This window comes from Lactobacillus rodentium, from assembly GCF_003423665.1.
GTDB lineage: Bacteria > Bacillota > Bacilli > Lactobacillales > Lactobacillaceae > Lactobacillus > Lactobacillus rodentium.
Genome location: NZ_BFBY01000008.1, coordinates 24,910 through 75,597, shown reverse-complemented (window position 1 = coordinate 75,597; position 50,688 = coordinate 24,910). Strand labels below are relative to the sequence as shown.

The following is a 50,688-nucleotide window of genomic DNA, read 5'->3' as shown; positions in this document are numbered from 1 at the left end:
CTTTCCCGGATATCTTAGAATATTCATTATACTTACTATTGTCAATATAAAGAAAATCCGTAGGTTCTTCATTTTTTGATAACGCAACAATATCACGTGCCCTTAAAAATCTAACACCTTCATTCCTCCAATCAGCTTGATGTATTCTTTTTACAGAACCTACATCCATTATTTCTCCTAATTTACTTTGCTGCCATTCATCATTAAATTCTTTAAATCTCAAAATTGGAATAATCTGATCATTTCCAGGAAATATATTTTGCAATAATGCTTTCTTAAGATCATTATATTTTTTCTCTTTTCGTTGCAAAAGGGTTATAGTTTCATCAAGTTTTGTAAACAAGTTTCCAATGCTTTTTTCTTCTTCTTGAGACGAGAAAGGAAATACCATTTTTTTAAAATTGCCAGTAATAATTTGATTAATAGTAGCCCCTAAGTTTTTTTGTATCTCTTTTTTAAAAATATCGGAATCTAAAAGTGCCTTAATATAGAAATTATCTTTTGACCGAATACCAGTCATAAAGGCTCCTATAACTGTGTTGTCCATTTTTTCTTTAATTGAAGCATGTTTACCTATCAAATTTTTAGATCCATTCCGAACCACAACTACTAAGTCGCCTTTTTTAACGAATGTAGTATTAACAACTTCTGGAGAGACATAAATATTATCATTTAGATTGATGTGATGATTTTGAATATTTGAAGAACGTAAAACAAGAACACCATTGGTTTGAATATTCTCTGGTTTATATGTTAATCCTGAATAAAAATTGACCTTATCACCTAACTTACCTTGCTGCCAATCATAAATATGTAGTAATAAATATGAATAAAAGTTACACTATTAATGCATAAAATAATTTTAAAAGGTATTAAAATGAAAGATTTTTATAATTTATCTCGACGTGAACAAGAATCATCTTTGCTTTTTCCTTTAGTAAAAGAACTAAAACGCTTAGGTGGAGAAGCGACCACAAAGGAATTAAAACGCTCTTTAGTTGAAAATGTAGATTTCATCCCTGAAGATGCCTTAACATATATTAAAATTTCAAAAAAAGGTAATTCTTATCATCCTTTTGATTATCCCTTTAATTTTGCAGTTGCAAATTTAAATATGGCAAAATTATTTGATCGACCTAGAGCAGGTACAGTAGTTTTAACTGAAAAGGGAAGAGAAGCAATCGATAAGTTTGAAAATAAAGAAAGTGATTTCGTAGCTTCTATTTATCAAATAGTTGAACCTCTCTGGAAAGAAAGATCAAAGAAAAAATCCGAAGTAACTTCTTTAAAGGATAAAGAGCAAGAAGTTAAAAAAGTGATCAATGATAATGATGATTGGCGCGAAAATCTTCAAACAGCACTTAATAATCTTTCACCAGTAAAATTTGAAGAGTTTTGTCGACAATTAATCAAAAAAATGGGTGTCAATATTGATGAAAGAATTGGTGTAAAAGTTTCAGGTGATGGTGGAATAGATGGTTATGGGTATTTAGTTAACGATGATTTCCGTACAACACGCGTAGCCATTCAAGCAAAAAGATGGAATTTAAATAATTCAGTGTCTTCTCCTGAGATTGATAAATTTAGAGGTGCAATGGATAAATTTAGGGCAGAATATGGAATTTTTATTACTACTTCTTCTTTTACCAGAGATGCAATTAGGGCTGCTCGTTCAGGCACAAGAGTAATTACTTTAATTGATGGCGAAAAGTTATTAGATTTAACTGCGAAGTATCAAGTATTTGTAACTCCTAAAAAAATATATGAATTAGATAAAAATTTCTTTGATTAACTGGGATTGAGTATAAAAATGATTATTAAAAGAGATTAAGTTATGATAGATTATAAAACTTTAAAACATAGTGATAATGGTATGCCCACTTGGGATGGTTTTTTAGGTCCAATTCTAAAAGTGGCAGAGACTGATAAAATTTGGAAACGACAAGATTTAATTAATAATGTTCTTGAAGAAGTAAATTTACCTGATAATTTAGCTAAAATGACTTATTCATCAAAATGGCATGATTTGGTTGCTAATAATAGAATAAATTGGGCATTAAGTGATTTGAAAATATCGGGTTTATTAAATACACCTAAACGTGGAGTATATCAAATTTCAGACTTAGGAAGGGCGATTTTAAAAGAATATGGATTAAATATTACTCGCGAATTAGTTCATTCACAGCCTGCATATCTTGATCATCAGAAAAAACTAAAAGAACAAAATAATGATTCAGATACTAATGAAATAAGTGAAGAGCAAACATTTGAGCTTACTGAAAAACAAGTTTCAAATTGGTTTGACAAGCAAAAAAGTGATTTAACTGAAAAACTTTTATTAAAGTTAAGAAGTATTGATCCTTATGAATTTGAACATATGATGATCAAACTTTTGAGTGAAATGGGTTATAAAGGGACAGATGGACAATCACTAGTTACTCAAAAGTCTAATGATGGTGGGATTGATGGAATAATTAATAAAGATCCTCTTGGCATGGAAACAATTTATGTTCAAGTTAAACGCTATGCAGAAGGAAATGTGGTTGGGAGTCCTGAAATTGATGGCTTTTCCGGTGCATTAAGACGTCAACGCGCAGATCGTGGCGTATTCATTACAACTTCATCTTTCACCAGCGGAGCAAAAGCAGCTGCAAAGCAACTTAATATTGCTTTGGTGGATGGTGATATGTTGACTAATTTAATGGTCCAATATAAAGTTGGTGTTCAGGTTCGTCAAACTTATGAACTTTATGATATTGACGATGAATTTTTTGAAGAATAATGTTTTTTAAATAGCAAAACAAGCATCCCTAAGTTCAAAGGGATGTTTGTTTTAATAACTTGAAGTTTTATACGACTACTTTTTGCTAAAATATTACTTAGGCTTTTGGGTAGCTCCCAAAAGTTTAGTAACTAGGATGGCTAAACACCCCTCAACATTTATGCAGTTACGGAGGTGAGAGCCATGCCACATGGAATAGACTGGAGAAGTAGGTGCCCTTGTCGGTAGCTCTAGCTATTGCAGTAAGTATTATCCTTAATGCATTAGGTAAGTTTGTTATTAGATGTGCGACGGCATATGTAATAACAAAAAAAGCTAATCACAAGGATTAGCTAATCTCTTCAGTCATTCGAGTTACGATCGGAGTTAACGACTCGCACTCGTTAGCTCCTTTTCTTACACAATTTTACTAGGAAATTGTATTTATTTCAATGAGTTGCAATAAGTAATTTACATAATTATAATATAAATATAAATGAAAAGAGAGTAATGAGCTGCCACTCATTACTCTCAATCGTAGATTTGAATAACTGTTGGGAAAAGCTAATCTTTATGATTAGCTTTTTTGATTATCCGATATGCTTTTGCAAAGTTAATTGCAGCAATCGAAAGAATCAAAATTCCAGTTGCAAAATCAACCGTGAAACTCCCTCCAGTTTATCCAAAATTTAGCCATAACTCCTCACCTCCGTAGACATTAATTAAATGAGGGGTAAGAGTTATTCTTATCTACTAAGTTAAAGTTAATGGTAGCTAAGCATTTACTTTAACCTGATATTTATTATAACAAAGAGCTAATGATATTAGATTATAAAAATTAATGAATAAGATAGAGAAGATACACCGATTATGGTTAAATTAGAGGGGACAAAAATTAATCAAAGAGGAGTATTTTTATGAAAAAATTTGTTGGAATTGCAGCAATAGTTTTAGCAATGACTAGTTTAGCAGCATGTAGTAATAAAACCGCTCAGCCTAAGAGTTCAACGGCAAAGTCAAGTCAAACTGTTAAGAAAACTGCTAACATAGTTGGTACTTATCAAGATGGTAAAAAAGCCGCCATTTTATTTGAGAAAGATGGAACTGGTCGCTACGTTTCTAATGAAGATAAAGTAGATGCGGAGTTTAATTGGAAGAAAAAGAATAAATCCACATTTACTGTAACCATCAATGATCGCAAAGAAAATCATACTTTCACGGCTAAACTTACAAATAATAAATTAAAGTTAAAAGATGATGATAAGAGTGAAACTTTTAAACGTGTAAAGGGACGTAAGCTCAACTTAGATGATTTTTTAGTAAAAGAAAAAACTACTAATAATCAGGTAAGTGCCAACACTACTCAAAAATCTAATGTTGCAGGAGATGAAGGTTTATTCGATATCCCAGCAGACATGCAAGGTACTTGGTATACTGCTGATGGTGCTAGTGATAGTTCAATCAGTACTATTACACTTGATAAACATCGAATTTCTTATCAATCACAAGGGGAGAGTGGTACTGTAATCTTGCATAAAATGAAACAGGATTTTAACTTTTCAAACTATATACAAGATCAATCATATCAAGATGCAACAAAAAATTGGTGTCGTACTAATATGATAAATTATCGTGGTCGACGCGTGCTTCATACTTATGGTTGGTTACAAGGTGCTGGAGCAGGAAATTACTACTATCTTGCTCAAGAAGATGGACAAACTGTTTTGGTTAGTGCTTCAGGTGCTGGAATGTGGGCTGATGCGATTTATTGGAAAGATCAAGCTAGTGCTAAAAAGAATGCTAATAAATCATTTAGTGATATTCCATCCCAGAATAACGATGCAAATCTGAATAGTGATAATTCAGATGATGAATAATTAATACAAAAAAGGGAGTTAATTTTTAAAAGATTAACTTCCTTTTTTGCTTGATTCAGAACTTAAATTTTATTTTATAACTTCAAAAATACCGTGAAAAAGCAAAAATATAAAAAATTTTTAAATTTTATAACGTACCATCTTCCTTGATATATCAACATTTTGAACTGTCTATAATAAATATTTTATAAAAATATAAATAACAGGTGTTGTTTTATTCGAACAAAAGGGTTACTATATTTATAGATTAAGTCACCAAGAAAAAGTTATTAGAAAGAAAGATGTTAATTATGAAATTACAAAAGAATTTAACCAGTTTTGTTACTATTGCTACTTTAAGTTTAATGATGGGTGCAACTACCACTAATGTTCACGCAGCAACTAATAATGAAGATGCAATTACTGCTCCTTTAGCAGGTGGTGGTGAAGAATCACCTGACAATAGTGTTGAAGATACTAATGTTGAATATCCAAAATTAGCACCAGCACAAGATGCACCAACTGAAGAATCAAACGTAACTTCAACTCAAACCAATTCAATCTCTAATTCAAATAAAAATGTTACAACTTCTAATGTAGAAAAAGTTTCAGCAGTTAAAGCTACTGAATCAACCACTACTAACCAAAATTCAACTAGTTCTCAAGCAGCTTCAGTAAAGGCTCCAGCTGTTCATGAACAAAAAGTTAATAAAAATTCTTCTAAGAAAGAAGTAAAAACTCCAGTTAAAAAGCATGTTGCTAAAAAGGCTACAGTAAAGAAGAGTAGTAAAAAGTCTACAACTTTTTTAAAGAGTACTGCTTTTGGCTCATTAGCACTTGTTTTGGCTAGTGTAGTTACTTATTTCTTTAAGAAGAGAGCTTAATAGAAAGATAGATTTAATGCTAATAGTGGGATAAAGCTAAAATACTTTCTTTTTATAACTATTTAAAATACGCTTAACGTAATTTTGTTAAGCGTATTTTTTATTTGCAATTAAAAGATCTCTTTGAAAAATTAGTTCTGTGATTAATATTTAAGGAGGTTTTTAATTTGTCACGAAAAAAATATAGTACGAAATTATTTTATAAATATTATCTAGAATGGATTCACCTGTATAAGGATCAAGCTATTAGACCAGTAACCTTGAAAAAATATTATTTGATCCAGAGACAATTAAAGGAATTAGCTCCTAGACTTCATCTTAATGAACTTACACGACAAAATTATCAAAAAATTCTTAACCAGTATGCTCAAACTCACCAAAAGACAACTACTTTAGATTTTCATCATCATTTGCGAGCTAGTTTACTAGATGCTTATGATGATGGTCTGATTTCAATCGATCCAAGTAGGCGAGCAATAATTAAGGGGATGCGTCCAGATCAGAACATAACCAAATTTTTGAATTTTCAGCAAGTACAATCTTTATTAAAAGTTCTTTATCTTGCTAATGAAATTAATTGGGATTGGTTCATTTATTTAATTATAAAAACAGGTCTACGATTTGCTGAAGCCTTGGCCTTAACTCCAGCTGATTTTAATTTTGAAAAAAATTTAATTAGAATTAATAAATCTTGGAACTATAAAGAAAAGATCGGTTATTTTCAACCAACTAAAAACCCCACCTCAAATCGCACTATTATTATTGATGAGCAATTAATGAATCAGTTTTCAAAGTTAATTAGCACTAAACCTATTGATCAGCCAATCTTTTTTAAAAAAGATTGTCGTGTTTTTAATAATAGCTTAAATCGACATTTAGCAAATTATTGTCAGAAGGCAAATATTCCTAAAATTACTATTCATGGATTGCGTCATACTCATGCTTCTTTATTACTTTATGCAGGTGTTTCTGTTGCTAGTGTAGCTAAGAGGTTAGGTCATGCCAATACGACAACCACTCAAACTATTTATCTTCATATTATTCAAGAATTAGAAGAAGTGGATAATGCCAAAATTTTAAATCATTTAAGACAACTACACTCATAAGAAAAACACCACAAGTCTAACTTGTGGTGTTTCTTAATAAGATATTTATAGAAAAATTTTAGCTAGTATGAATATAATTATTTTTTATTTTGTTGAACCATTAATTGTTTAACTTCTTGAGTCCAAGAATCTTTGTGAAGATGAATGAACCAGAATGGAAGTAAAGTAAGAATAATACTAATTACTGCTACAATCACAAAGTTCATTAAAGTACCAACAGCAAATGTTGCTACTAAAGCTACAATTATTGTAGCAATCAAAAGTAAACCGATGAACCAAGTCATTCCTAAGTTACCAACTTTGAAAGGACGTTTTAAGTTTGGTTCTTTAATTCTTAATCTGATAAAACCGATTGCCATGAAGACATAAACTACACAGTAAAGAACGGTAGTTGCATTTACTAAGTCTAAGAAGGCAGTATTAATAGCGGGGATTAATAAGTAAACCAAGGCAAACAAAGAAATAATTGTTGCTTGGGTAAATAGAATTGCATGAGAATCTCCGAATTTATCGGTCTTCCAGAATTTAAACTTTGGAGGATAAAGTCCTTGTTGAGCACTTGAAACAATAGTTTTTCCTGGTCCAGAAGCCCAAGCTGATAACTGAACACTAACACCAATGAATACCATGATACTAAAGATGTTAGCAATCCATGAAGGTAAGCCTAAAAGCTTATCATAAATAATAAGAGGTTGGACAATATTATTTAAATCAATCGTACTTGGTGAAACAACAGATGCTTCTAAGAAACCATTAATCGTATTTAAGAGGAACATGAAAACTAAAGTTATTAAGACACCAACGGGATAAAATGAAACTTTTTTCAATCTAGTAATGTAGACAGAAGACATTTCAATACCTGTAAAGATAAAAATTATTGGAGAGAAGAATTGAAGTGACTTCATGTCTGTAGCATCAGGCCATAACTTATTAATAGAAAAATGACCAAGAATAGCAGAAGGGTGAATACCTGTTTTGATAACTGCAATAATTCCAAGTACCGTCATAATTACTAACGGAATGTAAATTCCCAACCAAGCACCAACTTGCCCTGTAATTTTTGCCATATCGAATTTCATATTCAAAAATGTAATAACCCAATATACAACCAAAATTACAATTAGAGTAAAAATATTATTTCGATCTAAATCTTCACGATTAATAGCAGTGGCTAATAATGGTGGTAAAGCTGAAGCAACCATTACCATTCCGGGGAACATTTGTACCCAGAGTAACCAAGAAGTAGCAAATCCGAATTTTTGACCTAAAGATTTATTAACCCACAATTCAGGTCCACCTTTTTCAGGGAAGGCACTTCCGAATTCACCAGCAATTAAACAAATTGGTAAGGCAAAAAGAAGAGTAGCGACAGCCATGTAGAAGAACATTGTCCAACCACTACCAGCTACATCAGGAATATTACGAATACTTGCTGCTAAAGCAACTGTCATTCCGATAAAAGTGAGTAACCCAACTTTTGATGTTTTACTTTTCATTAGTTACGCCACTTTCTAGAGAATCTCGTTTAATTTTTCTTCCATTGATTTAGCAATACCTTTGGAGTAGAAATCAAAGAGTTTATCATCATTTAAGTATGGGGTCATGATAGCCGCTCTTAAAAGTGTAACTTCACCAACTTTGTCCCAATCTTCTTTACTGAAGCCCATCTTTTCAATGAATGGAAGTGGTGAATCACCATAAGTATCTTTTCTAAAGATAGTATGAGAAGTTAAGAAACGATTTTCGTATACATGACTGTCATAGAATGATGAAAAGTCAAAGACTTTTTCATTCAATTCATTAGTTTTGGCTAAATCTGTTTCGCCATCAACTTTTAAGACCCAGTCAACCATGTTAAAGTCAGGATTATCAAGTGCATAAACATTGACAGTTTTACCTTTAATATTAAATTTTAAGGTATTAAGGAAATCTCTAAATCTTTGTGCTGCTTCCATTGATGAACCAACTAAGCGACCATAACCAGTAACATTAAGTGGTAAAGTTTGGTGAGCAGCCCAAACAGCGGCAGCATTAGCACCAGCTTTTGAACCACCAATAATGTAAGAACCTAACATATCTGGAAGGGAAGCTGTCTTCTTTTCAAAGACATAAGGAGCAAAGTAGGAAATAGCGTTACGCATAGCCATATGTTTAATCGCAATTCCACCTGCAGCATAAGGAACATAACCCATCTTGTGTGGATCAACTGTAACTGATTCTGCTTCTTTAATTGCTTTGAAGGCATTATAGACATGTTTTGAAATTTTAACTGGATAGTTAAAGACGTGGTGTTCTTTTAAGAGGTCAGCTAATTGATCATATTCAACATAGTTGCCATTTTCATCTTTGAAGAGAGCACGTCCATAACCACCATAAGCGGCATCAACGTGAAGGTAGAAGTAAACTCCTTGTTTCTCCATTTCTTTACGGAATTTTACAATTCGATCAACTTCGTCGATTTGACCTTCTTCAGTGGTACCGACAACAGCTACAACACCCAAAATAGGAATTTTCTTTGCGGCTAAATCCTTGATAGTTTGTTCTAGAATATCAACATTCATTCTAAAGTCACTTTTAACTGGAATTTGTACCATTTGATCAAGTCCAACTCCTGAAATATCAAGTGCCTTTAACCATGAATAATGCTTAGTATAAGGAACGATGAATTTACCAAGTTTTTGGATATTTTTACCACTTCTTGAAGAATGTGCTTTGACATCGTTAATTTGATCAGGTGTTAAGGTTGCCATAATCTTCAAGACATCTTCAACTGACATATTAAGTAATTCCCATTCGCTCATTCCCTCAACTTTTTCAGGAACTACTTCTTTAAAGGCAAGAGGTAAGGACTTAAATTGACGTGCATACCACATACCTTCTAAGTTGGCCATTGAACCATCATGAGTTATATGACCCCAGCCATCAGTGTAATCAAATAATTTAGCAAAATCATCACCAACTTCTGATTCCATTTTTGAAGTGGCCATTGATGATTCTAATGCCACATTGTTTGAGTTAGAAAGCATAGCGTAACTATAAGCAATCATAGCTGGGGTGAGAGTATCAGAGTTCATTTGGCCCCAATATCTACCAGCAGACATCCAAGGAATAGCACCGGGACGTAAGCGACGATCTAATTCTTGCAAAACTTGATGTTGTCGTTCTTGCGAAACGAAAATATTTAATTTTGATTATTTTCCTTCTATAAATATCCCCAATAAACGCAACTTAAAAAAATTGTCTCTAAGGCTTATTATTTGCTTTTTCTCATAAGCACCCTTTACTCTTAGGGTGTCGATGAAAATGAAAGGAGTCAAAAATGACTGATAAAAAAGATGTAAATTATAAGTCACTTTTCATCGGAGATAAATCCGAAAATGGTGATACATATTTAAACGAATTAACTCACTTAATCCATGAACACTTTGGCTGGCGTAAGAACTACCTACCAGGTGACTTACCTGCGATTACTGATGATGACAAACTTAAAGAAGATTATGTCGCTTCGCAAGAAAATAAATGATAAATAAAGTATCTCTATTGATATAATTGATTTTTACTTATATAAATAGATGAATGTAGAAAAATATATACAAATATATATTTATATGAATAAAAACACATAACAATAAAAAACGCATCATAGTTGATGCGTTTTTTCGTTGGTTTATTTGCTTTTAAAATCTTATAAAATCAACGCTTTATTTTATAACACTTGATATTCCATTCCAAAATTATATATTTTCAACTTTTTAAAAAATTTTTTCAAATTATTTTAAACTCTCTTTTTAAAATAACAACTATTACTAAATGAGTACTTCTCACCATTGCAAAAATAACGGTTGTAATTGTTATTTATAACAAACCGTTATTTAAACCTATACACACCTAGACATGCTCTCAAAGTCTGCTATTATAACGTTGTTGAGAGAAATTGAGAAAAACATGTTACTAATTATTTAGAAAGTTGAGAAGAATATCTATGAAGAACGTTAAATTGTTATCTAAAATTTCTATTGCTGCTTTATTAACTGTTGGTGGAGTTGCTACTGTTAACCAAGTAAATAATTCTGTTAAAACTGAAACTGTTCACGCTGCAACTACTGAACAAACCAGAATTACTCTTCCAGCTGGTTACACTGCAAGAAGAATTTTAAACGTAAACAACAACCGTATTTCTAACGCTGACAAGAGAGCTTTAGTTCAAGCTTCACAACAAGGTATGAAACAAAATACCTTCTACGACAACAATGCTAAAGATAAAACTACTATGGTTAACACAACTAACATGACTTGGAGTCAAAAAGTTGAAATTAACCGTTACGCTTTAAGTTTAATTAACTCAGCTCGTAGCCAAATGGGTAAAAAGGCTTGGGTTCTTAATACTTCAGCTATGGCATTTGCTGATCGTGTTGCTAAAGAATACACCAACAATAACAAGAGTGACTGGGACGCAGATCACTATGTTCCTGGTATTACTCGTGCAGCTGTTGCATCTGGTTTAAAGAATGCTGGTCAAGTTTACGAAGATGAATCAGGTCTTCCAATTACTTCACAATTTAACGGTTCTGTACGTAGTATGTATGCCTTAAAAGAACAAATTTACTTTAATGTTAAGCAAATGTTATTCGGTGGCTTCTATGGCTCAATGACTAACTTTAATGACGCTTCACATTATACTGAATGGCAACATGCCGGTGACTTATTAGGTCTTAGAAGTTTAAGAGGTGCTGATGCTCCAACTAAGTACTTTGGTCTTAGTTTCTCAGGTTTAAAGACTAACAAGTCAAGAATTTCAGTTCACTTTATGGGTGTTGCAGACAGATACATTGCTAACCGTCGTGTCTTCAACACTAAGGCAAACATCTAATTGTCTTCCCAAACCATTTACATGTCTTTATCGATTAAATAATAAGCATTAAAAAAACGAGATAGTTAATATCTCGTTTTTTTGTGCTATTAATTATTAAAATCATTATCTTTGATAAGTTTCTTTCTCATTTCTGTTGGCGTCATTCCAAAATAGCTATTGAATTTCTTATAAAAGAAGGACTTACTTGAGTATCCAAGTTGCTTAATGATTTCTTTGAGCGAGATATCTGGATCTCTCAAAAGCGTTATTGCTTCTTGCATTCGTCGCTCATCTACCTGTTCCATAAAACTTTGTCCAGTCTTTTCCTTTACAAGACTAGAAAAGTAATTCTTATTAAATCCAAAGTAGCTAGCAGCTTTTTCTAGGCTTATATCAGCAAAATTAGTATCAATATACTGAGTAAGCGTTTCTGGGCTAAAACCACCTGTTTTTGCGGTCGGTAAGGTAACAAATAATTGTTCACGAAAGGAAAAGAAAACTGCAAGACGTAGATAAGCTAAATCTATTGGAGTAACATACATTCTTCCTTGAATATATTCTTCAATAGCACGATTAAGGATTTGATTGCTCAACATAATATTATTATTTTCTAATTTGATAAAACCTTTATTTTTGTACTTCTCTACAAAGGAGTTTTTTACTACCTGTTCTTTAATACTAGGTTTACCCATTTCTGCAAAGATATTCTTCCATGAAAAACAGGTAGAAGTTTTAAGTTTTACCAAAATAGTTTCTTTAGTTAATACCCTTACTCGATATGTCATTTGTGGTTTAAATAAGATTAAATTTCCACTATAAAGTTTAAATTGTTGTTTTGTCGTTTGAATTTCAACTTCTCCAGTTAAACAAATTAGCAAGGTTGGATTAGTAGTTGAATATTCTTTCCAATTTAAATGACGTTTTTCTACATAAAGTTTATACCAGGGAAAATTAGTATTCTTTGAAATAATTTCTATTTCTGCCTTTTTACTATTATCCTTCTTTAAAATGTTATCTAGATAATGACCAATAGAGAATGTGGTCATTAGATTACCGGCCTCCCTTCCCTTTTAATTTACTCTGACTATTAATTAAGGTATTATAATAACAGTGCATGCGTACCTATTGTACTTTAAAAAATTACAAACTCAGGATAAGTCAGACTTTTCCTGAAATTAAACTACTAACATCTGAATAAAAAACATTTTGGGGTGCTATACAGCTGAGATTATACCCATTGAACCTGTTTGATTAATATCAACGTAGGAAAAATGCCTAATTTTTGACTATAAAAGTCCACCTCTTTTGGGGTGGACTTTTTTTACCCTTAGATCGGAGAATAATGAAAACTATTCATCTACAAGAAATTATTTTAATTACTTTAATTGGAATTATTTTTGGATTCATTTATATTGCCAGTGATACGATTTACAATATTTTAACGCTAGTTTTAACCCCAATTGGCTATGGTCCCTTAGCTAACGACCTCACGATGGGGATCTGGTGTATGGCTGGACCACTGGCTGGATTTTTAATAAAAAAACCTGGTGCTGCCTTTTTGGGAGAATTTCTAAGTTCATGTATTGAAACCTTTATTATGGCAGAATGGGGAATTGCTAATTTGATTTCTGGATTTATGCAAGGAATTGGTAACGAATTAGGTTTTGCTCTTACTGGCTATCGTTATTACAATACTTTCACACTTTTTTTATCAGCCACTACCACAGCAATTGTCACTTATTTATATGACTTTTTTAAAAATGGCTATAATTACTTTTCAACTTTTAATATATGGTTTTACTTTTTAACTCGTTGGAGTTCAATGGTCCTGTTTTCTTGCCTCTTTGTTAAATTAATTATTAACCTTTTGGAGAAAGCTCATGTCATCAATCAAGATTAATCACTTAAGTTTTGGATTTACTCCAAACAATTTACTATTTAAAGATCTTTCCCTTTCGATCCCTACTTCTTCATTTTCTTTACTTACAGGACCTAGTGGAAGCGGAAAATCAACTTTTTTAAAATTATTGGCTCAACTTTATCCTACCTATGGCGGCAAAATTGACCAGGGAAGTATTCAGAATCTTCCTACCAAGTGGAGTATGATCTTTCAAAATCCGGATGAGCAGTTTACGATGGCTACCCCTGCACAAGAATTTATCTTTACGCTTGAAAACTTAAATCTTAATTCTCAGCAAGCAGAAAAAAGGATGTTAGCAGCTGTCCAGCAAACCAACATTAAGCAGTTACTGCACCGTAATTTTTCTACTCTCTCAGGTGGTGAGAAACAACGGGTAGCTTTTGCCATAATTTTAGCTATGCGACCAAAATTATTACTTTTAGACGAGCCTTTTGCTAGTTGTGACCCATCCAATCGTGCCTTTTTGATTAAACAACTGGCACTTTTAAAGCAAAAAGATATCACCATTATTATTAGTGACCATGATTTTTCATATTATCAGCACTTAATTGATCAAGTTTTTTGGTGTAGTAACCATACAATTAAGCTCTCATCTTTAAATCAATTATCTACTCCCAAAGATACAAGGCTTAACTTTATTCCTTTGCCACACCCTACTCCAATCTTAAAACTAGAAAACTTTTCTTTGCATACTCAAGAGCAAACTTTAATTCAGGAGCAAAACTTAAGCTTGTTTACTGGCGCTACTCTCTTGACTGGTCCAAATGGTAGTGGAAAAAGCTCATTTTTTAGAGTTCTAACAAAAATGCAGCCTTATAATGGACAAATTCTATTACATAATAAAAATATTCAAAAAATTAAAAATAAAAAGTACTTTAAGCAAATCGGACAAGTATTTCAAGACCCTAATAACCAATTTTTAATGGTAACTGTTGCTGAAGAATTAAAATTTGGATTATCGCACTGTAATAATCCCTTACTAAAAAAAGCCACTGTTAATGAATTATTAACTTTAATTAATTTAAACCATCACCAAGATCAGGTTGTCTACTCTCTATCTGGTGGTCAAAAAAAGAAGTTGCAGGTCTTGCTCATGCTTTTAGCTAATCCTACCTTTTTATTATTAGACGAACCTTTTGCTGGCCTTGATCAACACGGCCAGCAACAGCTAATTACTTTACTGCAAAAATATTTTTTGAAATTAGATTCGCAAAAAGGGTTAATTTTAATTAGTCATCAATTTAATAACTTGGATAACTTTTTTAATTACCATTTAGTCCTTCAGGATAAAGAACTTCAATATGTAAAGGAGAAAAGATAATGAATCCTAGTTTAAAATTAATTCTCATTCTCATTATTTCTCTTGAGATATCCTTTAAGCCAAATCTCTGGGCCAATTTAATTTTGATTGGTGGAGCTTTAATCTACCTAATTTTTCACCATCTATCTTGGCGGGAATTTTTACTTATTTTATTCTTTCCTCTCTTAGGGGCAATTGCAATCTTTTCAGCACTTTACTTCTTTGCTCCCGATCACAATCTTATTTATGCCTGGACTCTCTTTACGCGACTCTATGTCTTTGTCTTTTTGGGAGCATGTTTAACTTTAACGACAACTGCAGGAAAATTGGCTCGTTCCCTAGAACAGAACCTTCATCTTCCTAGTAAGTTTACATATGGTTGTTTAGCAGCTCTTAACCTACTTCCTAAAATGAAAGCAGAAGTAATTAGAATTCACTATGCTGCTCAGATGAGAGGTACCAGTTTATCTTTTTGGTCTCCACGCCTATATTTTAAAGCTACTTTAGTCGCATTAGCCTGGGCTGAAAATATTAATCAAGGAATGTTAGCACATGGTTATCGTGAAAATGCTAGCCGTAGTATTATTAAACCAATTTTACTGACAAAAAAAGATTGGCTGCTCTTTTTGGGAGTATTAATTCTAGTGCAACCAATCCTCTTTATTCTTTAATCAAAGTTATTTTCTATTTATGGTAAGGACTACCATTGTTAATCATAAAGGCCCGATAAATCTGTTCAGTTAATACTAAGCGCATTAATTGGTGTGGCATCGTAAATTTACCAAAACTAATTAGTTTATCAGCACGTTTATTCACGGCCTCGCTCGTTCCCAAGCTTCCTCCAATTACAAAAGTAATGTCAGAATGGCCATATGTGCCTAAGTCTTGAATTTCCTTAGCAAATTCTTCACTAGTTCGTTCTTTTCCTTTAATTGCTGTCACAAATACATACTCTTTATCTTTTATTTTATTTAAAATCCGTTCACCCTCGACTTGCTTAACTTGCTCCATTTCAGCTGGACTAAGCTTTTCGGGGGCTTTTTCATCTGGTACTTCAACAATTTTCATTTTTGCATAGCGATCCATTCGTTTAAGATATTCTGCAATCCCATCTTTAAAATACTTTTCTTTTAATTTTCCGACACAAACAATCTTAATATTCATAATTGCTCCTTTTCTTTGGCCTATCTATTTTATCCTCAAATTGACATCCCGTCCACACCTTTTATCCCCAGGTTGTGGATTAATTAAATCTACATTTTGTACTTCTTTTACTATTCCTACTATAAATTGTAGGTCTATAAGTTTAAAAATAATTTTTGTAAAAATTTATAACTTTTAGTCCACATTATTTATTTTCTTCAATACTTTTACAAACAATATCTCACAAAGCCTATTAGAATAGGGTGAACACTTGTTTATTAATTATTTTTTAGTTAAGTAATTTACACACAATTCACAGGTTATCCACAGCTACAAAGAGTCATTTTCCCTTTTTATGCACAATCCACAGAGTTTTCCACATTTACCCACAGGTTGACATTTTTATTTTTCTCTTTCTTTGGTGCAAATGTCGAACATTTATCAAAAATTCTATCTTAATATAAAGAAAAAGCCATAATTTTGCATTTGTATTAGACAAAACTATGGCTTTTACATTCAATTTAAAAACATTTATTATTTATTCACTTTAACTAAGTTTTACACTTATTTCTTTAGTACTTCCATTACGTACGACTTCTAATTTCACTGTATCACCAACTTTATGGCTATATAGAATAGTATGCAATCCAGCTACATCAGTTACACTCTTGCCATCAACCTTAGTAATAACATCTCTTGCCTTTAGACCTGCTCTTGCTGCATTACTATTTTTAGTTACAGAATCAACATAGATACCTGATTTAATACTATCTGGTAATTTTAATTGACGCCGGCCATAATCAGTTAATTCGCTAACGGCTGCTACTTTAATTCCTAAAGTTGGACGTTCAACTTTACCATTTTTAACTAATTCATTAATGATCGAAACTACTTCATCACTTGGAATTGCAAAGCCCATTCCTTCAACTGCAGTTCCATCTGTTGATTGGGCTAACTTCATCGAATTAATACCAATAACTTGCCCTGCCATATTTACTAAAGGACCACCAGAGTTACCAGGATTAATAGCCGCATCAGTTTGAATTACAGTCGCTTGACTTGTAGCATTGCCATTAGAATCTGTCATATCAACAGTACGATTATTAGCTGAAATAATTCCTTGAGTTACACTTGTCGCATATTCGCTACCTAATGGAGAACCTACGGCAATAACTTCTTCTCCTGGTTGTAGATTCTTAGAAGAACCAAATTGAGCTGTTTGAGTTACATATTTTCCATCAATTGTTAAAACCGCTAAGTCAGTGGCTGCATCTGCCCCAACTTTTTTAGCAGAAACTCTTTTTCCATTACTCAAAATAACTTGAAGAGCATCACTGCCTTCTACAACGTGATTATTAGTTACAATGTAGCCCTTACCATCAGACTTCATGTAAATAACTCCTGAACCTTCACTGTAAGTTTCTAAACTAGTTGATTTTGAAGATTTAGAATTATTACCACGATCAAAAAGTCCAAATACATCATCACTATCACTTGAAGAACCTTGTTTTTGTAAGTTTTCAACTGATACCACTGCATTTTTCACATTATCAAAAGCAGCTGTCGCTTGACTAGTATTCTTACTACTTTTTGTTGTTTTTGCTGGCTGAACTACTGCGGTTTGTGGACTACTTGAGTTATTAGAATTAACTTGTGATAAGCCAGCATACGCTACTCCACCACCCAGTAAACCAGCAACTACACCAATAATTCCAATTTTAAGAAATGTATTTTTGTTTGAATTTGTTGGTTTATCTGAATTTCTTTGCATGTCTTCGTTCATAATTTTTCCTCTCTTCTTCCCCTATAGTTTAGAGTAATTTTATTTATTGAACAAAATATGAACACTTTTTAGGGAATATTTTAAATTTCGAGTAGTTGACTTGGTTCATCAGGTTCAGTATCAATTATTTTCACATCTTGGGGAAGATTAGCATCTCCTGCTTCTAAATACTGCTGAGCCGTTTTATGAGCCAAATTTTCAGTATTATTGTGTTGACTGCGATGAGCTAAAAATATTTTCTTCGTGTTACGATCTACTACATCTAACAAGGTATCAGCAGCTTGTTCATTCGATAAGTGTCCTACATCAGACATAATTCTTTGTTTTAAAGCCCATGAATAAGGACCATTTCGCAGCATCATATCATCATAGTTAAACTCCATTAAATAGGCATCAGCTGCTGCAATTTCACCTTTAACATCACTAGACACATATCCGGTATCGGTTAAACAAGCAAATCTTTTTCCCTCACTTTTAAAGACATAATACTGAGGTTCAGCGGCATCGTGACTAGTCGCAAAACTAGTCACTTCTAAATCACCAAAGGTTTTCGTAATTCCAGGTTCAAAAGTATTAATTTGTTCGACCGGTAATTTACCAATCTTATTACTATCAATCAAATATTGCCAAGTTCCAGAATTAGCAAAAGCATTGATTTGAGGATAGCGTCGCATTAAAACCCCAAGACCACCGGAATGATCCGTATGATCATGACTTAAAAAAGCCATATCAATTTCATTAATATCTACGCCGACTCTAGCTAAGGCCTCTTTAGTTTTTTTACCTGAAATACCAGCATCCATCAAAATCTTATGTTGGTTAGTTTCTATTAAAGTAGTATTTCCAGTCGAACCACTTGCAAGCACACTTACTCGCATCTTATTTCCTTCCTAAGCTACATCTTTATTTTCAGTTTCATTCGTATTATCTTGAATTATCTTACCAGTAAAGGCATTAACTTGCTTAATTGAAATATTCTTAGTGTTATTATTTTCTATTGCAATCGTCCAAGAAGGAATATAAATTATACTACCACGCACTTTGATCAATTTACTATAGCCAAATTTAGTCCATAATACTTTAGAATTATTTGGAAGTTCACTATAGGTGTAAAGGGCGTCAATCGCTCCTTTGGCACTAAGGGTTGTTTGTCTTTCTCTTACTGGAGCTAAATTCTGAATATAAGTTTGGGTATAAGAAACTATTTGATCATTTTTCACCTGAATATGTAATCGCGCATTTTCGGAATAAGTTAAGCCATAATCACTTTCTTGGTCAAAAACATAATCTGCTGTATTACTTAACTGTGTTACATAGTGATATTTTTTGCCTTGGAAGACATTCTTAGGATTTGCAACAAAGCTTTTTATTTCAGCTAAACGTTTCTTTGAATCATGACTTACCTTAACCGGATTAGTCAATGAGACATTCAAAGTATTATCTTCAAAAGAAGTCGCAAAATTTGAAGCTAGTTGTGTTCTTGCAGTTTTATTCCAATCATCATCAATCTTTGAAGCAAGATAATAACCATCTCTTTGTTCACTACTCAACTTGGGTAATGTAATATTATCTGCTTTCATTTCAGTATTTAAATCGGCTGCCGTTCCACTTGAGGCTGGAGGGGAAAGTAAGGTCGGAGTTTGAAAAATTTCAATCCCCAGAAAAATATTAATCCCGATAAAAACAATTAGGAAGATCCATTCAATTCGTTTAAAGTCCATTTGTATCCTCCTTCATGTATTTACTCTTTTTATTTGCACTTAAATTTAACCATTCTTTCAAAGAACGCCATTTGCCATTAATTTTGGCATAATAGGCTGGTCTTAATTCCACCAGATCACGTGATTCTGTTTGCTCAGTCTCTTTTGCAATTTCATAACCGATAATTATGCGGTTAATTGTTTTCTTATGATAACCAGCTGCATATAATTCATTCAATGCCTCAGTAGTGGACTCAACCGTAACTTTTGAATCATCTGTTGGGACAGGAATTTGAAAATCAAGACTATTAAAGTTAATTGACATGCCATTTTTTGCAAAATCAACTTGTGCTCGTGCAGTATTATTACCTGGTAAAAAGATAGGATATTCTTCAACAAAGTTCTGATAAATAAAAGTTCTATCATCAGCATCAAAGAAGCGTAAGTCTGGTTCAGAAAGTCCCGTTTTTCTCACATAATAAAGACTATCGGTTAACCGTGTCGTCATTAACTTAGGAATTTTATTTTCTTGATAATCTACAAATTCATAGTGATGCGTTTTATTAGTTACAATTAAGCGCTGATAAGCCCCATTTGAATATACTGTACTATCACCCGTTGTTTTTTGTGAAGCAGCTCCCGAACCTAACAAATTATTAACGTAATATGAACTTGATTCTTCATTAGTTAAATAGTTATAAACTTGCATCTTTGTTGGCTTTTCATAAACTACTGAGTACCCATCAGCCAAATGAATTAAAGATACAGGAATTTTACTGGATGCATGTTTTACTTGATGGACGAATTTATTTAAATTAATATCATCTATTTTTATCCGATAAAGTTTTTGATTTGCATCATTTCCTAAATACAAATTTGTCTTGTTTTTAGTTGATACAAAGATACGATTGAATTCACGACTATCGCTCTTTTTTAACCCTGTAATAAATAGAGGCATTGTTATTTGATCAGGGTAAGTTAATTGTAAGTAGTTTTGATTATGTAACATTTTCTTATAATTTTTACTATCCTGACTTACAGTTTTGATATTTCGTTTATCGAGTTTTTCAGTTAAACGATTAAACTCTAAGGGTAAATTTTTATTACCATCATAGACCTGATAAAGTTGATCATTACGATAGTAAAATAATTGTGTCGGTACAAAAATATCTCGTAAAGACTTCTCACCAATCTGCTTATCAGTTGTTTTACTTGCAGTTTGTTCTACGCCAGAAAAATGGGCATCAGTTCCAAAAATAATTCCTGTAAGGACGACTGAGAGAAGTACCATAAAGATTAAACTAACCCTTAAGATAATGCGTTTAGTATGTTCATTAAACTTCATCCCAGTTGTCTCCTTCCTCACTCATTGGTTCATACGGCAAAGAAATATAGAAAGTTGAACCCTTTCCTTCTGCACTATCGGCCCAAATTTTACCCTTATGTGCTTCAACAATTTCTTTAGAAATAGCTAAACCTAAACCTGTTCCACCTTGTTTACGTGAACGAGCCTTGTCAACACGGTAAAAACGATCAAAAATTTTGTTTAAGTCTTTACGTGGAATTCCCAAACCTTGATCAGAAATACTTAAAATAATGTGATTATTTGATTGTAATAAGCGCACCGTAATTACACCACCATCAGGAGAATATTTGATCGCATTATTCATAATATTATCGATCACTTGCATCATCTTATCAGTATCAATTTCTACCCAAAGTGCTTGATTAGTAAATTCACGCTTAATGGTGTACTTCTTAGTTTTGCTATCTGCTTTTTCAGCATCAGTTTTAACGATCATATCAAATCGATTTAGAATATGATTTACAAAATCATTAAAGTTAACCCACTCTAAATCCATTTTTGCTACACCACGGTCCATTCGCGATAAGCTCAAAAGATCATTAATCATTCTAATCATACGTTCAGTTTCATCCTGAATTACATTTAAGAATTGGGGAGCAATATTTTCGTCTTTCCAAGCTCCATCATTCAGTGCTTCAACATAAGCACGTAAAGATGTTAAAGGAGTTCGTAATTCATGAGAAACATTAGAAACAAATTGTTGTTGTTCACGTTCATTTTTTTGTTGTTCAGTAATATCATGAAGCACACAAACTAAACCAGATACAAATCCTGTAACTCGTTGAATTAATGAAAAATTAGCATGTAAAATCATTTCATTAGGTGTGTTTTCATTTACGGTAATTACTAACTCTTGTTGAGTACTCATTAAATCTTGAATCGAAATATCTTTTAAGCCCAACACCTTAATAATTGGTTCACCGGTAACTTCTTTTTCAGTTTTATCCAAAAAATCTAATGCAGTTTCGTTGATAATCGTAATATTGCCGTGACGATCAGTCGCAATAACTCCATCCGTCATCTGTGTTAACACATTATCAAGTCGCCTACGTTCACTTTCAGATGCTTCTTGTGTCCGCTCAATGCGCACCGATAAAGTATTAAACGCCTTAGCTAATTGACCTAATTCATCATCAGCATAAACCTTTACTTGTCCTGAGTAATCTCCATCTGCTATTCGATTTGCTTGTACGCGCATTTCTTCAATTGGACGAGTAATTGCCCGGGAAATGATTAAGGCCACTATTGCTCCTAAAAAGGCTGCTACAAGGGATGCAGTCAGGAATACTAATGATACATTGCGAATAGTATCGTACATATTATGCATGCTTGCTCTTACCATCACTGCCCCAATAATTGTATTGGTACCATTACTTGCAGTGATTGGTGTTATTTGCTGCAGCGAACTACTATTATTATTTTCTACTCTTGAGACTTGTTTACCAGTTGTTACGACATCTTTAATCGCACTATTAGTCGCACGTTGTCCCACGCGAGTTTGCTCATTAATTCCAGAATCTGCACGAATTATTCCCTTACTATCAACAACCATTATTTCGCTGATAGCTTCATTACTATTATAATTAGCGATTATTTTGCTTAATTGTTGATTAGCCTTTTGTGTGTTAGAACGCCCTAATTGCACTGCAATTTGATTGGTAATAGTACTTGGAATTTGCAGCGAAGTTTCAAATGATGCAATGGAAGTCTGTTCTAATTGCCGCGTAAAATAAGCTCCAACAATTTCTAGCGTAGCTAGCAAGAGGAGCATAAAAATCATTCCGACTTTAAAATTGATTGAGGTAATAACTTTTTTTATCTTCTTCATTTTTTCACACAAAAAGCCACTACTCAGAGTGGCTTATAAATCTATTCATCACTTGGATCTTTGACATAATAACCTACGCCACGACGTGTAACTAAAATGTTCGGTGAAGATGGCGTATCTTCAATTTTTTCTCTTAAACGACGTACTGTTACATCCACAGTTCTTACATCGCCGAAGTAATCGTAACCCCATACAGTTTGTAATAAGTGTTCACGTGTCATTACTTGTCCCATATGCTGAGCTAGATAATGAAGTAATTCAAATTCGCGGTGAGTTAATTCGATTTTTTCACCATTTTTTTCAACCATATAAGCATCTGGCATGATTACTAAATTACCAATAGTAATATTTTTATTTTCTTCATCTTCACTAGCTTTTTGACTTAAATCACGTCTACGTAAGTTAGCCTTAACTCGAGCTACAAGTTCACGATTTGAAAATGGCTTAGTTACATAATCATCAGCTCCCATTTCCAAACCAAGAACTTTATCAATTTCACTATCCTTAGCTGTAACCATAATAATTGGCATGTCATGGGTTTGGCGCACTTCACGTGCTACTTCAAGTCCATCTTTTTTTGGAAGCATTAAATCCAAAATCATTAAGTCAGGGTCATATTCATCTACTTTTTTAACAGCTTCTTCACCATCATAAGCAGTATCGACGTCAAAGCCTTCTTTGGTCAAATTAAATTTGATAATGTCAGAAATTGGTTTCTCATCATCAACTACTAAAACTTTCTTTGGCATTTATGAAGCCTCCTATCTTATTATCTATATTATACTGTTTTTTTACTATTTTTAGAAATCTAAAATTTTTTTGCATTTTTTCATAAAAATTCTTGCATTATGATTTTTTTACTGGCATAATAATATCTGTCAGTTATGACATGGGTGGTTAGCTCAGCTGGCAGAGCAACGGACTCTTAATCCGTGGGTCTGGGGTTCGATCCCCCAACCACCCATTCAGTAGCACTACAACGAGGTTGTAGTGCTTTTTTTGTATCAAAATTTGCTTTATAATTAACCTATTATGAAATTTAACCATTCCTCTAAAAAAACGATCTATTATCAAAATTACACTGATGACATCGTTAAAAGTAAAAATCAAAATTATCAACTTCCTGATAACTATCAAATCTTAAATAATCGTCTAATCAATAAAGTAGTTCGTTCATTAGGATGGGGAATTGCTAAAATTGCAACTTTTGTCTTACCAATTAAATACGTTGGCAAAGAAAAATTAGTTTCCTTTAAAAATAAGGGGTACTTTGTATATGCTAATCATACCCAAGCTGTCTTAGATCCCATTTTACCAATTGGAATTTTGGGACGAAAGCAATACTATGGGATCGCTAGTCAAGCAAACTGGGCAGTACCGATTATTGGTAATTTAGCTTTACCTACTGCTGGCCTACCTGTCGGTAAAAATCTTACTCAAACTGCCAAGTTAGTTCGGATCATCAAAAAACTAATCAAGGAAAATAATCATATTTTAATTTTCCCTGAGGCTCACCTTTGGCCTTATTACACTAAAATCCGTCCTTTTCCCAATACTAGTATGGATTTTCCTGTTACTACTGGAGCTCCTAGTTTTGTAATGACGACTACTTATCAACAAAGAAAGCACGGTCGCTATCCTAAAATCACTATTTATATCGATGGTCCTTTTTTTCCTGCCCAAACCTTGTCTAAAAAAGAGCAACGACAAAAGCTCCATGAGCAGATAACGCAAACTATGCAAAATCGTTCAAAAAATAGCACCTATAATTACTATCTATATGAAAGAAAAAAATAAGAGAATGAATATATTATTTTGTGGCGATGCTAATGCTGAAGATGGCGTCTTAATTACCACTCTATCGCTTTTAAAGTACAAACATGAATTACACTTATATATTTTAACTATGACTACTAGCTCACAGACTAAGCAGTATCATCCCTTTAGTGAGCATGCAGTTGCTTTAATCGAACATTTACTTAAAGAGAAAAATCCGCATAATTCAGTTCAATTAATTGATATTACGGATCTTTATCAAAAACAAGCTCCGTCTCCAAATCAGGAGACGCGCTTTACCCCATATGCAATGATCAGATTATTCGCTGATGAAATTCCAGCTTTGCCTGATCGTATTCTCTATTTAGATAATGATGTAATTATCCGCAAAGATATTACTGATTTTTATAATCAAAATTTAGAGAAGATAGAATTTGTTGGTGTTTTGGACTTTTTTGGTCGCTGGTTCTTCCATAATCAATGGCGGATATTCGATTATATTAATTCGGGTGTTTTATTACTTAATCTTAAATACATTAAGCAAACTAGACTTTTTGCTAGAGTACGCCATTTAATGAGTACTAAGAAAATGTTCTTCCCCGATCAAACTGCCTTAAATAAATTAGCTAAGCACAAAAAAATTGCGCCCCAAAGATATAACGAGCAAAGAAAATTGCACAAAAATACAGTAATTCAGCATTTTACTACTACTTTTAGGTTTATTCCCTATTTTCATATACTAACCGTCAAACCTTGGGACGTTGATCGGGTGCACAGTGTGCTTCATCTTCATGAATATGATGAGTTATTAAATGAATATTTAAAACTAAAACCACAACTTCATCCTGAAAAAAATAAGTAATTCTAACACTTTCTTCAAAAGAAAGTGTTTTTTATTATCCTCTTCCTTTAATAACTTTCTTTTCTTTCTATGAATACGATATAATTAAGCGGTATATATTAATTATTCTGTAGATGGAGGAGATAAAGTGACTACTCAAAACACGATTCCTGTTTTTTATACTATTACTGACAACTACACCCCTTATGTCGGTGTATCAATTCAATCTTTAATTAATCATAGTGATCCTAAAAAAGATTACACGATTACAGTTATGGTACAAGATATTAGTGATGAACATAAAAAGCAATTAGAAGATTTAGCAACTGATAATGTTCATATTAATATTTTCCATATTGATGATAAGTTACTGGAGCCAATCACCAATATCAAAGAAAACTACCTTCGTGGTCAGTTCTTCACTCTTTCCATCTTCTATCGTCTTTTTATCCCTGAACTCTTTCCAGAATATGATAAGGCGGTTTATTTAGACGCAGATACTATTGTAAACACTGATATTGTTGACCTATACAATATTGAAATTGGCGATAATATGTTTGCTAGTGCACCCGACTTATCTATTCGTTTTATGCCTCCTCTACAAAAATACATTGCTGAATGTCAGGCAATTTTTCCAACTGATAAATACATTAACAATGGTGTTATTCTCTTTGATACCAAAAAATTCAGAGATAAAAAATTTATCGATCGTTTTATCCACTTGTTGACAACTTATCAAGTTTTCGCCCTTGATCCTGACCAATCTTATATGAACGAAATTTGTGAAGATCAAATTTATCATTTAGATAAAGAATGGGATGCGATGCCTAATGAAAATATGGCTGAATTTGAAAATCCTAAGATCGTTCACTACAATCTTTTTTACAAACCATGGCATTATGAAGACGTCCAATACGCTAAATATTTCTGGGATGTAGCTAAAAATACACCATTTTATGCTGAACTTAAAAAGCAGTTAGATAGTTATACAGATGAAGATCGTAAGCAAGATCGCGCTGACTTAGACAAAATGGTAGAAATGTTTGGTGAAGTTAAAAAAGCTGATAACAATTGGGCAAATATTAAAGCAAAAGGCGAACAAGTTAAATTATGATATTTGGTAATAATCGTCCTCAAGTATTTAAAAACATCAAAAAGGCTGTTAAGGCGAAAGAGTTTAATATTCCTGTTGAACTTGATGATCCAGTTTTAACACTTCAAGAAAGTAAAGCAGCCGTCGAAAAATATTGGCACCACACTAAAACACTTTCTTACAAGTTCACTAATATCTTAATGAATGCCTTTTATGGTACTTTGGCTAATTTAACAATTTCAAAATCACAAATTGTTGGTCAAGAAAATCTTAAAAATATTGGCGCAGCTATTGTGACAACTAATCACTTTAAGCATACTGATAGCTTACCAATTAGAAAATTAGCTTCTTTGAATCACAAGAAACTCTATATTGTGATTGAAGACATTAACTTACTGCTCCCAGGCTTTTTTGGTGTCATCATGAATAATGCTAATATGGTGCCCTTGAGTAAAAGTACTAATTATTTAGGACGTGAATTTCCTAAGCACTTGAAAGATATCTTCAAAAAGAATGCTTGGTTATTAGTTTATCCCGAACAAGAAATGTGGTATCAATATCGTAAGCCACGGCCGTTAATGAATGGAGCATACTATTATGCTGCTAAAAATAAGGTCCCTATTATTTCTTGTTTTGTGGAAATTCAAGACCTCCCTAAACCAGAGCATAACGCTCCTAACTTCAATAAAACCAAGAAAATCCTCCATATCTTACCTACTATTTACCCTGACCCTAATTTATCAATTAAGGCTAATGAAAAAAGAATGTGTAAGATTGATTACGAGCAAAAAAAGGCCGCCTATGAAAAGGCTTATGGTAAAAAATTGAACTATGATTTTGAAAATAGTGATATTGCTGGTTATCATGGTCCAATTGCATAATTTTAGAAAGAGTAATAAATGAAAGCCACTGATATAATGATGCTTCATGAATTTATTAAACATTTTATTTACGTTTTCATCTTTTTTGCAATTGTTTCATGTGGAACATTTTATTTAAATGATGTTTTAGAGAAAAATAATAAAATTGCGGCTCTTAAAATCGTAAATGTTGTAATTGCCGCCTTAGATTTTATTTGTATTATTGCCTTAAGTGTTGAATTGTGGAGTAGTTTCCCTCTTTTATTAAAATATTGGCATTATAATTATTTTAGTGTCCTACCTTACCCACTTATGTTAATAGTCTTATTAATATTGGCACTTAGATTGATTCATAAAAATAAGAAATACTAAAAAGAGAGCCCTTGAAGAGCTCTCTTTTTTAATCATCTTTTTCAACAGAGATTACTTTTTTAGTTTTGGCATTAATTGTCACGTCTTGTTTTCTATTACCTTTCAATTTTTTGACAATTATTTTTTAAAATATGTTTTTTTGTGATTTTTTGAAGAATAAAGGCTGCCTTTAACCATACATTAGGATAAAGTTCATGTCCAAACAAAAACATTTTAGGTTGTTCGCTAACTATACTTAATCTCTGTGGATATTATATAGCATCTTGTATTTCATCTGTATATTCTAGGACGGCCTTGTTATTATAAATAAGATCACTCGCCGTTAAGTATTTATATTTCATTTTATAAATCCTTTAACGCCCAAATTAAATCTTTATCTTCTTTTAATACTTCTGCAACCATATCCTTAGTCTCTTGAGATACCTTGGGAATTTTTTTAAAAGTAATAGACATTCCATCAGGTGATATTTCTTTAACTACTTGATCACCAGGTTTAACTTTAAAAATTGCAGTATCTTTTTTGGTTAATCTTATTGCCTCAGAATTACCCGCTTTAAATATCTTCGATAATCCTTCAGTTTCTTTACCTTTAATATAATCCATTCAATTATCTCTTTCTAATATAATAACATTGTATCATTTTGTAATTACTATTAGTTAAACAAAACATCTGTATACTAAAAAGAGAGCCCTTGAAGAGCTCTCTTTTTTAATCATCTTTTTCAACAGAGATTACTTTTTTAGTTTTGGCATTAATTGTCACGTCTTGTTTTCTATTACCCTTTGTTACTTCCACTTCCCATACAGTCTTTTTATCATCATGTGTAAGTTTCCATGCGGTAGCCGTACCATCTACTTCTTTTTCAGCAATTTTAGTTGCTTGGTTTCGACTAATAAGCTTATCGATATCTAGGGCTTGTTCATTTAATTCATCCAAGTTAGATTTTTCAGATTTATGGGATAAAATCTTTCCACTATTAGCATCAATCTTCACTTCATATTCATGAGTTCGATCAAAACCCTCTACTTCATAAATATATTTATTTTTCTCGGTTTCAAGATTAATTTCTTTTACATCTTTACCACTATATTGTTTATGAAATTTACTAATTGCATCGGCCTGACTTAATTTAATAGTTGAAGTTTTAGCCTTTTTTGTTACTTCACTAGTTTTTGGTTCAGACTTCTTATCATCAGAACAGGCAGTGGCCGTTAATAAAAGTGCACCAGCCATTGTTACGCCTGCAGCAAGTTTGGTCCATTTTTTAGTCATTGGTGTTCTCCTTATTTATATTTAGATAACGTTTAATTTATATAATTATTATATTTTATCGATGTATGCGCTGACAAATTTGATGCCTATCTTTTTCAAAAAATATCTAACTATAATAAAATGAAACTGAAAAGAAAATTTTAGGAGGATAATTTATATGTCTTATCAACAAAGAAATTGGGTTTGGATCTCTTTAACCGTTTTAATTATTTTAAGTATTTTTATTCCAAATAATTCATCCTGGTATTTCCCGGTAAACTTAGTTATTTTGCTTGCGATCTACTTTACTTATTTCCTTTTAATGCGTACAAGACAATATGGATTTGCAATTCTAGAAGCAGGTTTATCGGCTATTTGGTTTGATAGCTATTTCAAAACGCCAATTGCCACTCCACGTGCAATTTCAATTTTCTTCGGCATCATTGGTGTCATTCTAATGATTATTGCGATTGTTTATGATGTGAGAAAACATCGGGAAGAATAAAAAGATATTTTAACTATGATGCAAAAGATTATCGGCTTTTGCATTTTTTTGTTAGCGCTAGTTAAATACCTTCTAATTTTTAAATTTAAAAGTTACTAATAACTTTTTCTTTATTTTCCTATTAGATTATTGTAGTTAATAATAACAGATGTTATTATTAACTTGTAATGAATCAGAAGTTTAGGGGAGAGATTGTAATGCTATCAAAAAATAATATGTCTTCAAAATTAAAGAACGCAACTAATCAAAAACAAAGATTTTCAATTAGAAAATTATCAGTTGGTGCGGCCTCTGTTTTAATTGGTTTGACTTTCATGGGTGTTTCAAATAATAAAGTTGAAGCAGCTACTTCTGAGAAAGCTGCTGTAACAAGTACTAATACTACTCAACAAGACGAAGAAAAATCACCAACACCTGCAATACAAACCCATAAACCACAAGTTGCTTCTAACGCTTCTACAACACAATCTAATTCCGATTTGAATGCGGCACAAGTACCTAATACCCCATCAAACAAGGCGGTAGAAAATGCACCTGCAGTTAAAGGAGTTGGTGCCAATAGCCAAGGCGAACAAATCAGCAACATTCACAGCACCATCAGTATCACTGCTACTAACAAATACACTGATCAAACTTCATCTTCAAGTGCTAATACAGTACAAGTAAATGAACCTACTGCTGAAGATTTGGACATGGTGCTTACTCTAAATAATGATACTGACCAAGAACAACAGATTAATACTGCTTATCCAAATAATTCTTATGCTCTTCCTGCATGGAATGGAACAGGTGCCCAAATTGTAGTCGATCCTTCTAGAGTTAAAGTAGTTAATGGCGAAGTTACTTTTGGTGGTAATTACACTGATAGTAATGTTTCAATTGGTTCTTGGGACTATGCTACAAGTAACAGTACTTCAAGTGGTTTTAATGGTAGTCCTGAAACTAAAGCTATCATTGCTAAAAATCCCGAATTAATTGGTGGATTCTCAACTACAGGAACTCTTAAAGCAAAAGAAACTGTTACAATCATTGTGCCACTAAAAGTAGTTGATACTCAAAAACAAGTTATAGGACGCGTAGAAAGACAATTTGGGCAAGCTATTACTATTCAAGCAAGTCCTGAAAACTTCCGTGATGCAAATGATTACACTGATACTAATTTGACAGTTGATGGCTTAACTGATGGTAATATTTCCAACTTGGCTGAAAATAATGGTGAATTAACTGTTTCTGGTCAAATTACTAATAACGGTTTTATCTCTCATGATGAAAGTTTAGTTTTCAACCTATCAAGTGTTGGCAGCACTGATAACCATAAGGTACAAACTGTTTTAGACCATGATAAAGCAATCAACTTAGATTGGAATAATGCCTCAAACGATAATATTTCTTATTACGTTAACGGTACTTATAAGACTGCCGCTCAAATGACAGATTCTGATTGGAATCATGTAACCCAAATCAAGGTTAATGCATCCCTTCAATCAGGACAAACTGGTAAAGTAACTATTCCAGTAAAACTTAGCAACTTAGACCAAATTGAAACCGACTTGCAAAACGTAAGCGATATGGGGCCATCTAACAATCGTTTAAATACTATTTCTTTATCTGCAACATCAGACAATAGTGGTCTTAAAGTTACTAACGGTGCAGTTAGTTATTATTCTGAATTACCAGCTTATGCTGCAATGAAAGCCATTGAAGATGAAATTAATGGTAAAGGTTCAATTACTCCAAAGTACTTAGTAATTGATAAGGATGGTAATTTTAATTACGTACCAATTTCTGATATTTCAATTCCACAATTGGGCAAAGACGACTTCACTTATGTAAATATTGGTCACAAAGATCCAAGTAGTACTTTATTTACTGATGGTTATTACACTATTAAACTAGATAAAATTTTTAACGCTGCTAAAGATAAGGGCTTTTCTGTAAATATTACTAACAACGACGGTCAAGAAGCTACTTGGCCAACATATTATTACCAAGCATTTAGTGCTAATAAGGCTGATAAAATCGATCTTTATACACAACTCCAACAAATTTTTAATACTAAAGACTTAACTTTAATGGCTGGAGATAGCTGGAATTCTAATGATAGTCTCATTTCAGCTAATGTTAATTTCTATACTTTAAACTTCTCAGATTACTTTGGCACTGCATACGATGGTAATAAAGATCTTAAGGCTACTGGTGATTATACTTATGACTTATATGATGCAAAGGGCAATCAAATTGATAAAGATGTTCCCGTAGGTCAAAATGTACCAACTTTAGCAATGGGAACTTATAAAGTCGTTTACCATTATCAAATTAATAAAGATGAGGTCGTTTCAAAAACTGCCACAATTATTGTAAATGGTAATACTTCAGGTGATCCTTTAATTCAACCTGATAAACCTGAATTCCAAGGTGGCGTTGCCGGTACTCCTTTGGCCCAACCTGATAAGCCTGAATTCAAAGGTGGAGTTGCTGGCATTCCTTTGACTCAACCTGATCTTCCAAAATATACTGGTCCTATCTCTAATCCTGGTGATTCTGAAACTCAACCAGAAAGTCCAGTCGCTCCTCTTCCACAAGAACCGGAAGCTCCAACTGATAACAATAATGTTCCAAGTGAACCAGCTACTAATGAAGATACAGTTGCGCCTCACCCAACTAAGAATACAGATACCCAAGAAAGTGCAGTGAAGACTAGCCCTGAAGTAACTGCTCCAGTACATGCAACTAAGCTTGCTATAACAAGTCATCATGCACAAGTAACAAACAATAACCAAAAGAAAGAAAATACTTTACCACAAACCGGTGAACACAAGAATAATTTAGCAATTGCTGGCCTCTTAGCAATTGGCTTAGGTATCTTAGGTTTGGCTGTTAGAAGACGTAAGAATTAATCAATTTTATCTTCTAATAACAATAATTTAAGTTAAGACATCTACACTAATGTGTAGATGTCTTTTTTTGTACAAAAAAAGACGTAGGCTTAAAGCCTACTTCTTAAATAATATCTTTACTTATTCACCTTTAAAGCTACCGTCTTCCACGCTACGGATGAAGTCAGCCAAGTGCTTGTAATAAACATCTGGATTATCAACCATGTGGTGGTGACCACCATCAGGCGTAGTCACTAAGCGAGAATTAGGGATTTCTTTTTGCATAGTTTTTGCAGTTTCAATTGGCATTGTTTCATTTTCACCAAAAGTAAGCAAGGTTGGTACCTTGATATTCTTCAATTGGTCACGGAAATGCCAGTCTTTTAACTTACCAGTAATGACAAATTCATTGTCACCTTGGAAGGCATTATATACTGCACTACCACCAAGATCCTTTAAGTGATAAAGCTTAGAAGGTTGCTTACGATCAACAAAGTTAATATTTAAAATTTGTACATCATCTTGGTAGCGTTGGTTGTCGTAATCGCCTTTTGCTTCACATTCATGCATAAAGTCGATTTCGGTTTGAGGAAGTACTTCTTGTCTTCTTCTATTTACAGCATCAACGTATTCATCAATTTCATCAACCATTGAAGAAATAATTGCTCCCTTCAAGTGTTGACCATATTTGACAGCATATTCTTGTACTAGGAGTCCACCCCAACTTTGACCAATTAGATAAAAGTTGTCGATACCTAACTTTTCACGGACTTCATCAACTTCATCTAAAAAGTATTCATAAGTTAAATACTTCTTAGCAATTTCTGGATCAGAATAGTCTGGTTGATCAGAATATAGCGAACCAAGTTGATCATACATGGTTACTTGGACATTCAAGCCCTGCTTCTTTAATTGTTCTGCTGTGTCTTCCCAATATTCGTGGTTACCACCAGGACCACCATGAAGCGCTAGCAGATGAATATCACCTTCACCTTGAGTATTAGTCCATAAATGATAACCGTTGTCTAAGGTAATAATTTTTGTGCCTGTTTGCATAAAAAGCCTCTCTTTCACAATTATTATCTATTATAACTTAGTTCCGATATGAATCGCACCAGCACCAAGATTTAGCTTAGTAACTTGAACGTCCTTAAAACCAGCAGCTTCAAACATTTCTTTTAATTTCTGAGCTGAAACAAATTTTTTACTACTATTGGCTAAGTAATCATATTCTTTTGATGTTGCATAAAAAATACGCGCAAATTGAGGAAAAATCTTAAAGTAAGTTTCCCAGCCCACCTTAACAACTGGATTGGTAGGTTGTGACATATCAACTGATCCAAACTTACCACCAGGCTTTAAAACTCGATAGGCTTCTCTAATAACCTTATTAGCATCAGGGACATTTCTTAAACCAAAACCAATCGTAACTTGATCAAAACTATTATCTGGGAAAGGCAAATCCATCGCATCCCCTTGATGAAGCTGAATTTCTTTTTCTACATCATTAGCGCGGATTTTCTTTTCGGCCAAAGACATCATTTTTTCATTAAAATCGAGTCCCTTAACATTACCACTAGGACCGACCGTCTTCGCATCCGCAATTGCCATATCCCCAGTTCCCGTACATAAATCTAATACAAAATCTCCTGGGTTGATATCAAATTCTTTATAAAATTTTTTACGCCATAATCTTTGTGTTCCCAAACTCACAATATCATTCATTTGATCATAATGATCAGCAATTCGATCAAACATATCATGTACTTCTTGTTCAGGCACCTTATTAGTTAAAGTCATTTCTCATCACATTTTCTATAAACAAAAAAGACACGATTCAAAATGAACCATGCCCTTATCGATTAAGCACCTAGAAAGTTAACTATTCAAGAAAGATAGTTAAACAATCTCCCCTTGCGACTCCGTAATAATAAGCAAATAAGAACGGGGCCGCAAGGTGTGCTCTATTTATGACTAATTATTATACATCTATTATAACTTAATTATCATTATTAGTAAAATGTTTTTATTAATTAGATAATTTCTTTTTTACGTCGATATAGATGGACAATGATTCCTAGCAAAATTCCCACTAGGGCTGGTACTAACCATGCTAATCCAATATTAGCTAAAGGTAAAATATGACGTCTTAAGGTAATTACCTCTTTAACAAAGCTAGTACTTGCTAAAGGTTCAGGCAAATTACTAATTAAATCAAAAATTGCTGGAATCAAGGTTAGGATCATCGAAATTTTAAAGACTACATGATCACGTTTAAACAAAGGAGAACAAACCGAAAGGACAATTAGCACAATGGTTAGTGGATATAAAAACATTAAGACGGGTAATGACCAAACAATAATTTTTTCTAAACCGAGGTTAGCCAATATTGCTGACACAATGCAGGCTATGGCTAACCAGCCATGGTATGACAATTTTGGAAAATGATTATGGAAATCTTCCGCAAAGGCTGCTGCTAAACCAACAGAGGTTGTTAAACAGGTTAGGATAATCAGGACAGCCAATACAGTTTGACCGAAAATGCCACCATAGTAATTAACAATTTGAGTAAATGCTACACCACCATCAGCCGACACTTTTAAATGTCCTAATGACATAGCACCCAAAACAATTAAGCACACATAGATAATACCAATCCCAATCATTGCCAAAAGGCCTGACTTAGCCAAAATTGAAGAAACTTGGTCAGTATTCTTGGTCATAGTTTTAATAGCTGTGACAATCGCAATTCCAAAAACTAGTCCAGCGATAGCATCTAAGGTATTGTAACCTTCTAAAAAGCCATTAATAAAACCAGCATGAAGATAAGCTGTTGTAGGCTTGATAGTTGCCGGATTACCCATGGGATGCAAAAAGCCAACTAAAAAGATTAAAAATAATAGGACTAAAAAAATTGGATTCAAAACTTTCCCTAGTTTAGATAAAATATCGCTCTGATTGTAACTAACCCAAAAAACTAAGGCAAAGAAAATTAAAGAAAAGAGTAGTAACCCTAATTGCTGAAATTTAGCCGGTAATAAAGGTGCAATCCCAATTGTATAAGGGACTGTAGCAGTACGTGGAGTGGCAAATAAAGGTCCAATGGTTAACTGGACTACCACCATAAAAATCAGCGCCCAGGTACGTCCTAAAGGCCTTCCTAAGCCATATACTCCTGAACTATGCGTAATTGAAACAGCAAGTAATGATAATAAAGGTAGTAATACTCCGGTTACCAAAAATCCAGCTGCCGCAACCATCCAGTTTCTCCCTGCTAATTGACCCAGATGAAGTGGAAAAATCAAGTTACCTGCTCCAAAAAACAGAGCAAAGATCATCGAAGCAACTACAAGATATTGTTTCCAAGTAAAGTTCTTTGCAGATGTTTTTTTCATTTTTCTCTCCTTTAAACTTAATAATCGTTAATATTTTATCAAAAATACTTTCTTAGGGATAGAGGGAAAAGGATTTACGAGACATGAAATCATGAAGACAATAAAAAAGAGATAGTAAACTATCTCTTTTTTACTAATTAATTTTTAGTTCTTACGTTTTCTATCAATTGCTAAACCTACAACAGCTGCAACACCGACCATCATTAAACCAAGGACACCAGCAGCAGTTGTCTTAGCGCCAGTTTGTGGTAAAGTTGCTTCATGTTTAGCTTCACGCTTGTTACTATCTACATTAACTTCATTCTTAGCAGCTACAGTAGTATCTGCTTGTGCAACATAGTTACTTAGATCTTCTGAAACTTCATTATTATGAACTGGTGCAGTAGTATCATCTTCAACAACATTATTATCAACAACTTCGGTTTCTACGGCATCAGTAGCATGTGGAGCTACAGTAGCTGGTGCTTCAGCAGGTGTTTCTGGAGTAACAACTGGTTCACTATCTGTATCAGAAGTTTGGTTATCTAGGTTATATTCAGGGAGTGCTGGAACAGTGATAGCATCACCGTTAGTTGAAAGCTTACCAGTGTATGCTGGTAAAGCAGCTTCGGTTAATGGTTCACCGGCAATTCCTACTCGTGCTTCTGGCAAAGCTTTTTGAGTTAATGATTCACCTGGAACACCTACCTTTGCTTCTGGTAAGGCTTCTTGAGTCAATGGTTCACCAGCAATTCCTACTTGTGCTTCTGGCAAAGCTTTTTGAGTTAATGGTTCACCTGGTACGCTCACTTTTGCTACTGGTAAGGCATCTTCAGTTAAAGCATCACCTGGAACACCTACTTGTGCTTCTGGTAAGGCTTCTTGGGTTAATGGCATACCAGCAACTCCACCTTCAAATGGTTTGTCAGCTGGACGAGTTTCTGGAATTCCTGCTACTGCGCCAGTGTATGCTGGTAAGGCTGGTGTATCAACAACTTCACCATTTTCTGAAACTTTTTCATATTCAACATAGAAGTAAACATTAATTGGCGTAGTAGTATTGTATGCTGGAATTTCATATGGATTTTCTGTTATCTTATCGTACAAATCATCGTATAAAGCATCTGCTTCTGCTTCATTATCCTCATCTTCTGGACTTGCTGAATTTGTAGTTACATCAGAAATATATGCACGGTAACCTGGAATACTTGGTAAAGTATTGTGCCATGAACCATTTTCTGCATAAACAAAATCTGGTTTTGATAATGCATCGTTTAAATCTAATGCAGCATGGTCTACTGGTTTCCATGTGTAAGTACCATCTGCTGATTTCTCACCTGACATGTCATTAGCATCAGTATTAATTGCACCATAGTAATAATCTTCGTCTGAATCTGTTGAAGTTGGTAAAGTTACATTTAATCTTTCTCTGGTTTCTGCCTTTACTGGAGTAGCTGGAATCTTTTCATATTCAACATCATATCTAACATCATAAGGTACTGTGGTTGTATATTCTGGTAGTTCATATGGATTTGCTTCCATCTTGTCGTGTAATTCATCTTGCAAGGCATTTTCCTGATCCCAGTTACTTTCTTCAACTTTTCCTTTAAGAGAATCAGGAATTGTAGTATCTCCAACTTGTACGTCTACTAATTTTGCTCGGTAGCCTGGTACATTAGGAATCTTATCATGAGCATTTCCTGTCGCATTATTTGTAAACTCTGTATTTGCTAAAACATCATCTAAACTGACTGCTCTATGAGTAGTTGTTTTCCATGTATAGTTACCATTTGCTGATTCTACAGCAGTTGATTCTCTATCTGGTACATCAACATTTTGATTCCAGTAGTAATCATCATCTGGATCTTCTACGTTTGGTAAAGTTACATTAATTGTTACTTTTGATTCTACTTTCTTACCTATTACTTTATCTGCATCAGATTGTAATTGACTTAAATCATCATTAATGTTAGTTTGTTGTGCTTGAGCTGGCTTGTTGTCTGATGAAGTTGCAGGTTGTTGAGCATCCTTATTTGCAGGAGTTTGGTTCTTATCACCAAATTGTTTATTAGCGTCACCTAAAAGCTTGCTAAGGTCTAGGCCTATATCATCGCTTAAACTAAGTGAACTATTTAGACTTTCGCTAGGTGCTTGTACTTGTTTTAATGAATTAACGTCTACTGTAGTAGTATCTGCTGCGTGAACAGTTTGAGTTCCACTAACACCCATAAAGAATGCTCCAATAAGTACGGAAGCAGTTCCTACAGTAAATTTTCTAATTGAAAAACGATTATTCTTTTCTTCTAATCTTCTGTTTTGTTCTTGCTTATTATTTTTTGATAACATAATTTATTCTCTTTTCTGTACTCGGCTTAATCAATTTACATATTATATAATAGCTGTTATTTTAATTAAGACAATTCTTATTTTTAGATAATTAATATTTTATGAATTATAAAACCATTTCATTGTTAATATATTAGGAGCTAAGACAATTCAAAAAAATTTTAAAAAATTTATCTTTTTATCTCCAAAATCGTTGTTTTTTATTTTATTTGTTGTTTCTTATTTTGTTTTTATTTAAGCGATTTTCATTCATGTTATTTTTACCAACAAAAAACACATTCTGACTTATTCGGAATGTGTTTTCATCTATTAAGACTAATATTTAAATTATTAATTCTTACGCTTCTTAGTTACAGCTAAGCCTAAGATTGCGCCTACTGTCACAAGCATTACACCGAGCATACCAGCAATACCAGCTTTAGCACCAGTTTGTGGTAAAGTGTTTGCTTTCTTTTCATCATTGTGAGCAACTGCTGCTGCATGAACCGGTGCAGTTACTCCGTTATCAGTATTATCAGCTTTCACAGTTTCAGTGGCATGTACAACTGGAGTTTCAACACTGTTATCACCATTATCTGGGTTGTCAGTTGGGTGAGGTGCTACTGTACCTTCATTAGTATCAACTGGTTGACCTGGAACATTATTATTATCACTTGGAGTAGTTGGAGTTTCAGGTTCTTCTGGAAGTGGAGCTACTGGTAAGTCTGGTTGAGTTTCTGGAATACCAGGAACGCCACCTTCAAATGGTGGTAAATCTGGTTGAATTAATGGATCACCAGTTGTACTACTCTTAGTTGGAACATAGGTTACTTGGAAGCCAACTGAGAATGGGTAATTAGTACTGTAGGCCGGAATTTCATATGGATTTGCGGCAACCTTTTTATCTAATTCTGCTAATAATGCGGCTGCCTTTGGATCATTTGTAGTTCCACCTAATACTTGAACCCCCGTAATTGTAGCAGTATAACCATCTACTGTTGGAAGTGTTTGCTTATAACCAGTCTTGTTGTAAGTAAAGCCTTGATCAGCAAGTACAGAGTCTAATGATTGAGCATTGTAAGAAACTGAATTCCAAGTTTCTGTACCATCAGATGATTTTTCACCAGTCATGTTTTGGTAATTAATATCCTTCCAGTAGTATGATGAATCATCTGGCATGTGAACAGTGATTTCTTGGTAAACCTTATCAGAAACAGGAGTTGTAGTTGGTACTGCTTCATAAGTTACATGGAAAATAACACTAACTGGGTAGTTAGTAGTGTAGGCTGGGATTTCGTATGGATTGGCAGCAATCTTTTTATCTAATTCTGCAAGTAAATCTACGCCTGGTTTACTCCCTGCTTCTAAGCCCTTACCATCTGCAGTGATAACTGTAGTAATCTTAGGAACGTAACCATCTACCTTTGGAAGACTGTAGTTACGCAAACCAGTATCAGCAAAAGTAAAGTCCTTACCAGCCAAGACTGAGTCTAATGATTGAGCATCAAAACTAATTGGATTCCAAGTATAATCACCAGCAGTTTCTTTACCGTTCATTTCTTGTTGAGTAATAGTCTTGTAGTAGTAATCATTAGATCCTTCTTTTGAATCTGGCATATGAACGTCAATTTCTTCACGAACCGTATCACTAACATCTTGAGTTGGAGCTGGAGTTACACGTACAGGAATAACAACTGGTTGCTTATTACCTGTTGGATAAACAATTTCAGCTTGACCCATAGTTACACCAGCTACAGTAGTATCAGGTAAGATAGTCCAGTGAGCTGATTGTGGATCCCATTGATTAGCAACTGGAGAAATGTTAGTTACTGCATCATTAATACTAATTGAACTTGCATCACTATCTTGAGCAACTGTGACAGTTTGAACAGTAGAACCAGTAACATTTAAGAAATTACCACTTACAGTAGTGGTTGATCCATCTGGGAAAGTAACTAAAATAGAAACCTTATGTTGACCTGGTTCCATAAGCATCTTAGATAAGTCACTTTGACTTGTAATCCAAGTGTACTTAGTGCCCTTTGGCATTTTATCTGCATTTCCAATGTATGCCTTTGGGTCGCTATAAGCTTGAGCGGTTGGAACATAAGGATTTCCATCTTTTCCTGATTGGCTTTGAGCAGGGTTTGGCTTTGAATTTTGTGCAACTCCGGCATTATAGAGATTAGCCATCTCATTTAATTCAGCATCACTAGCATTGTTTAAAGCAGTGTTATCTGCATTTGCTGGTTTACCAGGATTCTTGGCTGCTTGGTCAAATTCACTTTGAACTGTTTGAGTATCAGCTTTAACTTGTTTAGTAGCAGCTGCTGGAGTCTTTTCAGTTGCTAATACAGCAGCTTTATTATCTGAAGCGACTGATTGATCTGCTTTCTTAGCAGCATCACTGGCCTCAGTTGAAGCTTTAGCAGTTTGTTCAGTAGCTGAAGTTACTTCAGCAGCATGTGCAGTTTGAGTTCCACTTACACCTACGAAGAAAGCACCAATAAGTACAGAAGCTGCACCTACAGTGAACTTTCTAATAGAAAAGCGATTATTCTTTTCTTCTAATTTTCTTTCTCGTTCTTGTCTATTATTTTTTGAAAACATAATCATAACTCTTTTCTTTACTCATCCATCCGTTTTTACACGAAAAATGATAACTGTTGTTTTTTTATTTTTCAAATAATAGATCAAATAATTTACTAGTAAATTAGCGCGCGTAGCTTTTTTTCTTACTCGCTGTTGCATTAGCGCGATTAAATTTCTTTAATAAAAATTTGTCAATTTCTGCAAAAAAACGCTATTTTTGCTTTAAATAACAACGTTTGCAAGCTTAATTTATAATCATACTATTTTTTGTTATTTATTATTTTTTACCTATTAATATATCTTTAAGGTCACCAAAAAACACACTCCTATTATCTCGGAGTGTGTTTTAGGTAAAATCTTTTAATTTTAAGACTAATTATTAGTTCTTACGCTTCTTGGTTGCAGCTAAGCCGAAGATTGCGCCTACACTAGCAAGCATTAAACCAAGTACACCAGCTGGAGTAGCTTTTGCACCAGTTTGTGGTAAAGTGTTTGCCTTCTTTTCATCATTGTGAGCAACTGCTGCTGCGTGAACTGGAGCAGTTACGCCGTTATCAGTATTATCAGCCTTTACAGCTTCAGTTGCATGTACAACTGGAGTTTCAACACTGTTATCACCATTATCTGGATTGTCAGTTGGGTGAGGTGCTACTGTACCTTCATTTGTATCAACTGGTTGGCCTGGAACATTGTTGTTGTCAGTTGGAGTAGTTGGAGTTTCAGGTTCTTCTGGAAGTGGTGCTACTGGTAAGTCTGGTTGAGTTTCTGGAATACCTGAAACACCACCATTAAATGCTGGTTTGTCGTCTTGAGTTAATGGAGTTCCTGAGACGCCACCGTTAAATGCTGGTTTGTCGTCTTGAGTTAATGGAATTCCTGCGACACCACCGTTAAACGCTGGTTTGTCGTCTTGAGTTAATGGAATTCCTGCGACACCACCGTTAAACGCTGGTTTGTCGTCTTGAGTTAATGGAATTCCTGCAACACCACCGTTAAATGCTGGTTTGTCATCTTGAGTTAATGGAGTGCCTGAAACACCACCTTCATATGCTGGTTTGTCGTCTTGAGTTAATGGAGTTCCACTTGTGCTATTTGCTTCATAAACCACATCAAATCCAACTCGTAATGGTGTAGATAAACCAGCTGGAATAGTATAAGCTGGGACTTCGTATGGATTTTCTGCAATTTTTGCATCTAATTCATCTAATAATCCGGATACAGTAGGGTTGTCACTTGGAGCATTAACCAAATATGCTTTAACTATTTTAGGTGTATAGCCCTTCATAGTTGGAAGTGCATTATTATCTGATGCAGTATTAGCGGAAATAAAATCATTACCTGCTAAAAGTGAACTTAAAGAATGTGCTTGGTAAGAACTTGAATTCCAGCTCTCTTTACCATTTGCGTCTTTCTCACCTGTCAATGTTACAGTATCAAAATGCTTATAGTATTGAACATCTCTTTCATTTGGTAAATAAACATCTAATTCTTGGAAGGTATCTTGTTTTAATGGAGTATTTGTACGTTCGTAAATAATATGGAAGCTTACATTTAATGGATAGTCAACAGTATATGCTGGAATTTGATATGGATTTGCTTCAATCTCATTTTGTAACTCCAACAATAATTTAGAAGATGCCGCTTTATCTGCATCCCTGTCATCTGGACTTACAACAACACTATCAATTTTTGCCTTATATCCATCTAATGTAGGAAGAGAGTTTACTGATTTTCCTGTTCCACTATTTATAAAGTTGTTACCAGCTAAGACTGAGCTTAATGATTGTTCATCAAAAGAAATTGGATCCCAAGTATAATTTCCCTCACTATCCTTTTTACCACTCATTTCGTTTTTATTAGTAAATTTGTAAAAACGATCTTGTGAATTAGGCATGTTAACGCTAAATTCTTGATAAACAAGTTCTGAAACATTACTTGTTTCCTTATCAACTGGCTTTTCAGATGGAGCCTTTGTATAAGTAACGTTTTCAGGGGTCTGCTCTGTATTGTCATCGTTATAAGTTGTTGTTACTGTTGGTGCAGCCGGTTTCGTAGTTTCAGTAGTATCATTATCACTGGTCCCCCAATTTACACGACCTGGTTGTGGAGGATTTGGATTAGTAATACCTTGTACTGGGTTAGGAGCCACTTTTTCATGTTCTGGTTCTGGCTTTGATTCTGGTTGGTATTTAGTATAGGTTACTCCACTTGCATCTTTTGTTTCATCTGAAGCTGGAGTTGATTGATTTGCTGGAGTTGTATTTTCATCACCACCATAATAGACCGTGTTTACCCCAGATGGAAGATCTGGAAAACTAATACCTGTTGGTTGTTTACTAGGATCTACTGGTTGATGATGTGGTTCTGGCTTTTGTTCTGGTTGGTATTTAGTATACGTTACTCCACTTGCATCTGTTGTATCAGCATGAACAGTATGACCACTAAATCCTAAAAATGTTAAACCAATTAATACTGAAGCAGCACCAACGGTTAACTTACGAATTGAAAAGTGTTCATTCTTTTGTTCCATTTTACGTAAACGTTCTTGAAAATTATTTTTTGATAACATCCTTAAATCCCTCTTTTTAAATATAAGTTTTATCTACATCTAATTTACATAAATTATAATAACTGTTGTTTTTTTATTTTTCAAATATTATTTTATGATTAGTTATTATTTATAATAATATTTCTTTTTCCTTCCTACTCTCTCTTGCTATTAGAGAAAATAAAAAAAATTCAAAAAAATTTTTATTTTTTATTATTTTTACCTATTTTCCCCTCAAATCGCGATATTTATAAACGTTATTTTTTAACGCGTTGTTTTTTGTTATTTTAATTAAAATATCTTAGAGACACAAAAAAGCACCTCGATTTTTCATCGAAGTGCTTTTTCTCTAAGCTAAAAACTAATTACTTATTAGAGGATTAAAGAATAGATTTATTAGATGTTATCAAAATTAGTTTTTACGCTTCTTGTCAGCTGCTAAGCCTAAGATTGCACCTACACTAGCAATCATTAAGCCAAGTAAGCCAGCCATGTTAGCTTCTGCACCAGTTTGTGGTAAAGTCTTAGCGGTCTTGTCGCCGTTACCATTGTTGTTGTAGAAGCTTGCGTGGTTACCATTACCACCGTTGTTAGTTACTGCTGCATGAACTGGTGCAGTTTCACCATTACCATTGCCACCATTGTTAGTGTCAACATCATCGTTGTCACCTGCGTGGACTGGAGCTGGTTCATGAACAGTGATAGTAGTAGTTACGATATCTGTTGAACCATCTGGGTAAACAACAGTGATAGATACTTCTCTAGTACCTGGAGTGTTTACATCTGGTTCACCATTAGTCCATTCGTAGTGCGTACCTGATGGTAAGTCACCTGGGTTCTTAATACCATCTTCTGGATCTGGCATTACACCCTTATCAGTATCAATTGGTTTTGGTTCTGGAGTGTACTTATCTGCATCAGTTGGTTGAGTTGGAGTTACAGGAGTACCTGCAGTGTTATCAGTTACGATTACAGTTACTGGTACTTCTGTCTTATGACCATCTGGGTAAGTTACTACAACTACTGCTGGATGACTACCAATAGTGTTTACTTCTGGAGTATCCTTCCAAGTGTACTTAGTGCCAGCTGGCATGTCTTGTGGGTTCTTAATACCCTTTTCAGGATCTGGTACAACACCTTGTGGAGTGTTTACATCTTGTCCTTCTGGAGTTGGAACAATTACATTAACAGGAACTTCATCTTGTGAACCATCTGGGTAAGTTACGATAACTACTGCTGGGTTGCTACCTGGAGTAGTTACATCTGGAGTACCCTTCCAGCTGTACTTAGTACCATCTGGTAAATCACCCTTGTTCTTAATACCATCTTCTGCAGGAGGTACGATACCTTCCTTAGTAGGAACATCTTGTCCTTCTGGAGTGTATTTATCAGCATCAGTTGGGTTGTTAGTGTAAGTTACAGTTACATCTGCAGGTTTGCTTGATGCATTTACCTTAAGTGCTGGAACTTCAGTAGCTGCTTTACCATCAACTAATGAAGTGTAACCATCGATTTGTTTTACAGGAACTGCTGGTAAAGTAGTTTCAGTAGCGTTAGTTAACTTGTTAGTATCAGTGTTGTAAACAGTGTATGCGCTGTAAGTAGTTACAGCCTTACCATTTTCAGCCTTAACAGTCTTAGTACGTGCAAAGGTTACAGTTTGAACAGTAGTCTTAGGTTCAGCACCTGGGGCAGTTACTGTAATATTTCTAGTTACTGTAGTGAATAAGTCTTTTTGATCTTTATCAGTTGGGTCAGTTGGGTATTCAGTACCAGTAACGATTAATGGAGTATCAACAATTTGAGTCTTACCATCTGGGTAAGTTACAGTGATACTTACTTGTTTTTCACCAATGGTATTTACATCAGGTTCACCGTTAGTCCAAGTGTACTTAGTATTAGGATCTAATTCATCCTTGTTACCAATACCATCTGCTGGGTTTGGCATCTTACCTTGTTCAGTAACGATTGGAGTACCTGTTGCGTTTTCACTGTAAGTTGGAGTTTGCTTAGTGTAAGTTACAGTTACAGTTGTTGACTTAGTTTCTGGAGTTACATCGTTTACAGCTGGTACTTCTGTTGCTGCTTTACCATCAACATATGAAGTGTAGCCATCTACTTGTGGTACATCTACTTCTGCAAAGCTACCAGTAGTCTTGCCAGTTTGCTTACCATTTTCAAAGACTTGGTATTCACCGTAAGTAGTATCACCATTCTTATCAACAGTCTTAGTACGTGCAAAGATTACTTCTTCTGGTTGATCTGAAACCTTCTTACCATCTGGAGTAGTTCCGTCGATAGTTCTAGTTACGGTCTTGAATAAATCAGATTGACTTGGATCATTAGGGTTAGTTGGAATTTCAGTTCCAGTAACGATTAATGGGGTATCAACGTTTTGAGTTTTACCATCTGGGTAGTGAACTGTAATAGTTACAGTTGATACACCGATCTTGCTTACATCTGGTTCACCATTAGTCCAAGTGTACTTAGTATTAGGATCTAATTCATCCTTGTTACCAATACCATCTGCTGGGTTTGGTTCTACACCTTGTTCAGTAACAATTGGAGTACCAGTAGCATTTTCACTGTAAGTTGGAGTGTCGTTAGGATCAATTACATTAATTGCACCTGCTGGTAATTCAACGTTCAAGTAAGTTGCTTGACCATTTGCAGCCTTATCACTAAATGTGATTTTAACAGTACCTTGAGTATCACCCTTCTTAAGTGGAGTTGCCCAAGTGTATGATACAGGCTTGTTAGCAGTTAACTTATCTAAGTTAGTAGTGTTAATTAAAGCAGCTACTTGATCAGGAGTTAATTCATTTACACCTTCAGTTACGTCAACTGGCTTAGCTGGGTTCTTAGCATCTGCACCTTGTACAGTTACACCATCACCATACCATTTAGCAGTTTGACTACCACCATTTACAGCTGAGAAGATACCGTTACCAGTATCCTTAATTAATTGACTGTTTGCACCGTAAGTAATCTTGATTGCTGGGTTTATATCAGAAACAGTTGAAGTATTAGAACCTGGAAGAATTTCATCCATAGTAGCCTTATCTACGTTAGTGTTGATTGGGTTAATCCATTCAACAGTTACGTCATTAAGGTTACCAGTACCATTAGCCTTGTCGTAAATTACAGTACCATCTAAGTTCTTACCGGCACGAACATCATTGTTGTTCCACCAAGTAATCTTAGTAATTGCATCTTTGGCATCTGGATTCATACTGTTAGCAGTAGTTTCGTGAAGGTTATCTAAATTAGTGTCAACACTTACACTGTAATCAGTACCGATGAATGTGTTTGAACCAACAGCGATTGGTGCATCAATATTATCTTGTGAACCATCTGGGTAAGTTACTGTTACTGGTACAAATACAGGACCTTCTGGAGTGTTTGAACTAGTAGTTATAGTTACGTTACCAGTAGATGGATCAATAGTTGCAGTCATACCTTCTGGGTAAGTAGGATTACCTGAGATTTCGTACTTAGTACCTTCTGGAGCAGTTACGCCTTCACCATATGTTGGTTCACCAGTTTGAGCAGTACCACCTTGGTTTACGTTTACTGGGTTGTATTGTGGGTTGTACTTATCTGCATCAGTTGATGGAGTAGTTACGTAGCTAGCTGGAACCTTAACATCTAAGTAAGTGTTTTGGCCCTTGGCATCTTTATCGTTGAAAGTAATACGTACTACAGCGTTATCCTTATCAACACTTTGTAAAGTTGCGTGATTAATTTCGCTTGCTGGAACAAAGCTGTTTACTAATGCCTTAAATTGATCATCAGTTAATTGAGTACCAGCAGTAGCTTTAACTGGAGTAGCTGGAGCAGTTTCTTGGGCTACAGCACCTGGTGCATCAATGTTCAAGTCTGAAGTAGTCTTGTAATTGTCACCTTCTACTACAACTTGGTCGGCAAATGGTTGTGAATCCTTATCAAAGGTTACGTTTACGCTGCCTTTAATAGTTTCACCCTTAGTAGCTTCTGATACAACAGTTGAGGGTTCCTTATCCCATGAAATGGTGATACCCTTACTATCTTTAGCGATAGAAGTTGGAGTAGTGCTAATAGTGTTAACAGTATCCATTTGGTATTCATCAATTGACTTAACTGCTGCGTCTGCCTTTAAGTCCATGTTGTTGTCTGAAGTTTCGTGTGCCTTAAGTGCGCTTGGATCAGTAGTAATTACGATTGCACCGTTAAGGTTACCTTCTGGGTCCTTTGGCCATACAACAGTTTCATTACCATCAGTTACAAATACTGGGGCTAAAACAGTTTGAGTAGAAGTTTCACCACTGTTAGTTTGATCAGTGTAAGTTACTTGTACAGGAACGTTGTACATACCAACCTTACTGTTATCTGCAGTTGGTGTAAGAGTTAATTCACCAGTGTTTTCATCAACGCTTACCCATGCTGGAGTATCATCAGTCTTGGCATAAGTAGTCTTGATTTGATCTTGTTGTGGAGAATCACTTGGTGTATTAAAGACAGTTGGTTTTACAGTCTTAGTAGTACCTTGTTGTACATCAGTAGGTGCGTAGATTGATTGTGAAATTGCAGCCTTGTTACCAAATGAAATTCTTTGTGGAGTCCAGAAGTTAAAGTTGTTTAAGAAGTTGTTTAATTGTACTTCTTGAGCAACAGTACCTTGTGGATCGTTAACTACTTGACCATCGCTGTTACGAGTGTAAACAACTTGACCGGTCTTATCCATAGTAAGAGTTACAGCACCATTTGAATCAAGGAACTTAAGTGTATGATCATCTTTTGAACCCTTAAGAGTGTCGTAACCTAAGATAGCACTCATACCCTTGGCATCATGAGCAGTTAAGTTTTGAATGCGCCAAGTGTTTGATGGGTTATCAGTGTAGTTACCAGTATCCCATTGTGATAATGGAGTACCACCTGGAGTTACACCGTTTAATTGGATCATATTACCAGCATTCTTGGAGTCATTGTTACCTTCAAGACGAATTAAAGTACCAGTTTGTTGACCAGTTCTTTGTAAGTTTACGTATGCTGGCTTAGTGAAGCTTAAAACGTCATTTGAGCTAACACCGTACATGTTGATTAAACCGGCAAATGGAGTGTTGGTCATAATCTTACCAGTGTATAAAGCTGGGCTTACGAAAGAAGCTTGATCTTGAAGATCTAAAGTAGCACCTTCACCAACATTCATGGTGTATTTAACTGGGTTATTACCATAAGTACCAAAGACAATTAATGGAGCCCATACCTTACCATCAGCCTTGTTAGTTGCTGGAACATCCTTACGAACAATCTTCAAAGTACCATTGTCAATTAAGCTACTGTCATGAGCTTGAATGTCAGAACTTTGAATACCACCAACGTTTAAGGCAATAACACCAGCGTGGAAGCCGTTGAAGACTGAAGCAGCACCAACAATACTGTTTTCAAAACCATCATGTTCGTTATCTTGTTGAGTAAGAATGTTAACATTACCAGTCTTATTAATAGTTAAGTTACGAGCCATGATAGCTGATGAGTGACCACTACCTAAAGTTTCATTTAAGTTACCATCGATAGTTAAAGTACCATCAGTCCAATCAGAAGCGTTGGCAACACCCATACCACGAGTTACGATACCACGAAGGTCGTATTGGTTTGGAATAGCTGAGTTAATAAGTTTTCCGTCTTGATCCTTAGTGTTAGCGTTAATAGTTAAAGTTGAACCTTCAGCTACATGTAATGAATCATAAGCAGTCTTAGGATCTGAGAAGTCAGCTGCGTTATGTGGAGTAACCAAAATAACGTTCATACCTTCACCATCAATTACACCACCACCAGTTTTATCTGGAGATGCAGCATTAATGATAGTAGTACCATTTAATACTTGAACTGAGTTTGCATCAATTCCGGCATGCTTGTTAATGATACTTTGTAAAGTAACCTTGTTATCACCGCTAAATTGAACATTAACATTAGCAGAATCAATTAATGAACCATTCTTAATGTTTGCAGTAACGTTGTTAAATTTAACAAGGTCATACTTTTGGTTGTCATATGCATCACCCTTAGGTGCATTGTTAGTGTTACCACTAAAACCAAATGGGTTAGTATTGTTGGCGTTAACAGTCAAATCATTGTAAGTAACGTTCCAAGGAGTAGCCATAGCACGGTTACCGTTGGTATGGATAAGACCTACCTTATTTTCCCAACTATTATCAAAGTACCAATCACCAAAGTTAATAGCGTGACCGTTACCGTTAACAGTTACTTTACGTGAAATACTGTTACCAGTGAATTCCAACTTGTGTTTTGCGACTACTGGATTAGGTTTCTTAGTAACGTTTGAAGAATCATCAACATTGATATCGCCTTGTAAGTCAATTTGGGTAACAGTTGAGTTATTCCAAGCATTAGCAAATTGATCCCAGTCAGTTACGGCTACTTTAACGCCTTGAGTTTCATCTAAAGCTGCCCAAGTACCCTTTGAGTTCTTACCAGTGATAACGCCGTTAGCGTTTGAAGTAATAACGTTGTCATCTTTAGCTGCTGATGAAGCAGTTGCTTTTGCATCTTCACTCTTTGCGGCTGAGCTTGCCTTTTCACTAGTTGCGGAACTTGCGGCACTTGAGGAAGCACTTGAAGCTACCTTTTCGCTAGCTGATGAAGCAGCTGAACTTGCAGCGCTTGATACAGCAGCACTTGCTTTTTCAGTTGCAGGTTGTGCAGCTGAGCTTGCTGATGATGATGCAACATCTGAAGCATTCTTAATGTCCAAGTTAGATTGGCTATCTACTGAAGCAACCTTTGCATCAGTAGTTTCTTTAACATCATTGTTAGCCTTAACGTCGTCAGTTGCAGCGTGTGCAGTGTGTGCGTTAAATCCTAAAAATGATAATCCGATTAATACTGAAGCAGCACCAACGGATAACTTACGAATTGAGAAACGTTCAGTTTTTTGTTCCATCTTGCGTAAGCGTTCTTTATAGTTACGTTTTGATAACATCCTATCTTTTCTCCTTTTTTACTTAAATCAATTTACAGTTGAATATAATAACTGTTGTTTTTTTATATTTCAAACATTTTTAGTCCATATATTAAATATTATTGAATTATAAGTCTTATTTTTACCGTAAGGACGGTATTCGTAATCCATAAAAAATTTTTTATTTTTTTATAAATATTGGCAAATTTAGGGTGATTTTTGTTCTTTTTGAGTGTTGTTTATTGTTATTTTATTTTTAGTAGTTAATTATGTTATTTTAAACAAAAACTTATTTTGTCACTTATAAAAGCTGATAAAATCACATTTTCTTTGAGTTATTTCAAATTTATTATTTATTTTTTAAATATAGGATGAAAGAATATATTTAACTTATTAGATTACACAAAAAAGCACCCCAATTTTCATTGGAGTGCTTTTTAAGTAAGCGCAAAACTAATTATTTATCAAAGGATTAAAGAATGTAAATTATTAGATGCTATCAAATTAGTTTTTACGCTTCTTGTCAGCTGCAAGGCCGAAGATTGCGCCAACACTAGCAATCATTAAGCCAAGCAAGCCCACCATGTTAGCATGGGCACCAGTTTGTGGTAAAGTCTTTCGACCATCATTGCCATTACTGTTGCCATAGAAGCTTGCATGGTTAACATTGTCACCATTATTATTTACTCCTGCATGAACTGGAGCAGTTTCACCGTTATCTTCAGCAGTACGAGCTGGTGTAGTTTCATCATCAGTAGGCGTTACAGTTGGATGTGGTGCTACAGTTTCATCATCAGTATCAGTTGGCGTACC

Annotated in this window: 38 protein-coding genes, 1 tRNA gene and 1 riboswitch; of the genes, 18 read left to right on the top strand and 21 right to left on the bottom strand. The window is 34.2% G+C overall.

Going from position 1 to position 50,688, the window contains the following annotated elements; all coding sequences use genetic code 11:
* Positions 1-811, bottom strand: an 811-nt coding sequence (locus LrDSM24759_RS07735) for a restriction endonuclease subunit S (protein WP_245953346.1), incomplete at its 3' end; no start/stop codon positions are given.
* Positions 812-877: 66 nt separating this feature from the next.
* Here LrDSM24759_RS07735 and LrDSM24759_RS05805 point away from each other — a divergent pair.
* From LrDSM24759_RS05805 to LrDSM24759_RS05785, 5 genes are all read left to right on the top strand, one after another.
* Positions 878-1,792, top strand: coding sequence for a restriction endonuclease (locus LrDSM24759_RS05805; RefSeq protein ID WP_117118548.1), 915 nt, complete (start codon positions 878-880; stop codon positions 1,790-1,792).
* Between the two features lie 42 nt (positions 1,793-1,834).
* Positions 1,835-2,782: a restriction endonuclease gene (locus tag LrDSM24759_RS05800; protein ID WP_117118547.1), complete on the top strand. Its 948-nt coding sequence runs from the start codon at positions 1,835-1,837 to the stop codon at positions 2,780-2,782.
* 896 nt (positions 2,783-3,678) lie between these two features.
* Positions 3,679-4,638, top strand: coding sequence for a DUF3642 domain-containing protein (locus LrDSM24759_RS05795; protein ID WP_117118546.1), 960 nt, complete (start codon positions 3,679-3,681; stop codon positions 4,636-4,638).
* A 290-nt stretch (positions 4,639-4,928) separates the two neighbouring features.
* Positions 4,929-5,501: a hypothetical protein gene (locus LrDSM24759_RS05790; protein WP_133297791.1), complete on the top strand. Its 573-nt coding sequence runs from the start codon at positions 4,929-4,931 to the stop codon at positions 5,499-5,501.
* Positions 5,502-5,668: 167 nt separating this feature from the next.
* Positions 5,669-6,607, top strand: a complete 939-nt coding sequence (locus LrDSM24759_RS05785) for a site-specific integrase (protein ID WP_117118544.1) — start codon at positions 5,669-5,671, stop codon at positions 6,605-6,607.
* A gap of 77 nt (positions 6,608-6,684) precedes the next feature.
* Here LrDSM24759_RS05785 and LrDSM24759_RS05780 read toward each other — a convergent pair whose 3' ends face one another.
* On the bottom strand, positions 6,685-8,103 hold the full coding sequence (locus tag LrDSM24759_RS05780) for an amino acid permease (protein ID WP_117118543.1): 1,419 nt from the start codon (positions 8,101-8,103) through the stop codon (positions 6,685-6,687).
* A 15-nt stretch (positions 8,104-8,118) separates the two neighbouring features.
* On the bottom strand, positions 8,119-9,708 hold the full coding sequence (locus LrDSM24759_RS05775) for a pyridoxal-dependent decarboxylase (RefSeq protein WP_117118552.1): 1,590 nt from the start codon (positions 9,706-9,708) through the stop codon (positions 8,119-8,121).
* Positions 9,709-9,926: 218 nt separating this feature from the next.
* On the opposite strand from LrDSM24759_RS05775, the gene LrDSM24759_RS05770 reads away from it, so the two are divergent.
* Both LrDSM24759_RS05770 and LrDSM24759_RS05765 read left to right on the top strand, forming a co-directional pair.
* Positions 9,927-10,130, top strand: a complete 204-nt coding sequence (locus LrDSM24759_RS05770) for a hypothetical protein (RefSeq protein WP_117118542.1) — start codon at positions 9,927-9,929, stop codon at positions 10,128-10,130.
* A 459-nt stretch (positions 10,131-10,589) separates the two neighbouring features.
* The gene (locus LrDSM24759_RS05765; protein ID WP_117118541.1) at positions 10,590-11,477 is read left to right on the top strand and encodes an SEC10/PgrA surface exclusion domain-containing protein; all 888 of its coding nucleotides are present in this window, start codon (positions 10,590-10,592) and stop codon (positions 11,475-11,477) included.
* An 89-nt stretch (positions 11,478-11,566) separates the two neighbouring features.
* Here LrDSM24759_RS05765 and LrDSM24759_RS05760 read toward each other — a convergent pair whose 3' ends face one another.
* The gene (locus tag LrDSM24759_RS05760) at positions 11,567-12,505 is read right to left on the bottom strand and encodes a helix-turn-helix domain-containing protein (protein ID WP_117118540.1); all 939 of its coding nucleotides are present in this window, start codon (positions 12,503-12,505) and stop codon (positions 11,567-11,569) included.
* Positions 12,506-12,656: 151 nt separating this feature from the next.
* A riboswitch (TPP riboswitch) is annotated at positions 12,657-12,745 on the top strand.
* Positions 12,746-12,801: 56 nt separating this feature from the next.
* Here LrDSM24759_RS05760 and LrDSM24759_RS05755 point away from each other — a divergent pair.
* The 3 genes from LrDSM24759_RS05755 to LrDSM24759_RS05745 are packed head-to-tail and all read left to right on the top strand — an operon-like array spanning position 12,802 to position 15,351.
* Positions 12,802-13,359, top strand: a complete 558-nt coding sequence (locus LrDSM24759_RS05755) for an ECF transporter S component (RefSeq protein ID WP_117118539.1) — start codon at positions 12,802-12,804, stop codon at positions 13,357-13,359.
* A complete protein-coding gene (locus LrDSM24759_RS05750) occupies positions 13,340-14,701 on the top strand; it encodes an ATP-binding cassette domain-containing protein (RefSeq protein ID WP_117118538.1) in 1,362 nt (453 codons plus the stop codon). The genes LrDSM24759_RS05755 and LrDSM24759_RS05750 overlap by 20 nt, the downstream gene beginning before the upstream one ends.
* Entirely contained in the window at positions 14,701-15,351 is a 651-nt protein-coding gene (locus tag LrDSM24759_RS05745; protein WP_117118537.1) for an energy-coupling factor transporter transmembrane component T family protein, read from the top strand. The genes LrDSM24759_RS05750 and LrDSM24759_RS05745 overlap by 1 nt, the downstream gene beginning before the upstream one ends.
* 13 nt (positions 15,352-15,364) lie before the next feature.
* On the opposite strand, the gene rlmH is transcribed toward LrDSM24759_RS05745, so the two are convergent.
* The 7 genes from rlmH to yycF form a co-directional block, all read right to left on the bottom strand.
* Positions 15,365-15,844 (bottom strand): 23S rRNA (pseudouridine(1915)-N(3))-methyltransferase RlmH, encoded by a 480-nt coding sequence (rlmH, locus tag LrDSM24759_RS05740; RefSeq protein WP_117118536.1) that lies wholly within the window; start codon positions 15,842-15,844, stop codon positions 15,365-15,367.
* Between the two features lie 526 nt (positions 15,845-16,370).
* Positions 16,371-17,594: a S1C family serine protease gene (locus tag LrDSM24759_RS05735; RefSeq protein WP_117118551.1), complete on the bottom strand. Its 1,224-nt coding sequence runs from the start codon at positions 17,592-17,594 to the stop codon at positions 16,371-16,373.
* A gap of 92 nt (positions 17,595-17,686) precedes the next feature.
* Complete coding sequence (locus LrDSM24759_RS05730) at positions 17,687-18,484, bottom strand: MBL fold metallo-hydrolase (RefSeq protein ID WP_117118535.1); 798 nt, start codon at positions 18,482-18,484, stop codon at positions 17,687-17,689.
* Between the two features lie 12 nt (positions 18,485-18,496).
* The gene (locus LrDSM24759_RS05725) at positions 18,497-19,327 is read right to left on the bottom strand and encodes a two-component system regulatory protein YycI (RefSeq protein WP_117118534.1); all 831 of its coding nucleotides are present in this window, start codon (positions 19,325-19,327) and stop codon (positions 18,497-18,499) included.
* Positions 19,317-20,651 (bottom strand): hypothetical protein, encoded by a 1,335-nt coding sequence (locus LrDSM24759_RS05720; RefSeq protein WP_117118533.1) that lies wholly within the window; start codon positions 20,649-20,651, stop codon positions 19,317-19,319. Before LrDSM24759_RS05720 ends, LrDSM24759_RS05725 begins: the two co-directional genes overlap by 11 nt.
* Complete coding sequence (gene walK, locus LrDSM24759_RS05715) at positions 20,641-22,500, bottom strand: cell wall metabolism sensor histidine kinase WalK (RefSeq protein ID WP_117118550.1); 1,860 nt, start codon at positions 22,498-22,500, stop codon at positions 20,641-20,643. The genes LrDSM24759_RS05720 and walK overlap by 11 nt, the downstream gene beginning before the upstream one ends.
* A gap of 41 nt (positions 22,501-22,541) precedes the next feature.
* A complete protein-coding gene (gene yycF, locus LrDSM24759_RS05710; RefSeq protein ID WP_117118532.1) occupies positions 22,542-23,249 on the bottom strand; it encodes a response regulator YycF in 708 nt (235 codons plus the stop codon).
* A 142-nt stretch (positions 23,250-23,391) separates the two neighbouring features.
* Between yycF and LrDSM24759_RS05705 the strand changes: the two genes are divergently transcribed.
* The 6 genes from LrDSM24759_RS05705 (at position 23,392) to LrDSM24759_RS05680 (ending at position 27,442) form a co-directional block, all read left to right on the top strand.
* Positions 23,392-23,464: transfer RNA gene (locus LrDSM24759_RS05705), tRNA-Lys, on the top strand.
* 68 nt (positions 23,465-23,532) lie between these two features.
* Entirely contained in the window at positions 23,533-24,297 is a 765-nt protein-coding gene (locus LrDSM24759_RS05700) for a lysophospholipid acyltransferase family protein (protein WP_117118531.1), read from the top strand.
* 4 nt (positions 24,298-24,301) lie between these two features.
* Positions 24,302-25,138, top strand: coding sequence for a glycosyltransferase (locus tag LrDSM24759_RS05695; RefSeq protein ID WP_117118549.1), 837 nt, complete (start codon positions 24,302-24,304; stop codon positions 25,136-25,138).
* Positions 25,139-25,265: 127 nt separating this feature from the next.
* On the top strand, positions 25,266-26,231 hold the full coding sequence (locus LrDSM24759_RS05690; RefSeq protein ID WP_117118530.1) for a glycosyltransferase family 8 protein: 966 nt from the start codon (positions 25,266-25,268) through the stop codon (positions 26,229-26,231).
* On the top strand, positions 26,228-27,091 hold the full coding sequence (locus LrDSM24759_RS05685; RefSeq protein WP_117118529.1) for a lysophospholipid acyltransferase family protein: 864 nt from the start codon (positions 26,228-26,230) through the stop codon (positions 27,089-27,091). The genes LrDSM24759_RS05690 and LrDSM24759_RS05685 overlap by 4 nt, the downstream gene beginning before the upstream one ends.
* Positions 27,092-27,109: 18 nt before the next feature.
* Complete coding sequence (locus LrDSM24759_RS05680; RefSeq protein ID WP_117118528.1) at positions 27,110-27,442, top strand: hypothetical protein; 333 nt, start codon at positions 27,110-27,112, stop codon at positions 27,440-27,442.
* 342 nt (positions 27,443-27,784) lie between these two features.
* On the opposite strand, the gene LrDSM24759_RS05670 is transcribed toward LrDSM24759_RS05680, so the two are convergent.
* Together LrDSM24759_RS05670 and LrDSM24759_RS05665 are read right to left on the bottom strand one after the other, a co-directional pair.
* On the bottom strand, positions 27,785-28,045 hold the full coding sequence (locus LrDSM24759_RS05670) for a hypothetical protein (RefSeq protein ID WP_117118527.1): 261 nt from the start codon (positions 28,043-28,045) through the stop codon (positions 27,785-27,787).
* 106 nt (positions 28,046-28,151) lie between these two features.
* Entirely contained in the window at positions 28,152-28,715 is a 564-nt protein-coding gene (locus LrDSM24759_RS05665; RefSeq protein ID WP_117118526.1) for a PepSY domain-containing protein, read from the bottom strand.
* 157 nt (positions 28,716-28,872) lie between these two features.
* Here LrDSM24759_RS05665 and LrDSM24759_RS05660 point away from each other — a divergent pair, with 157 nt between their 5' ends.
* A complete protein-coding gene (locus LrDSM24759_RS05660; protein WP_117118525.1) occupies positions 28,873-29,199 on the top strand; it encodes a hypothetical protein in 327 nt (108 codons plus the stop codon).
* 197 nt (positions 29,200-29,396) lie between these two features.
* Positions 29,397-32,096, top strand: a complete 2,700-nt coding sequence (locus LrDSM24759_RS05655) for a YSIRK-type signal peptide-containing protein (protein ID WP_117118524.1) — start codon at positions 29,397-29,399, stop codon at positions 32,094-32,096.
* A 120-nt stretch (positions 32,097-32,216) separates the two neighbouring features.
* On the opposite strand, the gene LrDSM24759_RS05650 is transcribed toward LrDSM24759_RS05655, so the two are convergent.
* The 8 genes from LrDSM24759_RS05650 to LrDSM24759_RS05615 form a co-directional block, all read right to left on the bottom strand.
* The gene (locus LrDSM24759_RS05650; protein ID WP_117118523.1) at positions 32,217-33,131 is read right to left on the bottom strand and encodes a prolyl aminopeptidase; all 915 of its coding nucleotides are present in this window, start codon (positions 33,129-33,131) and stop codon (positions 32,217-32,219) included.
* A 30-nt stretch (positions 33,132-33,161) separates the two neighbouring features.
* Positions 33,162-33,875 (bottom strand): bifunctional demethylmenaquinone methyltransferase/2-methoxy-6-polyprenyl-1,4-benzoquinol methylase UbiE, encoded by a 714-nt coding sequence (gene ubiE / locus LrDSM24759_RS05645; protein WP_117118522.1) that lies wholly within the window; start codon positions 33,873-33,875, stop codon positions 33,162-33,164.
* A gap of 233 nt (positions 33,876-34,108) precedes the next feature.
* Positions 34,109-35,470: a branched-chain amino acid transport system II carrier protein gene (gene brnQ, locus LrDSM24759_RS05640; protein ID WP_117118521.1), complete on the bottom strand. Its 1,362-nt coding sequence runs from the start codon at positions 35,468-35,470 to the stop codon at positions 34,109-34,111.
* A 144-nt stretch (positions 35,471-35,614) separates the two neighbouring features.
* Complete coding sequence (locus LrDSM24759_RS05635; protein WP_117118520.1) at positions 35,615-37,795, bottom strand: YSIRK-type signal peptide-containing protein; 2,181 nt, start codon at positions 37,793-37,795, stop codon at positions 35,615-35,617.
* Positions 37,796-38,125: 330 nt separating this feature from the next.
* Complete coding sequence (locus tag LrDSM24759_RS05630) at positions 38,126-40,384, bottom strand: YSIRK-type signal peptide-containing protein (RefSeq protein ID WP_117118519.1); 2,259 nt, start codon at positions 40,382-40,384, stop codon at positions 38,126-38,128.
* A gap of 361 nt (positions 40,385-40,745) precedes the next feature.
* Positions 40,746-42,935 carry an LPXTG cell wall anchor domain-containing protein gene (locus tag LrDSM24759_RS05625; protein WP_117118518.1) on the bottom strand — a complete coding sequence of 730 codons (2,190 nt, stop codon included), beginning with the start codon at positions 42,933-42,935 and terminating at the stop codon, positions 40,746-40,748.
* A gap of 391 nt (positions 42,936-43,326) precedes the next feature.
* Positions 43,327-49,896, bottom strand: a complete 6,570-nt coding sequence (locus tag LrDSM24759_RS05620; RefSeq protein ID WP_117118517.1) for a Rib/alpha-like domain-containing protein — start codon at positions 49,894-49,896, stop codon at positions 43,327-43,329.
* Between the two features lie 483 nt (positions 49,897-50,379).
* Positions 50,380-50,688 (bottom strand): LPXTG cell wall anchor domain-containing protein (locus LrDSM24759_RS05615; protein WP_133297793.1); only part of this gene is annotated, 309 nt, incomplete at its 5' end.

Bases quoted from the DNA above. Each gene is read 5' to 3' on its own strand.
- LrDSM24759_RS05805 (WP_117118548.1), top strand. From the start codon at position 878: ATGAAAGATTTTTATAATTTATCTCGACGTGAACAAGAATCATCTTTG.
- LrDSM24759_RS05800 (WP_117118547.1), top strand. From the start codon at position 1,835: ATGATAGATTATAAAACTTTAAAACATAGTGATAATGGTATGCCCACT.
- LrDSM24759_RS05795 (WP_117118546.1), top strand. From the start codon at position 3,679: ATGAAAAAATTTGTTGGAATTGCAGCAATAGTTTTAGCAATGACTAGT.
- LrDSM24759_RS05790 (WP_133297791.1), top strand. From the start codon at position 4,929: ATGAAATTACAAAAGAATTTAACCAGTTTTGTTACTATTGCTACTTTA.
- LrDSM24759_RS05780 (WP_117118543.1), bottom strand. From the start codon at position 8,103: ATGAAAAGTAAAACATCAAAAGTTGGGTTACTCACTTTTATCGGAATG.
- LrDSM24759_RS05775 (WP_117118552.1), bottom strand. From the start codon at position 9,708: ATGTCTGCTGGTAGATATTGGGGCCAAATGAACTCTGATACTCTCACC.
- LrDSM24759_RS05770 (WP_117118542.1), top strand. From the start codon at position 9,927: ATGACTGATAAAAAAGATGTAAATTATAAGTCACTTTTCATCGGAGAT.
- LrDSM24759_RS05765 (WP_117118541.1), top strand. From the start codon at position 10,590: ATGAAGAACGTTAAATTGTTATCTAAAATTTCTATTGCTGCTTTATTA.
- LrDSM24759_RS05760 (WP_117118540.1), bottom strand. From the start codon at position 12,505: ATGACCACATTCTCTATTGGTCATTATCTAGATAACATTTTAAAGAAG.
- LrDSM24759_RS05755 (WP_117118539.1), top strand. From the start codon at position 12,802: ATGAAAACTATTCATCTACAAGAAATTATTTTAATTACTTTAATTGGA.
- LrDSM24759_RS05750 (WP_117118538.1), top strand. From the start codon at position 13,340: ATGTCATCAATCAAGATTAATCACTTAAGTTTTGGATTTACTCCAAAC.
- LrDSM24759_RS05745 (WP_117118537.1), top strand. From the start codon at position 14,701: ATGAATCCTAGTTTAAAATTAATTCTCATTCTCATTATTTCTCTTGAG.
- rlmH (WP_117118536.1), bottom strand. From the start codon at position 15,844: ATGAATATTAAGATTGTTTGTGTCGGAAAATTAAAAGAAAAGTATTTT.
- LrDSM24759_RS05735 (WP_117118551.1), bottom strand. From the start codon at position 17,594: ATGCAAAGAAATTCAGATAAACCAACAAATTCAAACAAAAATACATTT.
- LrDSM24759_RS05730 (WP_117118535.1), bottom strand. From the start codon at position 18,484: ATGCGAGTAAGTGTGCTTGCAAGTGGTTCGACTGGAAATACTACTTTA.
- LrDSM24759_RS05725 (WP_117118534.1), bottom strand. From the start codon at position 19,327: ATGGACTTTAAACGAATTGAATGGATCTTCCTAATTGTTTTTATCGGG.
- LrDSM24759_RS05720 (WP_117118533.1), bottom strand. From the start codon at position 20,651: ATGAAGTTTAATGAACATACTAAACGCATTATCTTAAGGGTTAGTTTA.
- walK (WP_117118550.1), bottom strand. From the start codon at position 22,500: ATGAAGAAGATAAAAAAAGTTATTACCTCAATCAATTTTAAAGTCGGA.
- yycF (WP_117118532.1), bottom strand. From the start codon at position 23,249: ATGCCAAAGAAAGTTTTAGTAGTTGATGATGAGAAACCAATTTCTGAC.
- LrDSM24759_RS05700 (WP_117118531.1), top strand. From the start codon at position 23,533: ATGAAATTTAACCATTCCTCTAAAAAAACGATCTATTATCAAAATTAC.
- LrDSM24759_RS05695 (WP_117118549.1), top strand. From the start codon at position 24,302: ATGAATATATTATTTTGTGGCGATGCTAATGCTGAAGATGGCGTCTTA.
- LrDSM24759_RS05685 (WP_117118529.1), top strand. From the start codon at position 26,228: ATGATATTTGGTAATAATCGTCCTCAAGTATTTAAAAACATCAAAAAG.
- LrDSM24759_RS05680 (WP_117118528.1), top strand. From the start codon at position 27,110: ATGAAAGCCACTGATATAATGATGCTTCATGAATTTATTAAACATTTT.
- LrDSM24759_RS05670 (WP_117118527.1), bottom strand. From the start codon at position 28,045: ATGGATTATATTAAAGGTAAAGAAACTGAAGGATTATCGAAGATATTT.
- LrDSM24759_RS05665 (WP_117118526.1), bottom strand. From the start codon at position 28,715: ATGACTAAAAAATGGACCAAACTTGCTGCAGGCGTAACAATGGCTGGT.
- LrDSM24759_RS05660 (WP_117118525.1), top strand. From the start codon at position 28,873: ATGTCTTATCAACAAAGAAATTGGGTTTGGATCTCTTTAACCGTTTTA.
- LrDSM24759_RS05655 (WP_117118524.1), top strand. From the start codon at position 29,397: ATGCTATCAAAAAATAATATGTCTTCAAAATTAAAGAACGCAACTAAT.
- LrDSM24759_RS05650 (WP_117118523.1), bottom strand. From the start codon at position 33,131: ATGCAAACAGGCACAAAAATTATTACCTTAGACAACGGTTATCATTTA.
- ubiE (WP_117118522.1), bottom strand. From the start codon at position 33,875: ATGACTTTAACTAATAAGGTGCCTGAACAAGAAGTACATGATATGTTT.
- brnQ (WP_117118521.1), bottom strand. From the start codon at position 35,470: ATGAAAAAAACATCTGCAAAGAACTTTACTTGGAAACAATATCTTGTA.
- LrDSM24759_RS05635 (WP_117118520.1), bottom strand. From the start codon at position 37,795: ATGTTATCAAAAAATAATAAGCAAGAACAAAACAGAAGATTAGAAGAA.
- LrDSM24759_RS05630 (WP_117118519.1), bottom strand. From the start codon at position 40,384: ATGTTTTCAAAAAATAATAGACAAGAACGAGAAAGAAAATTAGAAGAA.
- LrDSM24759_RS05625 (WP_117118518.1), bottom strand. From the start codon at position 42,935: ATGTTATCAAAAAATAATTTTCAAGAACGTTTACGTAAAATGGAACAA.
- LrDSM24759_RS05620 (WP_117118517.1), bottom strand. From the start codon at position 49,896: ATGTTATCAAAACGTAACTATAAAGAACGCTTACGCAAGATGGAACAA.